We start from the raw sequence: 55,546 nt of genomic DNA on the forward strand, positions 1-55,546 counted from the left end.
GTACGTCGCGATGTGCTCCGTACCGGCGTACCGGCGACGGCGTACCGCGTCGGCGGCCGCGCCCAGCGCGTGCAGCGGGGCGTCCCGGTACAGGTCGAGCGCCTCCTCGGGGGTGATCCGCCCACCCTCGGCGGCACGGTCGAGGACGGACTGAAGGTCGGCCTTCTCGGTCACCGGAGCGTCCCTTTCGTAAGGGTGTGGACGGACCGATCCAGCGTACGCCAGGAGATTGGATCACCCGACGTCAGGCCGACGCCGGGCCGGAGTCAGGCGGGCGTGGACCCGGAGTCAGGCGGGCGCCGGGCCGGCATCGGGCGGGCGCCGGGCCGGCGTCAGGCCGCGTACGCCCCGATGAGGGTCCCCACAAAGGCGCCCGCGATGAGAAAGGGGCCGAAGGGGATCGAGGTCTTGCGCCCGGCCCTGCGGACGACGACGAGCCCCAACCCGTACAGCCCGCCGAACAGGAAGCCGGCGAAGGTGCCCAGCACCAAGCTCCCCCACCCGTACCACCCGAGCACGGCCCCGAGCCCGAGGGCGAGCTTCACATCCCCGAACCCCATCCCCTGCGGATTGATGAGGAAGAGCACGAAGTACCCGGCGCCGAGCGCGAGCGCGCCGAGCAGCGCGGTCAGCCACTCTCCGGCGTGTTCGGGCACCGCCGCGACGACGGCGAGCAGGGCGAGCGCCGCCCCGGCGAGCGACAGCGTCAGCACGTCCGGCAACCGCTGCACCGTGAAGTCGACGACCGCCAGAAGTACGCCGAGGGGAGCGAGCAGGAGCCAGACGCCCAGCTCGGGCCGAGTGCCGGTCGCCGCGGCGAGGGCCGCACAGACGAGCGCGGTGGCGAGGGCCACGAAGGGCGCGCTGGGCCCGTAGGCATGACCGCCGCCGTCACGGCAGCGGGCCACGCCGATCCAGCCGCCGATGGCATGGCCGTCCGGGCAGCGGTCGCGCCAGTCCTCCTCCGGCTCCACGGAGAACCGGTAGGCGCAGCGCGGTATGAGCAGCCCGAGGGCGGCTCCCCAGACGGCGGCGGCGCCCGGCAGCCATTGATCGAGATCCACCCGCACACCTTACGTATGCGCCCGCGGCCGCAGGACGCGTGCGCCGGCCACTTTGTACGGATGTCACTGCATGTCATTCGGCCATCACCAACCCGTAACGGTTACTGGCTCGATCACCCTCTGGCGCGATTCGTGCGGTATCTGTTGCGCCATGGAGAGGATCACGAGCGCACCGGGCGACGGACCGACGCTCGAGTCGCTACCGAAAGAACCGCTGCTCACATCGGAGTTCGATGCCGATCCGGCCGGCGTGTACGAGCGGCTGCGCAGCCAGTACGGCCCCGTGGCACCGGTGGAACTGATGGGCGTACCGGTGTGGCTGGTTCTCGGCTATCGCGAGGTCCTGGAGGTGCTGCGGAACGAGAGTGTGTGGCGCCGCGACGTCCGGCACTGGAGGGCGCGGGCGCAGGGCCTGCTGCCGCCCGACTGGCCGCTGCTCGCGGGGTACGAAGTACGGCAGACGATGTTCATGGACGACGAGGAGCACCGGCTCGCCCGGCAGACACACAACTCGGCGCTGCACCCCTTCCAGGACGGGCACAGCCCGCAGGGGTGGGAACTGCGGACGGCGGTCGCCCAGTACACGGACGAACTCGTCGGCACGCTGGCCGCGGAGTCGGGACCCTTCGGAGTCGCCGACATGTGCGCGCAGTACACCAGGCCGCTGCTGCTGATGGTGACCACCAAGCTGTTCGGCTTCCCCAGCGACCTCGGCGACGAGCTGGTCATGGATCTGTGGCTGATGCTCGACGGCGGTCCGGGGGCCGGGCCCGCCACCGGGCGCGCTCTGGCGGCCATGACCCAGGTGGCCGCCCTCCGCCGGGAGCGCCCCGGCGACGACCTGACGTCGCACATGCTGCTCGCGGACCCCGGCCTCTCCGACGAACAGCTCGGCCGTGAGCTGTTCATGAACGCCGTCTACCTCAACGACATCACCAACACCATGGTGCTGAACACGTTGTTGGAGGTGCTGCTCGGCAACACGGCGGTGCGCCGCACCCTGTCGACCGGGCAGCTCGAGGAGACGCTCAACCGTGCGGTGCTGATCAATCCGCCGACCGCCAACCTGCCCTTCCGCTTTGCCGCGCGGGACGTGCGGCTGGGCAACTTCTGGGTGCGAGCCGGCGATGTCGCCATGCCGTCGGCCGCGGCCGCCCACCAGGACATGCTGTCGACCGGCTCCTCCCACATCGCCGACTCCGTGAACAGCACGCGGGCGCACCTGGGCTGGGGCGCCGGGCATCACCAGTGCCCCGGCGCCGCCCGCGAGCTGGGAAGCATGATCGTGACCACCGCTGTGGGGCGTTTCTTCGAGCACTTCGACTGGGCGGAACTCGCGGTTCCGGAGCATCGGTTGCTGTGGCGGTCAGGGCCGATGGTGCGAGGTCTGCGGAAACTTCCGGTACGTTACGAGCTCGCCGCCACCAGCACGGCACGGCAACCGGCACCGGCCGCCCGGATACGGGACGGCGCCGAGGATGCGGAGGCCCGCCGGGCGACCGACAGCCAGACGGGCGGACTGCTGTCGGCCCTGCGGAGGCTGATGCCCGGCGGACGGTGATGCCTGGCGGGCAGTGAGGTCGCACCACCTACGCCGCCGGGCAAGGGGCGCGGCCCTTCAGGGGCTCGGGGAACTGCGCGACCGGCCCCAGACGGCCCGCAGCCGAGGTGCGAGCCGTGTTGGGGGGGGGCGGAGGGCGCAGCCCCCGTTTCGCAAGGCCCTGTCCGAGCTGGGCTAGGCCCTATACGACGGGCCGGGTCCTACACGACCCGGGCCAGGTCCTACACGACCCGGGCCAGGTCCTATACGACCCGGGCCAGGTCCTATCCGGCCGCCACGACCGCGCTGCGCCACGTCGGCAGCAGCTCGTCCAGCAACGCCTCCGTACGCGGCGGCAGCCCTCGCGCCCCGCTGCGCGAAACAAGGTCCGCGGCCAGCCTCTTCAGTCGGTCGTCGTCCCCGGTCGAGTGGGTCGCGCGCAGCAACTCGTGCCAGAGCCGCTCGTCGCCCGGGGCGGAGCCCAGCGCCGCGTTGAGCGCCTCGATCGCCTTCTCCGCCCGGTCCTTCTCCAGGTGGAACGTGGACAGGGCGAGCCCGATGTCCGCGACGAGCAGCGGCAGTTGGGCGTCGATGATCTCGTGGGTGAGCCAGCCGTAGCGACCCGCAGGCCGCTCGGCCAGCAGCGGCCCGCGCACGAGCACGAGCGCATCGGTCAGCAACCGCCCGCGCACCGCACGGTTGTTGATCCCGCGTCCCTGCGTCGCCTCGTGGTACAGCGACCGCAGCACATCGAGGTCGGACACGACCGACTTGGCGAGCGTGAGCCGCCCGGTCGCGTCGGTGCCCAGCCGCGGCGTACCGTCCGGGTCGTTGCCCAGCCAGTCGCGCAGCCGCTCGACGAGCGCGTCGCGTACGTCCTCCGTCACGCCGCGCGGCCACAGGGCCGAGGACAGCACCCGGGGGTGCACACCCTCCCGGTGCAGAAGGAGCAGCGCCAACGCCTCGTGCATCAGCGGACTGCGCTCGCCGTCCGGCGTGTCGAGGCCGATGATCTCGTACGGCCCGACGAGTCGCGCGTACACCGCGGGGCGCCCCTGCTCGCTGATGTCGACGAGGAACGGCGGAGCGGAGGACGGGCCGGTCTCCTCGCGCTCGGGGTCCGCCTCGACGAACAGCTCGACGACCGCCCGCTGCTGCGCCACCGGCAGGAGCTGCGCGTCGAGTTCGAGCCCGAGCAGCGGTGCGAGCAGCTTGCCCTCGCTCGTGATCTCCATCTCCCAGGCGGCTCCGGGCAGATCGCCCGACTCCGTACCGACGAGATAGCCGATGCCCAACCGGCTCGCGTCCGCGGCGAGTTCGGCGAGCTTGATCGCGTCGTCCGCGGACGGTTCGGCGGCGAGCAGGACGAGGTGCGGGGCCCAGCGGGTGTGCTGAGCGGGCCCGGTACGTCCGGTGAGGACGGAGTCGTGACCGGCGGCACCGAGCGCTCCGCGCCGCTGCCGGGTCTCCGCCTCCATGGTCTCCATCAGGGCCTCGATGTCGTCGAGGTGGCGCAGTCGGTTGGGCGCGAGGGGAGTCAGGTCCTGCCCGAAGCCGACGAGCGTGATCGTCATGCGGTCGGACCACCCGTTGGTGGCCAACTCGGCCGCCACGGAGGCGAACACGCCGGCGCGGTCCCGCTCGCTGCCGCTCAGCGACACGATGCCGGGCACGGACTCCAGGTTGAGCAGCAGCCGCGAGTCGTCCATCGTGCCGAGGCTGACGAGCCCCGGGTACGGGGCCGCCGTGTCGACCTCCTCGTAACGCTCGGCGTCGTCGCGCGCCAGCATCCAGAACGTCTGGTCCTGCCCGAGCTGCCACGGCGCCGGGGGCCGCCCGGCGGGCTGCGCGAGTTGCAGATGCAGATCGCCGTTGCTCATCCAGGCCGCGTACACGGTCGGCAGCGGCCGCGACTCCTCGGCGAGCGAGGCGGCGAGACCGCGCAGGGACCGGTCGAGAAGCCGTACGCCCTCGGGGTCGGCGCCGACGAGCAGCGCGTCCTGGACGTCGGCGGCCGCACCGGTGGGCGTCGGCGGCTCCATCATGCCGCGGCGCCCACCGACGGCACCGAGGGCCGACTGCCACAGGGCCTGACGGCGCCGGCGGCCGAGGGCACCGAGGAGACCGGCGGCGAGGAGGGGGGCGCCGAGGAGGGCCTGCGGGAGCCCGAACCCACTCTCGTCCCCGGCCTCCGCGCCGGAACTGGCGTGCTCCTGGCCCTGCTGGCCCTGCTGTCCCTGCTGTCCCTGGTCGTACGAACCGGACGGGCGCTGCTCGGGAATCGTGATCTGCGTGGTGTCGCGATCGCCGGCCCGATCGCCCTGCCGGTCTGCGCCCTGCTGCTGATCGCCGCCGCCGGTCTTGGCGTAGTCGGAGATCTGCTGCTGGACCTCCTCCGAAACCTTCGGGGCCTCGTCGGGCATCTCGACGAGGTCGCCGCCGCGGGCGTCGCCGGGCATCTCCAGGATCCAGCCGGGCCGGATGAGGCTGGCCTCGGAGAGCTTCGAACCGTCGGGCTGCTCACGGTCCTTGTTGAGCTGGTAGATCTCCTTGTACCGCCGCCCGTCGCCGAGATGACGCTCGGCGATCTCCCAGAGGGAGTCGTGGTGACGCCCCTCCGGCGGCTGGATCCGGTAGAACTTCGTGTCGTCGCCCTCAGCGGTGCTCCCACTGTCGGCGGCGTGGGACGCGGCGTTGGCGGCCTGCTCGGCCAGCGCGGCGGCGGCACTGGAAGCGGACTGCTCCTGCTGCTGCCCCAGCAGCCCACCGGGCGTCTGCTGGGCCGCGGCGGCGGCCGGCCGCTGGTTGCCCTCCAACTGCTGCCCCAGCTGCGACAGTCCCGGCGTGAAGCTGGCCGCGGTCGCACCGACGAGCAACAGCGCGGCGACAAGCTGCCGCGCGAGCAACTGGCTCGGCCCGGCGCCGGGCACGCGGTTCGGCAGCCCGACGCCCGACAGCGCGGCCTTCATCTCGACGAGGACGCAGGCGGTGAACTGGGCCCAGGCGAACCAGACGACGACGGTCAGCACGTTGATGAACGTGCCTACGGTGATCTCCTGCTGCAGCCAGCTCAGACTCGGCGTCCCGCTCGGCAACGGCCACCCGATCTGCGTGGCCAGCGCCCCGGGCACTCCGACCAGAAGAACAAGCAGGGCGACGAAGGCGAAGAACGCCTTCACGAAGTCCCCGAAACTACGCCGCCGCCGGGGCAGTGGCTGCGGCGTCCGATTCCTCGGACCCGGCGAACTGCCCGTCGAGCTGGAAGTGGTGCGTCGCGCCATGGCGGGTGTCCTGGTGTTGTGTGGTGTGTGGAGGGAGTGGAGTTGGGGGTGTACTGAGCCTACCGAGATCTTATTGAGGGAGTCGAAGGCCAGACAGGGGGCACCTCTTGCCCGACGGCCTGTTTGCTCACCCCACGCCCGCTAAGCCGGAGTTGTCCATCGAGAGTGGATCACGCCACCACATGGGATCCGGGGCCTTCGCAACTGTCACGTCACAGTTCTCACGATCCCCACACAATCCCCCATCGCTGCTCCGAAGCCCGCAACCGGCCCCTGATAGCTTCGTTCTCTGTTGCACACACGCCTTATCTAGGGGGAGTACGCCCGTGGCCCGCCGCACCGTGACCACCGCCGCCACGTTCGCCGCAACCGCGGCGCTTCTACTCACAGCTTGCGGTGGGGGTGACGATTCGTCGCCGGATGACATCAAGGGGGCGGACAAGGGGTCGAGCAGTCCGTCGGCTTCGGCTTCGAAGGCAGACGCGGACCAGCCGGACCTCTCGCTGCCGAAGAGCGTGGACCTGGTCTTCGACTTCGACAAGCCGTCCGACGCCAAGCACGCAGCGGCGCTCGCCAACGCGCAGAACTATATCCGCGCCATGTACCACGGCATCGTCGCGCAAGACCCGAACGACCCTGCTTACCAGTACTACTCGGGCGACCAAGCCGCGCAGTACGTCAAGTCGCAGATCCAGGAGTGGGTGAAGGGAGGCTGGACCCCCACCGGGACGGAGAAGTACTACGACGAGGACATCTCCACACTGAGCGGCGGCAAGCGAGTCCTTGTCAACTTCTGCAGCAACCAAGCCAAGATCTACGGCAAGGAGATCAAGACCGGCAAGGTTCTGTACACCAAGGAGAGCCTGGACAGCTACCAGAAATTCAGTCTGCTCATGGTCCCCTCGTCCGGCTCCCCCCAGGTCTGGAAGGCGCAGGTCATCCAGGTCACTGGCAAGGCGAAGGAGTGCCAGGCATGAGGGTGTCGGCGCCCTCGCGAATCTTGGTCCCGATCGCTGCCGGGATGCTCATGTGGAGCGGCAGCAACGCATATGCCGACATCCCTCCGAACAGAGAAACCAAGCCGTCCGGCGGCAGGCAGGGCAACGAAGTGTTCGCCTCCGCCAAGCAATCCCAGATCAAGGTCACCCAGGTCAGCGGCCCCACCGGGGGCGACAGCGGCAACATCTCCTCGACGGACGTGAACTGGGAGCCGCCGCCCTGCTGGTACGAGCCGGCCTTCACACCCGAGCAACTAAAGGAGTTCTCGGAGACGAAGGGTCAGGGTGACGTCAGCCCCCACGTGTCCTGGTACGGCGAGAAGCTGTGGACGGACCACTACCGGGATGGCAAGGACGCCACCAACTGGAACGACGACCTGTCCACCGCCAAGGGGTATGACAACTACAACCTCGGCAAGGACGGCTACTTCTGGCGCGGCGTCGCACCCGACACCACCAACGAGGATTCCTGGGACTGCGACCGCGTCATGTTCTGGCAGAACGCGGGCGAGATTCCTGAGGTTCCCAACGCTCCCACCGCCAAGACCCTGGCCGAGTACGCCTACAACAAGGTCAAGGTCCCCGACACCGAGATCGAGCTGAAGCCGGAAGCCAAGTCCACGGTGAACCTGCCGACTTGGGCGTGGCTGGACAAGGGCACCTTCAAAGAGGTCAAGGTCCGCGCCGAGCTGCCCAACACCAACCTCTGGGCGGAGACGACGGCGAAGCCGGTCGCCCTGCACCTGGAGCCGGGCACCGAGGACGCCGAGACCTACCCTGCCTCCGGCGACTGCGAGATCAACGACGACGGCTCCATCGGCACCCCGTACAAGAAGGCCAACGCCGGCAAGACCCCGCCGTGCGGCATCAGGTACCTCCGCGCCACCAACGGAGAGCCGTACAAGCTCAGCGCCTCGGTCACCTGGCAGATCACCTGGGAAGGCAACGGCGGCGAAGGCGGCGACCTCCCCGACGGCACCTTCGAGACCACCCAGGACATCAACGTCCAGGAAGTCCAGTCGATCAACCGCTGACGCTCCCCCGGGGAAAGCTCCGTTCACTGATCCGGGAGGAGCAGCCTTGCTCTTCGCTGGCAAGACCGCGACGCCCGCCCAGCTGGTCAGGACAGCCCTTCAGCGCAAGGACATTCAATGATCCGGACGGTTGGATTCTTCCCGGAGCAGCCGGCTCAGTGGGGAGGGATCAAGCACGACGAGTCCATCCACCGCTTAGTGCGGAAGAGCGGGGAATCCGACGAGAACGAGATCGTCGCCTATCTCCTCAATGGGGTCGACATCTTCAGTGAGATGGGCGCCGAAGTCGATGTTCTTTGAGCGGACGGGTTTGTGATCCCAGGAGGGGCTTCCCTCAAGACCGACGGGGAGTGGGTCTGGAGGTACGACCTCCCTCACTACGTCACTGAATACCATCTGGCCCTTCCAGAGGGATTCCTGCGGAGGATCAGAGAGCTCAACTACACCGTTCCACAGCTCGACGAGGATACCCTGTTCACCATTCTCAAGGAAGTGACGGGAATTGACTTCCGGAACCAGTGAGCAGGGGTGGCGGTCAGCACGTGACTCACATTCCTGGGCTCTTCAAGGTTGATGACAGGAAGCCGCAATGGTTGAGGCTGAAGCGGGAGCCCTTTCGTCGGAGATAAGCGTTCGCCTCGCAGACTTCATGGGAACGGCGGAGGATCTTCTTCTTGCTCCCGGCACGAGACAGGACCCGCTGTCCGATGATCCGGACAACCAGGTCCGCGTCGGCATCATGACCGATGGCACATGGGTATGGGACCTGGCCTGGGCCGACCTCGTGGCCATGCACAGGGTATGCCCTAGTGACGAATTTCTCGAGCACGTAAAGGGTCTGAACTTCCGAGTCCCGCAAGTCTCAGAGGAACGAATCATGGAAATCTGCGCAGCTCTGGACATCAATTGAGGATCCCAGCCATGAAGAAGGTACCGGCACCTCACCGGATCGGCGAACCGGAGACCGATACGGAAGGTGCCGTCAACTCTCTGCCCACGGAACTCGTCGACAGACTCTCAGACTTCCTGGAGAGTGCCGAACCTCTGCTCCTTTCACCCGGCACCACACCTGACCCATTTTCCGACAGCGAGCACATGCGAGTGCGTATCGGAATCATGACCGATGGAACATGGGTCTGGCACCTGGCTTGGGCGGACTACGTCCACTACCACAAGGTCGCACCGCCGACTGAGTTCCTTCAGCACGTGGAGTCGGTCAACTTCACAGCTCCAGAGATATCAGAGCAACGTGCGATGCAGATTGCTGAGGTCGAAGCTATTCCTATGCCCGACTAAAGAATGCCCCGTAAATGATCTCCGAGTCGAAGCGGACGCGGCCCCGGCGCTCTGGCCTCGCTTGCCTGGTGCGATTGAGGCTGCATGGGCCTGCCCGGAACAAGCCATGGAACGGGTGTCTTGGCGTTTCCCTGTTGGCTAGGCTGGTTGTGTGCAGTGGCATCAGGTACTCGGCTTCGTGGCCGCAGTCGCGCCCCTCACGTTGATTCCTGGCACTAGCTTCACCCTGGTCACGCAGCAGGTGATCGCTGGTTCGCGGTCTGATGGCGTGCTCGTCACTTTCGGCTCAGCGTGCGGGCTCCTGGTGCACGCAACGTTTGCCGCAGTTGGCTTGTCGGCCTTGGTCATGTCGTCGGCTCAGGCACTGACTGTGGTGAAGCTCCTGGGCGGCATCTATCTCATCTGGTTGGGCGTGACCACGTGGCGCTCGGCGCGTCGAGGCATCGAAGCAACAGCACGGATCCGATGGCGCTTGCCGTGGGCTCAGCTTGGTGGCTTTGGACAGGGACTGTGGTCCAACGTCCTCAATCCGAAGGCGGCGTCGGTCTATCTCAGCCTTGTACCTCAGTTCCTCACGCCCAGCCGCCCAATCGCGCTGCAGATCGCGGCGCTTGCGGTCGCGCATGTAGCCGTCGTCCTTGTGTGGCTGCTGTTCTGGACGTCTGTGGTTGCCGCCGCGCGCACGGCAATCGACACGCCCCGGTTCCGGCATGGGATGAGCCGTCTGGCGGGAGCTGTGCTGGTCGCCTTAGGGATTCGAACCGCAACGGCAAGGTAGTCGTGCGGCATCAGGTACCTCCGCGCCATCAACGGAGAACCGTACAAGCTCAGCGCCTCGGTGACCTGGCAGATCACCTGGGAAGGCAACGGCGGCGAAGGCGGCGACCTCCCCGACGGCACCTGCGAGACCAACCAGGACATCAACGTCCAGGAAGTCCAGTCGATCAACCGCTGACGCCCCGAGGGAAAGCTCAACTGTCGCGTGACGCGGTCAACGCGTTGCGCGGCCCCGGATCGTCGGAACCAGCCTGGACGAGTTCGAGCACACGCCGACGGAACCGGAACGTACTCGACTTTCTGTTGCACAGCCGCTCACAGGGGAGAAGGCCCGTTGGTCCGCCGTACCTTGCCCACCGCCCTCGCATACGCCGCGAGCGCGGCCCTGCTGCTGACCGCGTGCAGCGGGGGTGACGACTCGTCGTCGGATGACATCAACGGTGAGCTCCCGGTATTCGCGCCCAAGGCCACGCTCTTCGCAAAGAACACGAAGGCGCAGCTCAGCTACTGCACCGACGAGAGCAAGGCAGCTACGAAGAACCGCGAGACGGGCAAGGTCGTGGGTAACCCTCGGGGCACCGACCCCAAGGTGTTCTACACCGTCACCATGCAGAAGAGCACGCAGGGCGTGTGGCAGGCCGTATCCACCGCGTCGCCTGAGGACCGAATACCGGGTCCTCCCGGCGAACTCGAAGCCGCACGCGGTACCAAGATGGCAGGGCGGGCCGATCAGCGAGCGCGGCGGGATCGTCCCGGTGCCAGGTCTGGAGTGAGCAGCCCTCTCCTGCGCCCGCCCCGACCCGACAGGCAAGGAATCATGCCCGACATCAACGAATGCCAGATCTGTGGCACCACCGCACCTCCGGTCCCCGGACAGTGCGAGGAGGTGACCGGGTATCGCCTGATTCGGAATCCCTGGAGCCGGGAGCCCTCATTCCTTGATGGCAACCTCCATTTCTCCTGCCTGGAGGAGTCCGACGAGAGTGCAGAATTCTTTGATGAGTTCACGCGGATGCTGCAAGCAGGACACGAGGAGATCGAAAGTCTCGACGGGTCACTCCCTCCGCTGACCAGGATGGGGCTGGGGATGACCCAGATCTTCGCCGGTTCCGAATGCTGCATCTTTCAGAGCGGCGTCTCCGATCGATGGATGGTGGTGAAGCGCACAGGCCCATGGTTCCATCTGAGGCACGCGGATCTCCTCGCCATCGCGAGCGGAACCTCCCCGAAGTCCCCTGCCGCCGTCATTCCGTACCGTCTCCCCATTGATCCAGGGAGCGAGGTCGGCGAGTGGAGTCTTCCTGAATTGCTCGCTGCGCTCGGAGTCGAGGACAGGTACGCGGCCACGGCGAACTTGGAGGGCGTCGAGTACGAGGTCGTCGACTATTACCCGCCCAAACACCTCCTTGAGTATGTGGCCGCAGCACCCCTGCCCATTCCGGACGAGGCCCGCGCTTTCCTGGCGAGCCACGCGGAGACGTACACCCCCGTCAGCTTCGAAGATGAGCAGGACTCATGACGACGACTGACGCCGCACCCGTCGGAGTGTCCCTCTCCGTCCCGGAGTCCTGGTGGGAGTTCGACATCCGCCCCGATGGGCGCGAATCGACGATCCGCTCCCTCGTCGACGAGCGGACCCGTGAGGTACCCGAACTCCCCTCCTACCGTTCCGACTTGACGAACATGCTCCGCAAGATGGCCAAGGACGCCCACGACTCCGGCGCGATCTACATGGGCTGGCGGAGAATTTCGACGGGGTGCCGCTGTGGGCCACCGTCACTGTTAGCGTGCTGGGCTCGAAGAATAAACACGGAGTGGCCCTCTCCACCGACCCCCGCGCCATCGCCGACAGCCTCCGCACCATCACGCCTGGCTCTGTAGGTGAGAACGGGCAACGTTTGTCGACGGTTTTGGGCAGCACTTAGCGATCACAGGGCTCGAGAATGTCGATGAGAAGTAGCAGCACTGGTGCTTCAGATGCCCTGCGAGGTTGGTCTTGGATCCGTGTCGCTGGTTTGAGGTGCGGTGTTTGCGTGGCTCGTTCGGGGGTTCGGTGTTGGATGCCTGGCCGCTCCGCTCACTCGGTCATTCCTCCACGGCTGCGTCGCCGTAGCGCCGCGCGACCTCATGGAACGCCTCCTTGGGTCTGCACGCGCCGTCGCCGGTCACTGCCACGATCCCGAAGCCGGCCTTGTCGAGGTCGAGACGAGGATCTTCGTGACGCGGGAAGTCGGGCATGGCGAAGGTGAACACGAAGCAGCCGTGCACGCGCTCGGCGTCGTACTGGTCGATGAGTTCACCGAGGTAGCGGGCCTGGACGGCCTCGTCACGGGGGTGGTCGCCACGGATACGCGGCGGTACGGCGAACCAGTTGACGATCCAGAAGGAACCGGCTCCCCGCTGGTCGGCTCCGGTGAAGGCACCGCACCCGAACTCGGTGATGACGACGGGCTTGTCGTGGTCGCGAACCAGGGCACGCAGGCGGTCTGCGTAGGTGGTGCGGTTGCGGCCGGAACGGTAGAAGCTGACGCCGACCACGTCGAACAGCGACCAGTCGACGTGTTCCCACCCGGCCGCGGAGTAGGTGACCGGCCCGCCGAAGCGGTGCCGCGCGGTGGTCACGGCGGTGGTGAGCAGCCTGTGGAGCCGCCGGTCGATCCTGCGCCGCAGCAGGCGATGGAAACGCACGATGAGCTTCAGGCGCAGGAACGACCGAGGTCCGGGGACGATGCCGGGCACGGTGTGGGAGAACTCGCTGCCGACCAGGAGCGTCACCCGGTCCGGGTGTTCCCGGCGGAGTTCTTCGGCCGCCTCGGCGACGGCGTCCAGGTGCACCAGCAGCTTCGGCTGAGGCAGCTCGGGAACGCTGGGCCGGATGTAGACGCCGAGACCGGTCTCGAGGGCGGTGCGGGCGGCATCGGTCAACCGCTTCCCGACCCCGATGAGCATCACGGTGGTGCACTGCAGATCCCGGGCGATGACCTCCATGTCCCGCCGCACGTCATCGGTGCTCGCCTCGCCGACCAGGTAGGAGATGCCGCGGACGGTCAGCATGCGCTCGGCTCCTGTCGACGCAGACGGTGGGCGGCTATGAGGAGAAGGACGGAGACACCACCGAGCATCGCGGCGTTGACCGCATACTTCACCGTGAAATCCACGTTGTCGCCGAGCGGTTCGACCAGGAAGGACAGCCCGGCGCGGACGACGAGGGCACTGCCCGCGGCGGCCAGTACGTGCCGACGGTCCCAGCCCTGGCGGCGCGACCAGCGCAGCAGCAGCCAGCCGAGTACGACCATGGCGACCACATTCACCGTCACCCCCGCCCAGGTCGCCGGCAGCAGCTGACTGGCATACCAGGCAACCCCTGTGACACCGCCGACCAGCCACCACGACGGCGCCTTCGCAGACGACCGGGTCCTCGCAGGCCGGACGGTGAACGCGGCGGCGATCAGGGCGATGGCGACCACTGCGGCGCAAATAGGCTGCGCCGGGCCGGCGGTGGGGTCCGCTGCCGTGTCGTTGTGGACCAGCGCGGCGCTCAGCGCCCACAGCAGCACCATGACGCCGACGCCGACCGGGCCCAGCCACCGCCGGTTCGCGATGCGCGGGGCACAGGATTCGACCACCGCGATCGGAGCGGCGAAACTCCAGATCACATGCCCCCCGACATAGTTCAGCAAGCGCGCCGCATCGACCCCCAGGCCCGGGATGAGGGTGACCAGCGCCTGGGTCGCCCAGTCGGGGCCATCGGCGTCGACCTCATTGTCGAACAGGGTCTGGTCGATCAAGCCGGCCTGGATCACCCCGAAGGCCGCGCTCAACAACAGGATCGTCGGCCAGCCGCGACCTGTGCGCCGAGTGATCTCGCGGATGAGCACCGCGACGGTTCCGTAGAGCGGCGCGAGGATGAGCAGGCCCGCCAGCAGCTCCAGCGGCCGACCCGTGCTTTCGCCGTAGCCGATGAGGTACTCCGCGCTGATCGGGGACAGCACCAGCAGGCCGGCCACGGCCGCCCAGCGGTGCCGAAACCGGGGCAGCCAGGCGGGAGCGCATATTACGGGCATGAGGATCCTTTGGGGGCCGGGTCGTCATCGGTCCGGTCGACGCTAGAGCGACCGTCGGCGGTCGGGCATCCGTCTTCCCTCCAGGAGCGCATGACTTCCGTCTAGAAGTGCGTGGCCCTCCGTTCATGCGCGGCCTGACGTCGGTTCATGCCTGACCCCATGCCGATCTCACGCGGGCGCGAGCGCCTGCCTTGCGGCGTGTTCTTCTCGTCCACGGCCTCGACCAGTCTGTTGACCAGTTTGGTGGCGAGTGTGCAGTGGACCCGGTAGCCAGCCATGGCGGCTTCGGGGCCAAGAGCGATGAGCAGGTGGGACGTGCCGGTGCCGGAGTCGCCGATCAGGCAGAAAGGCAGGCCCTCCTAGATCCAGTCGCAGGTGGCCAGGGTGTGGAGGACGGCCGGAACAACGTGGGGGTTGGCCTCGAAATCGAAGCTCCGCAGGGACTTCAGTACGCATCCAGCCGAGTCCCGCGGGGCCGCCGGTCTCTTCCGGGGATCCGGCCACACCGACTCCAACGCCGCTTTGACCGTACGGAATCCGACACCGTGCTCGCGCATCAAGGCCCGCTAGGACATCCCCGCCCGGGCTTCACGGCGGATCGCCGCGTACAGATCGATCTTCGACTTCAGTGGCGCCATCGCACCCTCATCCCGCAGAGCACCCCCAGGCTCCCACCGCAAGCCCCCGGGTGTTGCCGGAACTCAGCAACACTGTCCTCCGGGAAAGCCGTGCGTTCTCCGCTCTGAGCGACAAGTGGTGTCAGCTCCCACGTACAAAATCATCACGCCCCGCCGCGAGAGCGACGCCTGGCGGAAAGTGACGACCGTCGACATCCCCGAAGTCGGCCCCGCCGCCCGCACGTTCGGCATCGAGGACGTACCCGTGTCGAAGGGCGACAGCCGCACCCTGCGCATGGCACTGACGCAGACGTACATCCCTGTCCCCGGAACCACCGACCAGGTCGTGCTCGTCTCCGGTGGCAGCCCGGTCCTGAACCTTGCGGAGGCGTTCCACGATATCTTCGACGCGGTGACGGGTACCTTCCGCTTCGTATAGGCACCACTCGTACGGACACCAGCCGCCCGCCGCACGGACACCACAGGGGGATCAGACATGGCCAAGCCGGACCTCGCGCTGCCGCTCAGTGACCTGGAGGACTACGGGACTCGGCTGCGGGACATCAAGACGCGCATGAACCACACCAAGAAGCTTTTCGAGTCCTACAAGGACGACATAGGCGACGACGGTGTCTACGAGAAGCTCGAGGACTTCGAGTCCAACTGGGAGGACGGCCGCGAGGATATCAACCAGCAGCTCGACGCGCTGGCCCAGATGTCCGAGGCCGTCGTACGGGAGTTCAAGAAGCTCGACGACGATCTGGCCAAGCAGGTCTCGGAGGGCGTGAAGAACGAGGGCAAGGGCGGAAAGAAGGGCGGCGACGGAGGCAAGGGCGGCGGAGACAAGTAAGCCGCCCTGCCCCCCCAGAGGCCTCGCGACATCGGGGCGCGTCTCCTTACGTCGCGTAGCCCACCGCCCCAGCGCGAGGCAGCACCGCCCACATCCGCGTACCGCCGCCCGGCTCGCGGACCTCGCCAAAGCCCCAGTCGCCACCGCACGCGCCGACCACGCAGGACAGGACCCGCAGTGCCGCTCGGCGCCTCGCGTCGCAGGCCGCCGCGAGGCGTGGGTGCGAGTGGCGCGGGTGTCCGTCGTAGAGGATCACGCGGAGGGCTCCCTCCCGGTAGCGGAGGGATACGTACACCTCGGCAGTGGGTGTGAAACGACAGGCACAGGCGGCTAGTTCACCTACCACCTGGACCGCTGCGTCCATCACGTCCCGCAAGCCGTACGCGCGCAGGATCGTGCGGGTCGCCGCGCGGGCGATGGCCGGGGAGACCAGCGTGGCCGGGAGCGTGAGGCTGTAGGCCAGGTCTTCGGGGGACGGGGGTGCCGGCGTCGCCAGTACAGGGATCGGGCTGGGGCAGGCCGAGGCGGTATCGGGCAAGGCAACTCCCTTGAGAGTCCTGAGGATTCGGTGCTGCCCTCTCTCCCCGCGCCGGTGGCCTGTCTCCCTGGCGCGGGCCCGCCCCTCCCAGGGCAGGAGGTTCCGGGCAGGCTCGCGCGATGCGCTTCCGGCGACGGAGATCGCGTAAGCGATCTGTCACTGACTGTAGACGACGGAGTCACTGTGTCCATTCCTTCGGAGATAATTACCCCCACACCTATTGGACCTTGACGCCGCTCGCAGGCAGACTGAGAGCCGTTCACGGCACGAGAAGGGGTGGCATGGCGACGAGAACCACGCCGACGGAACGGCAGAAGCGGCTGGGGGCCGAGCTGCGCAAGATGCGCCTTGCGGCCGGCGCCACCACCGAGTACGCCGCCGGGCTGCTCGGAATTGACCGGACCCGATTGTCCAACATGGAGTCGGGAATCCGGCCTTTCTCGCCCGAGCGCATCCGCACGCTGGCCTCTAACTATGCCTGCACGGACGACAGTTACGTCGAAGCGCTGGCCGCCATCGCCGAGGGCAAGGAACGAGGCTGGTGGGAGAAGCACCGGGGCACCCTGCCCTCCGGACTGCTGGACATCGCCGAACTCGAGTGGCACGCCGCGCGCGTGCGGACCGCACAGGTCATGCACGTACCGGGGCTGCTCCAGACCGAGGAGTACGCCCGCGCCGTGTTCGCGGCCGTCCTGCCACCCCTGAGCCGACTCGAGGTCGAACTACGCGTCGCCCACCGCATGGAGCGACAACAGGTCTTCAAGCGACCAGCACCGCTTCCGTACGTCGCCTACGTCCACGAAGCCGCCCTGCGCATGCCGTTCGGCGGCGCCGACGTGACCCGACAGCAGCTCAAGCACCTCTGTGCTCTCTCCGAACGCGAGACCACACAGGTGCGCGTCATTCCCACCAGCGTGGGCGGATTCCCCGGAGCAGGGCACGCACTGCTGTACGCGGACGGCGCCGTGCCCCAACTCGACACCGTTCAACTGGACTCCGCACACGGACCGGAATTCACCGGCGCCGAAGCACAGCTCACCAAGTACCGTGCCCACCTGGACTGGATGGCCGACGCGGCGCTGCCTCCTGCAGCTTCGCGCGACCTCATCCGCGAAGTCGCCCTCGAACTCTGAACTCCAAGGAAGACACCGTGACCGGCATCAACTGGGAAGACCCGTACTGCGGCGAAGGCAACAACTGCTTCCGCATAGGCACCGACGACCACGACAACGCCTACATCGCCCTCGCCGGACAAGAGGACCACTACCTCACCGACAGCCGCGAAGCGCTCCGTACCCTCATCCGGGACATCAAGGCGGGCAAGGCCGACCACCTGCTGTAGGCGGGGGTCAGCCGACCTCGTTCTCCGCCACAGCCTGGCCGTGGACCACGACGTCGCCGCCGTAGAACATTCCCGTGAAGACCGGGGAGTACGTGAGCTGGACGTCGACCTCCACCTCGTCGGGGTTGGCGGCGACGCAGTGGGTGGCGCCGATGTCCGCGCCGGTCATGCCCATTTCGCGGGCGAACGCCTTCACTCGGGCGTTGCAGTTCTCGTAGAGGATGGGAGCGCCGGCCCCCGGGTTCTCGTACAGCTCCTCGAGGTCCACGTCCTGGGCGGCGTAGCGGGCGGCCTGTTCCGCTATGTCGGCGGCGCGTTCCCGTTTGGAGATGGACAGGCCGCCGTCGATCACGAAGGCCGACAAGGAGAGGAAGACCAGCGCGAAGATGATGACTGCGCCGGCGCCCGAGCCACGGTCGTCGAGGCGTGCGCGGCGTGCGTCCGCCCAAGCGCGTACGGCACTTCGGATGCGCCCGTTCATTACCCCCATCACGCCTTCCTCTTGAAGGGGTCCAGCGGCGCGGTGAACGACGACGTCAGCGTGGTCGGCACGTCCAGGCCGAGCATGGCCAAGCCTCGTACCTCGCAGCTGACCTCGACGGTGAACAGGTCGGCGTCCGCAAAGCCGGCGCTGGTCTTGGTCACCGACACCGGGCCCGAGCAGACGTCAGCCAGATCGGCCTCCGCGGCCTTCGTCGCCTCCGCCATCGCGGGGCCCACCTCGCGCTGCAGGGAGCCCGAGCGAGCCGCGTCCCGCGCTGCCCCGTCGAGTGCCCCGCGCCCGTCGACCAGTTGCCCGAAGGCCACGAGGACGAGGATGAAGAGGATCATCACCGGGGCGAGGATCACGACCTCGATGGTGGACAGCCCGCGGTCACGGTCGCTGCCCTGCTCTCGGCCTCGCTCGTAGCCGTCAGCGAAAGCCCGCACCCACGCACGTACGAAAGAGCGCATCTAGTTCTGGCCCTCCTCCACGAACCGCTCCACCGGCCCCACCGACTGCGCGTGCACCGTCAGGTCCAGCCCCGGAAACACCGTGGGCACGCGGGCCGTGATCTCCACGCCCACCGTGTTCTGCTCCGGCTGGAGCATGGCCACGTCGGGCCCCAGGACCAACTGCGGCCCCAGCTGGGTGATGTAGCTGTCGACGACATTCCGCGCCTCGCCTCGCCACGCGCCCGGCCGTTCGTCGGCCGTCGCGCGTGCCTTCCGCGCGCCCGCCTGGGCCGCCGCCTGGGCCACATGGTCGGCGAAGAAGTACAGCGCGAACTGCACCGTCGCGAAAATCATGAAGAAGAGTACGGGCGTGAGCAGCACGAACTCGATCGCGGTCATGCCGGAGTCGCCGCGGGCGGAGGCGGCCTCCACCCGGCGGCGTACCCAGCGTCGTACGCTCACCAGTAACCCCGTATGGATGTGGATGTGGAAAGAGTCAGCAGGTGCTGCCGGCGTCGGCACCCTTGATGCAGTCGCCCACCTTGTTGGCGCCGTCGCTCAGCGCGGCGTTGATGATCGCGGCGACCACGCCGACGATCGCCACGACGACCGCCGAGATGATGACCCACTCCACCGCGGACGCACCGCGGTCGAGCTCGCCGGAGCGGGCACGCTGCACCCGGCCCTGGAGGAAGGTGATCAGGAAGTCCACCCCCGGGATCCCGGTGCTGAAGTTCCGTCCGTTCATGGTGAGTTGTCCTCTCAAAGCAATTTCAAGCTGTTCGGAACCGTTTCGGACCTGGATCAAGAGACCTGGAACACACGCATCGCCGCCGGGAAGATCAGGAAGACCAGGAACCCCGCACACAGCAGCAGCTGCGCCACGAGCATCGACTGTGACTTCTCGCCCGCGCTGCCCTCGATATCGGCGAGTTCGCGGTGCCGCATCGTCTCGGCGCGTGAGGCGAGCGACTCGCGCACCTTCGCACCGTCGTCCGCGACGAGCGCCAACGACGCCGACAGGTCCTTGAGTTCCTCGACGCCCAGCTCCTCGCCGAGCGAACCGAGCGCCTGCCACTGGCTGATGCCGGTGATCCGGGCGTCGGCCAGCGCGTTGCGGATCCGCTGTGTCGCCCAGCCGTCGGAGATCTCGGCGGCGGCCATCAGGGCCTCCGGGAGACCTCGGCCGCCGGCCAGGCTCATGGACACCAGATCCAGATACGCGCCGATGACGCGCCGCAGGTCACGTCGCTTGTCGGCCGCGTCCCTGCGTACCTCGAGATCCGGCAGGAGAAAGAAGATGACCGCGAACAGCAGCGCCAGCCAGACCGGGATGATCGGGCTGTCGCCGAAGCCCAGCGTCCAGACGATGGCGAACAGGAACGGCCCGAAGAAGAGACCGGCCGCGGACAGCAGGACCTTCGTCGCCAGGAAGTTCTCCCAACTCCGGTCCAGCACCGCGAGGTCGGCCCGCAGCGACCGCTGCTCCCAGCCCTGCTGCATGTAGAACTCGGCGACCCGCGCGCCCACTTGGGCACGTACGCTGCCGATCCGTCCGGCGTCGGCGGCGCGGTGCGAGGACTCGTACGCCGCGCCTCGCGCCCGCATCGCGTCGATGCGGGCGACCTGGGAGATCGCGCTGCGCTTGGACGGCATGAGGGCCCGTACGAGGACGTAGACGCCCAGGCCCATGACGGCGCCGATCACGATCGGCATGGTCAGGTTCACCGGTGTACTCCCTCCTCGGCAGTGGGCGCACCGGGCGCGGCCTGCGCACCAGGCGTGGCCTGCGCGCCGGCCGCACCGGACGTGGCGGAAGCCCCGGACACTCCGGACGCTCCGGACGCCCCAGCGGACCGCGGCCGTACGAACTGCACCGCCGCCTCGTCCCGCACCAGGAACCGCTCCGGAGTCTCGATCGTCGACAGCTTGCGCAGCCACAGGAAGCCGGCGGCGAACAGGCCGCAGACGCAGGCGAGTACGACCTGACCGACCGCCGTGCCGTACGGCTCGACGAACTCACGGTTAAAGATCGACAGGCCGAGGACGAAGGCGATCGAGACGGCGACGACGATCTGCACGGACCGGCGGGTCGAGGCCCGCTGGGCCATGACGCGCTGCCGCATGTCGACCTCCTCGCGCGCCGACTTCGCCAGGGCGCCCAGCACCTGGCGCAGACCCGGGCCGCGCAGCCGCGCGTTGAGGATCAGCGCGGCCACGATGATGTCGGCGGACGCGTCGTTGATCTCGTCGGCGAGGTGCTGAAGGGCCTCGGGCAGGGGCGTACGGGAGCGCAGCCGGTCGACGAGTGCGTCGAGGTGCGGGCGCAGGACCGGGGCCGAGGCGCGCGCGGATGCCGGGATGGCCTGCTCCAGGCCGACCGCGCCCGCGATGGTGTCGCGCAGCGATTCGGTCCAGGACGCGAGGGCCTCCACGCGGCGCATGGCGGCCTTCTCCTCGGAGGCGCCGCCGAAGAGCTTGTCCCAGAAGAAGACGAGCACGGCGCTCGCGATGCCGGCCACCGCCCAGCGGGTGAGCAGCAGCACGACGATTCCGGCGCCGGCCGCGATCGAACCGCGCTGACCGGCGAACCGGATGAGTTCACCGGCGCGTTCACCGGCCTTCTGCTTCTCGTGGTCGGGCTTTGCGGGCAGTCCGCGGACCGCGACGGCGAAAAGCGCGAGGCCGCCGCCGACGGCGATGCCGCACGCGAGCGCGTACAGCACGGTCTTGGAGAAGAGCCCGCCCATGGAGCCGAGCGAGCCGAGTGCGGCGAGCGTCATGGTCACCCCCAGTTCCCGCCGGGCAGGCGATAGCCGTACGCGGTCAGGTCGTCGAGGCAGGAGAGGGGCGCGTGCGGGACGACACGGCCGTCCGACGCCTCGGCGAAGACCTCGCTGGACAGTACGCGTCCGTCGACGCCGTTGACCTCACGGATCGAGGTGACCATGCGCTGAAGTCGGCCGCCCGTCTGGTAGTTGTTGCGCCGCTGGATGAACACGACGAAGTTCACGGCACCCGCCACGAGCATCTGGCTGGCCTCGATGGGCAGCCGCTCGTTGGCCTGAAGCGCGTAGGTGGAAATACGGTTGAACACCTCGCTGGAGCTGTTCGCGTGGATGGTGGACAGCGAGCCGTCGTTGCCCTGCGACATCGCGTTGAGCATGGTCACGATCTCGTCGCCGAGCACCTCACCGACGATGACGCGCGAGGGGTTCATACGCAGCGACCGGCGCACCAACTCCGCCATGGAGATGGCGCCCTGGCCTTCGGAGTTGGGCAGGCGCTCCTCGAACGCGACGACGTTCGGGTGCAGGTCCTGGAAGGTGTCGAGCCCGAGCTCCAGGGCGCGTTCGACGGTGATGAGGCGCTCGTGCGGCGGGATCTCGTTCGCGAGGGCCCGCAGCAGAGTGGTCTTACCGGCGTTCGTCGCGCCCGCGATCATGATGTTCTTGCGCGCCCGGACCGCACACGCGAGGAAGTGCCCGACCTCGGGCGTGAGCGTGCCGTTGCCGACGAGGTCCGACATGAAGACCTTGCCCATGCGGGCGCGGCGGATGGAGAGCGCCGGGCGCCGGGTGACGTCCATGACGGCGGACAGTCGCGACCCGTCCGGCAGCCGCAGGTCGAGCTGCGGGTTGGCGGAGTCGAAGGGCCGGGAGGAGAGACCGGAGTACGCGCCGAGGATCTGGATGAGTTCGATGAGCTCTTCGTCGTTCTCGGCGACGGGATCGCCTTTTACTTCCCGCCCGTCCGCGTATCCGATGAAGACCTGGTCGTACCCGTTGATGTCGATGTTCTCGACCTCGGGGTTGTCGAGCAGTGGCTGGAGCCGGCCGACTCCGAAGAGCGCGGCGTGCACGGCGGCCGCGTACTGCTCCTCGGTGTCGGCATCCAGCGGCGTACGACCGGAGTTGATCTCGGTCCGGGCGTACTCCTCGAGGATCTGGGCTATGACCGCGCGGGCGTACTGCCGCTCGTCCTCGGTGGACATCGGCGTGACGCCGGAGACCTGGTCGAGGCGGCGCTGCTCGGCGATGCGGTCACCGGCTTCCTGCCGGAACCGCTTGACCAGCTGGTGGTCAACGGCGGTCATCGGCCGGCCCCCGCGGTGGGCCCGGCCCAGGCCGCCCCGAACTGCTGGTAGAGGTCCGCGGTCACCTTGCGGGCCGACCGGATGAGCAACGACTTGTCCAAGCGGCCACGCTTACGGCCGGCCAACTGGTCGGCGCCCGCGGGGTCGTCGGCGAGGGTGCCCACGACGCGGGCGCCCGTCTGCGCGGCCACCAGCATGTCGTTGACCTGGTGGACGAGCTTGGCGGAGTCACTCGGGTCGGCGAGGAGGATGACGCCGATGAGCGGCATCCCCAAGGAGGCCGCGCCGCGCGTGCCCCCGTGCAACTTGGCGGTGAGGGCGGCGGCCCGATCGCGTACGCGGGCGATGGCCTCCGGCTCCGTACGCGATATGAGGAGGACGAGGGCGGCCTGCGAGAACATCTCGACGGCGGGGGTGTCCCCGCTGATCCGGCCGCAGTCGGCGATGACGTCGGCGGGCGCGTGGGGCGAGTCGGCGAGCTGGGCGAAGGCGCGGCCGAGGGTCGGCCACAGCCCGGCGAGCCCGGCAGCCTGCTCGGCGTTCCCGAGCCCGACCAGCACCTCGAGCCCACCGCTCAACGGCTGTACGTGATCCCAGAGTTGATCCGGTACGAGTCCTCGGCGCGCGGTGGCGGCGATGGACAGCATGCCGGTGTTGGGGTTGAGCGGACCGCCGTGCGCGGCGGCACTGCGGTACACGAGGTCGCCGCCGGCCGGGTCGGTCTCGGCGAGCAGAACCCGGCGGGGCCAGACCGCGGCGAGGGCGACGGCGGCCGTGGTGACGCCGGGTGACCCCTTGTCGGCGGCGAGAGCGATGAGCGCCATGTCTCTGTTTGTCTCTCTCGCCCTTAGTTGCCGGGGACTTTGACGAGCGAGACCTGGTTCGCCGCGGCGGCGCGGGTGAGCGCGGCGGCGTCACCCTCGTCGACGGTCACCGTGATCTGCTTGTTGGTGCTGCTGATGGTGGCGTCGCCGCCGGCGTCCGGCACGCTGGTCACCCGCGCGTCGGTGACGATCGGCGTATCGCTGCCGGAGTCGGTGCTGGTGTCTCCACTGCCGGTCGCGTCGTCCGAGGGCGTGGCGGCACTGTCGCCGACCGCGTACGCGGCCACGACGTCGCCCGCCTTGATGCCCACCGGGTACTGGCCCTCCTTGAGGGAGAGGCCGACTACGGCCTTGCCGGCCGGGAGGGTGCTCTTCGCCCCGAACATCTGGCCGACGGCGACGCTGCCCGCGAAGATGGTCGACTTGGCCTTGAGTTTCTTGAGGCTGCCGAGCTTGGACCACTCGACGTAGTCGACGCCGGAGTCGGCGGAGACCATGACAGAGGTCACGTTGCTGTCGGTGACGGACTCTCCGGCCTGGATGTCCTTGGTCACCTTCACGACCTCGACACGGTCCCCGGCGCGCAACACGAGCATGGTGGCACCGAGGGCACCGACCAGGATGAGCAGCACGGCGAGAGCGGCAAGCGCCGGTTTGCGCTCGCGAGGCGGCGCGGGAAGGCGCTCACCCATCGCCGGCTGGGCCGGCGCCGCGGAACGGTGGTTACCCGCCCCCGTACGCTCTTGGATCTTCACGCAACCGCTCCCCGTACACCCAAGAAGGTTTCCGTCAATTGGGACACTGCACTCCCATCGGACGTACCGTCCGACCAGGTCGGATAGCCATGGCTGGAATGAGTGTCAAGTCATCGCACCGTATCAGCAGCGCATAAGCCCCTCAAGGCGCGTCCACGACCGCGGACCTCACGCAGCTCGACGTTAACCACGCGCAACGCGGGCCGTTCGGTTCCCCGTTGAGAACTTGCCTGCGTAGGCGGCTGTCGCTGTGCGGGCGCGAATCACCCGCCCGCGGGAGGACAGGGACTCGTTGCGCGGAAGACACCATTCCTGCACGAACTGCTCACGCATCGCCGCCCTGCTCCGTGGCGGAGTTCGTGCGCCGCCGTGCCATGATCTTCCACCGCAGGAATGCAGTCGGGACGTCGGTCAGTACGGGTGGAGTTGGTTGTTGTGTCGGAGCTTCTCCCGGTGAACGCGGGGGCTCTGTCGGCCGACGCCCGCGTCCTGCCGTCGGTACGCGCCATCGGCGCACGTCATGGTTTCGACTACACCGACGACGCGGCGACGGCGGCGATGCTCGCGGAACGACGACGGGCGCTGCGTGCTTGCGAGCGGGGGCCGTTGGTGTGGCTGGGTGCTCTGGCCCTGAGCGCCGGCGTCGTGTGGCCGATCCTGGGTCCTGTGGTGCCTGCCTTCTCCGGAAAGCCGGTGCTGGCGTTCGGCCCGGCGGGTCCGCTGCTCGTGGTGGCGGTGGCTGCCCTCGCGCTGGTACGGCGGCGCTGGAAAAGGGAGTTGCTGGACGCGAGGCTCGCGGGCTACCGCGAGGTGCTCGGGCTGGCGCGGGCCCACGGGGTGCCGGTGACTCATGTGCCGGGCTGGCTGGTGGGGCGGTCGTTCAGCGGCGGCCGGGAGACGATGCCGATTCCTGTGTACGCGGAGGTGGAGCCATCGCCTGGCGGACCGTCGTCCGGAGGGCTGTCGCCCGAAGGGCCGTCGTCCGGAGGGTCGTTGCCCAGCGAGGCAGAACCGTCGACAGCGCCGGACGTTCCCACGAAGCCCGCGTCGGTGATGTCGTACGAGGCCATGGCGGACGAGGGCGGCTGGCACGACGAGACAGGGTGCCTGCTGCTGTTCGCGGGGATCGTCGGTGTGGCGTGGGCCGTCTCCTCGGACAACCCTCTCGGCTATCTGGCAGCCTTCGTCGCCGTCCCCGTCGCCATCTCGATCTGGGTGGCCGGTAGCCGCCAGGGCCGTGAGAGGCAACGCCTCCGGGAGACGGCTGTGGCGTACGTACGTGCTCTCTCCGCGGCCCAGGCGGCGGGAGCGGGCGTCCCCGAACTGTCGCCGGTCCTGCAGAAGTTGCTGGAGGAGGAGACGGAGAAGGAGAAGAACCAGGCGGCCTGAGAGCTGTTTGGCCCTACCCTCCCGCCAACCTCTCCTCTGCCGCCCTCTCCTTCGCCATTCGCCTGAGCGCTCTCTCGGACGGCTGCGCGGGACGCTCCGGGATGAGCAGGTCGTTCTCGTCCACGTACCACTCGGAGGACGGGTCGTAGAAGCAGTGCCGGTCCAACAAGTGTGCGGCGCTCGGCTCTTCATGGGTCACGGTCCGGAAGTACCCCTTGTGCCAGACCCAGGAGCGTGTCTCCCGGGACATGCCGCCGCCGCTGCCCTTTCATCTTCACCAAGGGCATGCTCAGTCCCTGAGCCGAGTCGCCGCGAACTCGAGGAGTTCACCGAGCCCGATCTCGCGGGGGGATCCGGGTTGCGTGCCCCACTCCGCAAGCAACCAAGTCCCGTGCCACTCAACCCGCCACGCTCCTCCGTGACGGTTCTCGAACTCGACGAAACTGCCGCCCGCGCCTTCCATCCACTCGATCTCCTCCACAAGCCGACGCGGTTCGGTGAAGCCTCTACCGGGATTGGTGCTTCGGCCCTTGGTCCGGGTGTTGGCGTACCGCATCTTCAGGAAGGGCAGCGGCTCCCGGTCGAGGTTGTTCAGTCGGAGCATGCGATAGCGGGTGATCGCTTCGTCGAGCGTTTCCTGACCGGAGAACTCACAGGCGTACGCAGGGAATGTCAGCCGGACGTGCGGCGTCATTTCCGGGTGCTGGACGTGATAGAAGTCGTGCACTTCGGGGGCTATACCAACAACCGCGTCGAAGCCGTGAGGACCAGTCGGCACCCGGAACCCCTCCAGCGCACCGAGATACGGATTCCGGGCGAAGATCTCCTTCTCCCTCTCGCGGGCGAACTCCAGGGTGGCCACGGCCAGTTCGTGATCGTAGGAGTTGCGACCGCTCAGCTGGAGCAGCCGCGTCCCGTCGGCGGAGAGCGCCCCGGCAAACTCGATCCCCCGCACCGGCGACCAGCGCCAGGCTCCGTCGAGCCCGGCGATCGGGGTCACATTGCGAAAGCCGGCGACAACAGCCGGAAGGTCCACGGTCTGAGGGTCCACGACCCCACCCTACGAGGGGGCGGGAAACCGTACGGCTGTCGTCCTGGCCTCGCCCACCCTCTGGATTGCGACGAGGAGTTCACCTTCGCCAAATCCCAGGATGAGGACGAGGACGAGGACGAGCGCGGGACCTCCCGCTGATCATCCATACGAGTGAGCCAGTGGCATACACCCGTCTGGCTTGAATTGCGGTCATTACCGTCCGCCACATGGTCAGCTCATCCCACGAGGCGATGCATCGCATCTTCCAGGAGGACCCCGGCGCCTTCGCGCGGACCTTCCGGGCCCTCGATCTCCCCTTCCCGGACCCGGTCGCGGTGTCCCTCATGCCCACCGACCTCACGGAGATCCAGCCGCTGGAACGGCGGGTGGACACCCTCCTCAGGCTCGACACCGCCTCCGGCGAGAGCCACCTCCTGGTCGTCGAGGCCCAGGGCAAGAAAGACCCGGAGAAGCCCGCCAGCTGGGCTTATTACATCGCTCATCTCTACGCGAAGTACCGCATCCCGCCTGTCCTGCTGGTCACCTGCCAGGACAAGGCCACCGCTACCTGGGCCGCCAATCCCATCACCATCGGACCCAAACAGTGGCGCACCCTCACCTTGCGCCCTCTCGTTCTCGGCCCGCACAACGTCCCCGCCATCACCGACCCGTCCACCGCGGCCCGCGACATCCCCCTCGCGACACTCTCCGCCATCACTCATGGCAAGGACGACAACGCCGCTGCCATACTGAAAGCCCTGGCCGCCGCTTTGAAAACCGTCGACGAAGACACCGCGAGGATCTTCGCCGAGCTCACCGAACTAGGCCTCGGGACCGCCCCGGCCGCCAAGACCTGGAGGCACTTGATGTCCGTCGACCTCTCCTTCTTCCGCTCGGAGACCTCCCAGCGTCTGCGCGCCGAGGGCCGCGTAGAGGGTCATGCCGAGGACATCCTGCTGGTCCTGGGCGAGCGCGGCATCGACGTCCCGGACGACGTTCGCGCGCGGATCACAAGCTGCACCGACCTGGAAACACTCCGAGGCTGGCTCAAGCGCTCCCTCACAGCCGCCACCGCCGAAGACCTGTTCGCGAACCCGAAGGACTGACGGGCGGCGTGGGCACAGCCGCATGACCCCCGGCCGCCAAGACCTGAGGCACTTGATGTCCGTCGACCTCTCCTTCTTCCGCTCGGAGACCTCCCAGCGCCTGCGCGCCGAAGGGCGCGCCGAGGGCCGTACAGAGGGCCGCGTAGAGAGTCACGCCGAGGACATCCTGCTGGTCCCGGGCGAGCGCGGCATCGACGTCCCGGACGACGTTCGCGCGCGGATCACAAGCTGCACCGACCTGGAAACACTCCGAGGCTGGCTCAAGCGCTCCCTCACGGCCGGCACCGCCGAAGATCTGTTCGCGGATACGAAGGCCTGACGAGCGGCGGTGAAAGGTCGGCCCCCACCAGGGGGCCGGCATGACGAACTCTGGGCGGACCCGTCATCAGCAAGGTGCTGCTGCGCCACCCGCCGGTGGCCGACGACGAGTCCGCCCAGAGGTTCGGGCTTGATCAGTAGGGCCCGTTGACGTTGTCGATCGAGCCGTACCTGTCGGCGGCGTAGTTACAGGCCGCCGCGATGTTCGCGACCGGGTCGAAGGGGTCGTTCGCCGTACCAGGCACGTGGTAGGCGGCGAAGGTCGGATCGATGACCTGCAGGAGGCCCTTGGACGGCGTCCCGGCCGCAGCGTTGGAGTCCCAGTTGTTGATGGCCTGCGGATTCCCCGACGACTCGCGCATGATGTTGCGGTAGATGCCGTCGTAGGTGCCCGGGATCCCGTTCTTGGCCATGACGTCCAGAGCCTCCTTGATCCAGCCGTCGAGGTCGTTCGTGTACGACTTCGCGGCGGCGGGAGCGGCGGCTGGCGCTGCGGGCTTGGCGGGGGCCGTCGAGGCCTTCGGCGCCTTCGGCGCCTTAGATGTCGCTTTCGCCTTACTTGACGACGATTGCACCTTTTTCGTGCCGAGCGTCAGCGTGAGGCCTGGGTAGATCATCGCCGGGTCGTTGCCGATGACCGCACGGTTGGCCTTGTACAGCTTCTTCCAGCCGCCCTTCGTGTGGTGCTTTCGCGCGATCTTGAACAGCGTGTCGCCCCGGACCACCTTGTACGTGATGAGCCTTACATCCGGGACTGTGACTTTCCCCGCCTTTGCGAACTGCGCGACCTGAGCGACCTGAGCCGACTCGACGGCGTGAGCGCCGGTCGCCCCCGTGATCGGGAGCGCGAGCGCGACTCCGCCCGCCCCCGCGGCGACGATGCCCCGGGTGAGGGGGTGGATTCTCTGACGGCGGTGCTTACCTCGTGCGGGCATGACGATTTCCTCTCCGGCGCCTGCGAGGTGAGCTGTCGGGTTCGGGCTGGAGGTGCCCGGCCGCACGGTGCGTGCGGCTTCACCCCAAGCCGTTCCGGTATCCGGATCGGCGACTTACCTGGGTCCCCCGCTCCTGCCTTAGCGCGTGGATGGATGGGTTCCGGGGCGGCGGCAGGATTCGGCGATCCGCCCGGATCGACGAGAACGTATGCGAGAGCACACAGGCGGAACAAGACCCGAAATCAGGTCGAGATTCGCACAACCCGGTCAGAACGAGTGGGCAAATCACCCGATTACGACGGAGCCCAAAACTCAACTTGCCTTCCGCAAAGGCAAAGTAGCGAGACTCGGCACAGCGCCCGATCTGCCCCAACGTGACTCATTTCACGCGATCAAGCACAACCAAGCACAACCAAGCACCTGCAAGTGCAGTCAAAGCGGTAATCAAGACAACTCGGGCATTACGTTCCAAGCGCCCAAACAGGCATGCCCCGTGGGCCGAGCCCGCCGGCCCCTTCCAGGGAGAGGTCCGCGTCCGCATAGTCACCGGAGAGCCGGCCCCCGGCCCGAGTCCGGCTTTGAAGTGGCGGCCGCAGCCTCGGTGTTCGCGACGCCTGTAGCCCCGCGAAGCAGAAATTCGGGTCGAACGTCCGCCGCCTTGAGGGTATTTCTGTAGTTGAGCCGCAAGTGGCGGCCACCCGCACAGCAGCCAGAGAGGCGCCTTTATGCAGAGCGCGGCCGACTTCATTGCGGATACCTATGAGCTGGGCACTGGACCGTGGACGATGACACCGGTCACCCGTGGCGCGCTGGGGCAGATCTGGAAGTTGTCCGGGAATGGCACCTCATGGGCAGTGAAGGAGCTCCTCTTCGGCTGTGACGAGCGGCAGGTCCACCGGGAATCCGCATTGCGGAACGCCACGGAGAAGCTGGGCATCTCAGCGCCACGTCTCATCCCGAATCGCAACGACGGATACGTCTCCCAACTCACCCCCGCACTGGGCGGGTCCTTTGTGAAGCTGTACGACTGGGTCGACGGAACCGAGGCGGACGCCTCTGATCCGGGCATCCTGAGCTGGTGCGGCCGGACCCTGGCCATCCTCCACAGAGCCGGAGAGGGCGCGAGCGAGACACCCGCCCCCTGGTATGAACAGTGCCACCAGGAGGCCGACTGGGCAGAGCTGCACAAGGAGGTTCGCCGGGTCGCCATGCCGTGGTCGGACGCGCTGGGCCGGTTCATCGCCACTTCGGCTGTGGAGCTGGCGCACTATGTGACTCCGTCCGCTCCAGGTGATGTGGTGACGTCACATCTCGACATGCAGCCGCAGAATGTCCTGGTCGGTCCGACGGGGCCGGTTCTCCTCGACTGGGACAACGCCGGTTCCATATCGGCGGAACGCGAGCTCGCTCGCGTCGTATACGTCTGGGCGGGCGGGAACAACTTCCACGCTGATTCCGCCCGGCGATTGGTGCGCGCATACCTGGGCGCCGGGGGCGGCGCAGTCATCAAGAACCTGGAATCGTTCTCGATGCTTTTCGCAACGGCCTTGAACTACGTTTACGTGCAGGCGGAGTGTGCGGTCGATCCGAACGTGACTGCCGAGCAGCGTGCGTTCGCGAGCAATCAGGTCGTCACTTCTCTGCAGAACTTTCCAGACTTGACCGCGGTCTCCCGATTGACAGAAGCGCTCGAGGCCGAGTGGTGATCGAGGAGTTCCTCCAAGGCACGGGCGTAGGCGCGGAAACCTGCTCTGCCGCTCTCCGGCGCGCTCGAGTCAGGGCGGAGGATGCCCGGTAGAAAAGCGACCCGCCAGGTCCTGAAAACGCTCGTCGGAGTACTTCGCCCCGTCCCGTCCGCCAGGTCGACGGCGATCCTGAGGATCTCGGCGACCTCCTCCGCCCCCTGCTGTGCTTCCGTTCCCGCAGTGAGAGCGCCGCTGATCAGGGCTTGCAGGAAGTGTGTGAGCTGCAGGTCCGCGCCCATGTGGCACATGCGGCGCACTGTCGAGGGCTCTTCGAGTTCTTCCTGGCGTTCCGGAACCCCTTCGACACCGCCGGACCAGAGAAGCAGGAAGGGGGCCACCACTTCGTAATCGCTGAACCATCCCAGGTCGTCGTTGAGCGCCATGGCCGCGTCGCTGAATCCGCAGACCGTGCGGATGCCGTTCAGCAGGCGATCCACCTCGTCCTGCCGGCGTGTCAGAAAGTCGCCCACGGACACGTCAGGAAGCGCCCAGGTGCCGGTGGCGCGCACGGCCCCGATCTCCACGATGCCGCCGAGCGGGCCGAGGATCTCGCGCGCGAGCCTCGACTCCGGGACAGAGTAAGAGACAGATTCAGAGCCAGGGCCCGAACCAGGGCCCGTCCGTCCTGACACGTGCTTCAGGACTGGTAGGGCTGCTGCTGCGGCTGCCCGTACGTCTGACCGCCCTGGCCGCTCGCGCCCTGCGCGTGCACCTGCAGCTGCTCAGCCTGTTCCTTGGTCACCTTCTGCTCCGCACCGCAGAAGGTGCACTGCGTCGCGAACTTCGTGGAGAACGGGAACAGCGGCACGAAGAACAGCGTGAACTTCGTGACGCGCTTTTTGAGCGTGTGCGCGGCGGGATTGCCGCAGTGGGCGCACATCAGCGTCAGTATCGCGAGCTGGTACAGGTATCCCTTGGTGCCGAAGATGATCATGTTGGTCCCTCCCGGGTCAGTGCCTGCCGGCCCGGTGCCGGCGAGCAGCTAGGTGCGGTCGCGAAGCACAGTCTCGTACACGTCGCCCCACCGAGAGAACGTATGCCCAGGTACCGGCCTTCAGTCAGGCGAGTTCGCGCTCGAGAAGGCACAGAAAGCGGGCCAGGTCGGAGGCGACGACCTCGCACGGGATCGGTCCTTCCGTGTAGACGCCTCCTGCGGCCAGCGAAGGGGGCAGCCGGTACACGGTCGTCCCATCGGTGGCGCTCAGGGCGAACAGTGCGCCTCCACCATCGGACCCGAAGACGACGACGGAGTCCTCACGCGTGCCGACGATCCGTGTCGGAAGTTCCCCGCGCAGCCCCGCGGCTGTCTGGTCCGCCGGGTGCACGAAGAAGCACCGAAGCAGCCGCGACATAGTTGTCGCCGGGCGGGTAGCCGTACCGGGAGGCGAACTGCTCCGTGAAGGTGGAGGCGAGCGCAGCCATGCGCCTGGCCCATTCACCGATCCACTCGATACGGATCAACCAAGTCCTCCAACGCGTGAGCATGTTTCCTGTAATTGACTCTGTCGCCCTCACATGAGCGTGCATCGGGACGCAAGAGGTCCGGCAGGAAGGTGACGCGCCACATCCGAAAGGTGTCCGACGCCACCCGTTCGCTGTCGACGCCCAGCAACGAGCCCGCCCTACGCACAACAGCGAGAACGAGTGCCGATGCCGCCGCAACGCCAGGACCTCGCACTGTGGCAGCGCCCACCAGAGCATGCATGAGAGTGGCCAGCTGCAGGTCACCACCCGTGCGAACCATACGCCGCAGCACGGCAGGGTCATCGGTGTCAGGGGGATAGCCTTCGATGCAACCTGAGTACAGCATCAAACTCTCAGCCGTCACCTCGCGATCATGGGCCCACCCTCCCTGCCTCTCGAAGATGGCCATCGTCTCGGCGGAGAAGTCACCGATGTGTCGAACGCCTTCAAGAAGGCGATCCAGCTCATACCGACGAACCGCCACGAAGTCCGCAAGTGAGACATCTCGCAGGGACCACGCCCCCAACTCCGCCCCCGACTCCATCACCGCGCCCAGCTCCAGAATTCCCCACAGCGGAGCGAACACGTCGTAGCCGAGCCCTGTTTCCGAACTCGGCGCGCGCCTTTCCGTCATCGCAGCAGACCCGTCCAGTAGTTCCACGCACCGATGAGCGCAGGCAAGGAATCAGTGCCATTCCTGTCAGGGGAGTTTCGGAATCAGGTCCAGCCAGGCGTGCAGATCCCGACGCGCGGATCCGTCCTCGAGGTGATCCAGGATCGCTCTCAACGGAGTCAGAATGTTCTTGGCTTGCCGCAAAGAACGGATCTCCTCCGCCGAAAGCCTCCGCCAGTCGTCGGCGGCTCGGGAGATATCCTCCCGGCTCTTCCCCATCATGCCGATCGCGCAGGAAAGCGCCTCGGCCGGATCCCGCACGGAGCCGTTGCCCCCTGCCCCGAAGGTCTTGATCAGATAGGACCTGGACAGCACTTCCTCAGCCACCGAGTCGCCCCTGGAAACCCCACCCTCGGAATGTTTACGCCGAGCCGCCTCAACAGCGAGTGCACCCCATCGGATCCGTTCTTCGTCGGGCAGGTTCTGATGCTGCATGAGACCGACACACCAGACTCGCACCATGGACCACGACCGCGCCGTGAGCGGCGTTCTCGAGGGGTCCGAGACCAGGTCCTCCAGGCCCGTGACAGACAGTCCTGTCAACCTGTCCGGTTCCAGCTCCGATGGGGAGTTCATATCTTTCCGCGCTGTAAGGCGAGATCCCCGGCACACATACCGCCGCTACTCCACGAAGCGGAACGTCGACGTGATCGCGTCGAAGATGTCGAAGAACGAGTCCGCGAGGTCGAGCACCTGGCTGCTCCCGGCGACAAGGGCCACCTTGCCCTCCTGGCCGGGCACGGGGATGAACGTTTGCATGAGTACGGCACGGATGGTGCGGTTGAGGCTGTCACCGGGGACCGGGATGTCCTCGATGCCATGCGTACGCGCGACCGACCCGACACCCGGGATGTCGACCGTCGTGACCTTCCGCCAGGCGTCGCCCTCCTTCTTGGCTTCGCGCACGGCGAGTTGGCTCGCGATGACCTGGGGATCGGTGGACAGGGGCTCGCCGGCCTGCGTACGCCCGCCGACGAGCGAGACAGTGATCGAGCCGGTGATCGGGGTGTCGCCGCCGAAGCTCTCGGCCATGCAACCGCAGTACAGCGCGCCCGACTTCCAGGCGTCGGCGGCGGACTTCTGCAGGAAGGCGACGTACGTGTCCCGGTACTTGGCCAACTCCGGGCGCTGCTGGACCCGTTCGGTCACCATCTTGCGTATGGAGTCGTCCCGCGACTCGGGCCGCACGTCGAACTCCCACCACGACTCCGGCACCTTGATCCGAAAGCCGCCGCGCTCGATGGTGAGCGCCTCCATGTAGCGGGCCATGCTGTTCTCCCCCGGTTCTGAAGCGAGCTGGTGTGCGTCAAGCCTACGAGGCCATGTACTCCTCGTCCCGACGGCTCATACGTACGCCAGCCATCCGGTGCCCATCGCCCAGGCGGCGACGACGAGGGTGGCGATGAGCCCGCCGTACGGGGGTGAACGCCGGCCATCCGGGCCGTCACTGCCGGTACCACTCGTCCTCGTCCTCCTCCAGCGACCGCGACAGATAGTCCACCAGCCCACTCGCCACCCAGCGCCTGCTGTCGTCCTCGTGCTCCCAGACGAAGATGTCCGGCCTGCGGGGCGTGCGTACGAAGGCGAACTGGTCACCGGCGCCGTTGTCCCCGAAGAAGAGGAGGGCGTCGAAGGGCATGTAGAGCTCGGCGAAGGCGGTGGAGGATCGGAAGTGCAGGTTCTCTTCGACGATCCGCTCCAGGGGCCAGACCGTGTCCGTGCCGTAGTGTCCGACGATCCCGTCGGTCTCCAGGAGCAGGGCGCGCAGCTCGGCCGGGAGCGCGTCTCCGAGCCGCTCCTCCGCCGCATCCATGGCGACGGCGTCGACGGGATCCCTGAACTCGGCCTCGGGGAAGGCCTGGAGGGCCGCCTCTATCCACATGAGGGGCAGCCTACGAGGCGCCCCAAGCTGACCGTTGTGCATGACGACTTCGAGCAAGGGAGCACCGTGCTGGAGCTGGGGGCCTCTACAGGTCGAGGCGGGCGCGTTCCCAAGCAGACGGCCGGGCCTTGAAGCGGAACGGATCTCCCCACCGGAAGCCTCCGCCGGTTACGCTCCGCAATGCCGATCACTCTCGTCCGAGGGAGCCTGTGGTGGCAGACGACATACCGCGGTTGACGATGAAAGCCGATGCCGAACGTGGCTTGTGGACGCTGAGCACGACAGCTGGAGCACTGGGTCGACCAGTCGTCAGTGGCGACACCGTGTACCTACAGGTATCGGACAGCCGGATAGCGGCCCTCGACGCACAGGGCGGCCGGATCCGCTGGTGCGGCGAGGCGCTCACGCAGCCGGATCCGGACGCGCTGGTGTGCGGGGGCGGCGCGGTTGTCGTCCCCGTGCAGCGGGATTACGACCGCAGCGGGTTCACCGCTCTGGACGCGGCGACCGGCGAAGTGCGGTGGACGCGCCGGAAGAGCGGGCTGCACGAGGCAGCCGCCGCTGGTTCGACCGTGGTGCTGTGGAACGCCTCCGGGGAGGACCGGAGCAGGATCGCCGGTGTCGACGCGCTGACCGGAGAGACGCTGTGGGAGGACGAGTTCGAGCGGATCGGCGACCTGCTGGTGCGCGGCGACCGGGTGATCTTCGAAGCCGGGGGCTACCGCGCCCTGGACGCCCGCACCGGTGGGGAGGTGTGGCACGAGGGGTACGGATCCTTGCTCGAGCAGGACGGGATCAGTGATGGAGCGGTCTTCCACGACTGGAGCGGTGGCTTCTCACCCGCGCTGGCCATCCGTGCCTCGGACACCGGGAAGCCGCTGGCCACCACGTACTTCCCGAAGCGGGCGTTGAAGGATTTCTCCAGTCCGCCCACCCTGGTCGACGGAGGCCGCGTGCTCTTCTCCAGGCCCTTCGAGCGCCGCGTCCTGCTCTGCGCTTATGCGGGTCTGGACCAAGCCGTGACACTGGGGAAACAGCGGCTGGGCAGGTGGCGCCTCACCTCCTTCTCCCAGCCGGCGGTGTGCGTCGGCGACTGGGTGTACGCGCTCTCGCTGCGCCAGCGGCTGTACGCAGCCAAGGTCGGCGGGAAGCGCGGGCTGCGACAGCTGGCAGTGGCCTATCAGGACGGATGGAACCCGGGTGCGCTGCGGCCGACGGAGATCACAGCTGGTCCCGGACATGTGTTCGCCGCTGACTGGAGGGCGGTGGCCGCGGTCCGCGACGGCCGGGTGCTGTGGGCGGCGGCCGCGGATGTGTCGGACAACCTGCCTGTCCCGCTCGGCGCCGACCGAGTGCTGTTCCGGTCCAGCAGCCGGGACCGAAGGGTAAACCGACTGCACTGCGCGGACGCGGAGACCGGCCGCCGCCTTACCTGAGACGGCGTTTGAGCTTGATCACCGCCCAGCGGATCATGGTTTCCAAGCGGGCCGGGATTCTCCAGAGAGCCGGTCCGTCCCCTCGCTCATCGCACCGAATGATGGTCCAGGAAGTCGGTCAGCACATCGGGAGGGTTGGCGGCCTCGGTGGCTTCCGTCTCCCAGCCCGGGCGGTCCATGTCGAACAGCACGATCGGTACCGGTCGTCCGAGTACCCGAGCAAGGTGGCCGCCGGCGCGCAGGTGGCGGGCTACGTCGATGCACACCTCGTCGAATCGACGGACAAGTTCGTCGTCGTGTGCGGCGCACACCTCGTCGGAGAGTCCGTCCTCGTCCTCGTACCAGAGCCCTTCCGCCTGTGCCTCGGCCAGGTGCAGGCTGCTGCCGACCGGGTCCTCGGGAACATGGCCGAGCCTTTCGAACCCTTCCAGCAACCCGTACGAGTACTCCCAACGGGCGGACCCTTCGTACGAACAGCCCTGCTCCAGCACCCGGCGGACCTCGCTCTCGGTGTTGTAGCCGATGGACGCGTAGGGGTAGCGAGGATCCTGGTCGATGCGCCAGATCTCGAGCGAGACGACGTAGATCTCGGTCCGGAGGGCCGCCGGGAAGTCGTGCAGGACGCGTTCGGCTCCGTGGCGCACATGGTCGCGGAAGGCCCTCTCCGTCATGACTTCCCCGCCTGGCCCATGAGTATCGAGAAGGGTTCGGTCACCTGAACCCGATCGTCTTCAAAAGATCCACTCTCTGCCGCGCCTCAGTACGAGCCTCGTCTCGCACCCGAGCCACCGAACTAGCGTCCACTGAGGTGTCAACCGAAAGGAGATCGAGGTATTTCAGTTGTTCGGCAAGCTCGGACTGCTTTGTAGCCCTGCCGCTGTTCGAGGCCTCATCCAGGAAGTGCGCTGAATCCATCAGAACGGCCGAGCAGTACGAAACCCATGAGGTGTCGCCGGTCGCCATGTACGAGTAGGCATAATAGAGGGCAGACAGGGCGTCTGAGATATAAGCTCCTACACCGGAGGGCTCCTCTTCCGATGCGAGTTCTGGAAACTCGTAGATCTGCTGCCGCACTTCCTCATGATCCGCGTTTCCGACTGAAGTTGATTCGGTGATCCACAGAGCATCCAGCAACGAGAGGTACATGTCCGCGTCTCGCAGACGGTTACCTTCCAGGCCCACCCCCAGAAGAACGTGGCCGATACCCGTTCCACGCACCCCGCCAAGAACAGCTGACAAGCGACAGGAGAGGCGCTCTCCAGGAAGGACGATAGACGTTGTTCCAAGTTCACCACAGGAAAGTCCTAATCTTTGTTCCAGATTCTCGCTGAAATACTTCGCCAGTTATTCGGCCTCCAGAAGCTCGAATCAGCGGCGCGCAAGTCGTGTCGCACACACTCCTCGATGCCCCCCGCGAACAGGCCCCCGTGCGGCTGCTACCGGGTCGCCGCCCTGGCTCCCAGCACGGTCGACGGGTTCTTCGGTCAGTCCGACCGGGACATGCTCATGGACGCGGACGGCGCTGAAGTCGACCTCATGGAGTACCGCTGGGGGGATTACTCGCCCGACACACAGCAGGCGATGCAGAAGCTGAGGAACTTTCAGAGGGCAGGGCCATCGCCCAGGAGAGGCCTCGACGACAGCAGGAACGCGCACCTTTCACAGCACCGCAGCACCCCCGTCACGCAAGCAACTCAGAATCCCCACAAGCAAGCAACCACCCCACGCCCCCGGATACGCGCCTGGCTGTTCGGGGCCGCTGTGCGCCCAGACACGATCAGGCCACAAGAGCAATCAAGCTGCCCCGGTTCATCCTCATCTGCCCAGCCATGCAAGGAAGTTCGCTGTGGCGAAACCATTCGCCCCACGGATACCGTCAAGACTCTTGGCTGGTTTTACGTCTCACGGGGAGTTCACAGTGAAGCGCCGCACCTTGCCCGTTGCTGCAGCGTTCGCCGCAACCGCAGTCCTGCTACTGACGGCCTGCGGCGGCGGGGACGGTAAGTCGAAGGACAACGACAAGATCGCGGGAGCCGATCAGGGATCGAAGAAGCCGGAGAAGTCGGCGGACCCGTCGGCGGCACCGGCGGAGGACAAGCCGGACGGCGTGGACGTGTCCCTGCCCAAGGACATAAACCTGGTCTTCGACTGGGACAAGCCGAAGAACAAGAACGAGGCCGAGGCGATGGCCGACGCCGCCAACTTCTTCCGCGCCATCTACCGGGGCGTCGACAAGCGCACGACCAAGGACGCGGCCGTGACCGCCTACGCCACCGGCGAGGGACTCCGCTACGCGCAGGTTCAGATCAACGAGTGGATCAAGGGTGGCTGGACCGCCACCGGCACTCTGCGCCACTACGACGCCACCACACGGTCCACCACCAACGACAAGTCCGTGGAGGTGGCGTTCTGCGCGGACTCGGGGAAGTTCTACGGCAAGGAAATCAAAACCCAGAAGCTCCTGAAGACCGAGCCCAGCATCGAGGACTTCGACTACTACAAGATCATCATGGTCAAGTTCCCCACGGGCAAGGACCTTTGGCAGGCGTCCAAGGTGTTCGTCGAGACGAAGGCGGCGAAGTGCCAGTGAACGGATCGCGACGCAGAGTCCTCAGCACGGCAGCCCTGACGCTGGCCCTCAGCGCCCTCGTCCTCACCCAATCCGCCTACGCGGCAAAGCCGGTGGGTTCGGGCAAGGGAGCCACCACGGACGAGAGAGGCGGCGGCGACGAAACCGGCATCTACGCCGCCGCAAAGGTGCAGTACTCCGGAGCCGTCACCAAAGACGGCAGCGCCGGGAACGTGACGTCCTCCGACGTCAACTGGGACCCGCCGCCCTGCTGGTACGCCCCCTACCTCGGCGCCAAGGACTTCAAGAAGAAGATGTCCAAGGACATCGAGGACGTCAAGAGCACGCCCGGCATGACGGGCCACGCGGGCGCGGCGGTCGGCGAGATGCAGCGCCACTACGAGGACGAGTACGGCTGGACCGACACCCCCGGCTACAAGGACTACAACGTCGAGAAGGACGGCGAGGGGATGTTCTGGGCCGGTGTCGAGAACCCCAACGAGCCGGACTACCTCAAGCGGACCTCGTGCAGCGACCTCCCCTTCTGGGTCGACAACGGCGAGCCCCCGCCGCCCCAGTACGAAGAGGCCATCACTCCGGAGATGCTCGCCGCCCTCGCCTACCAGCACATGGAGCTACCCGACACCAAGGTCACGCTCGCTCCCAACGGCAACACCAAGGTGAACCTGCCGACTTGGGCCTGGCTCGACGACGCCGTCTTCGACGAGGTCCAGGCCACGGCGGCCATCAACGTCCCCGGATTCAACATCCAGGCGACAACGACCGCCACCCCCAAGTCCCTCACCCTCGACCCCGGCACCGAAGACGCCACCACCATCCCCGCCGACGGCGAATGCCCCATCGTCGACGGCAAGATCGGTGAGCCCTACGCCAAGGGCAAGTCCAAGGAAACCCCTCCCTGCGGCATCATCTACCGCCGCTCCTCCAACGGAGGCACGTTCCCTCTCAAGGCACAACTCACCTGGGAGATCAGCTGGACGGGCACCGGCCAGGCCGGAGCGGTCAACATGCCCGACGGCACGATCGAGGCCGTCCAGAACGTCACCGTCGAAGAAATCCAGTCCATCAACCGCTGAGCGAGCGGAGCACGTGATGCGCGGCCGGCTCAGTCCCCACGGAGCCGGCCGCTTCTCTGTCTCCACATCAAGAACACGATTCCCCACCCCCTGAAACACCATCCCCCCACCGACGAACCACTCAGGAAACCGGACCAGAGCATGAGCGACCTGCGCCTCGAAGACACGGTCTTCGAGGATCTGAAGAAGACCTTCTCGACGATCAGCGACCGGATGGACACCGCGCGCCGCACACTCCGCGGCGCCGACGGATCGGCGGTGGGCGAGAGCAAGCTCGTCGAGGAGATCCACGAATTCGCCGACGATTGGGGCTACGGCATCAAACAGCTCGGAAAGCACACGCACGGCGCCGTGAAGATGATCAACAAGATAGGCCAGGAGTTCGGCAAGCTCGACCACGATCTGGCCGAGTCCCTCAAGTCGACGAAGAAGAAGGGCAAGTAACGTGGCCGGCAAGCGCCCCGCCTTTCCGAACATAGGCTGGGACCCGACGCCCGGCGACGTCGACGACACCCGGGACCTCGCCAAGAAGCTCGGCGGCCTGGCGAGCGAACTCAGCACCACTCTTCAAGAGTTGGAGCGGATCGAGGCGGGCGCCTGGAAGGGCAAGACCGCGGTCGCCTTCACCGAGTACGTCGGGAAGGACGTCACCCCGCTCATCCGCAAGAGCCACGGCTCCTTCGACAAGGCCTCGCGCGCGCTGCACCGCTGGGCCAACGAGCTGCAGGACTTCCAAGACGAGGCGGACCGGCTCGAGAAGTCCGCCGGAGAGAAACTGGAAGCCCAGGAGACGGCCCAGCAGAAAGCCGACGCGAAGGGCGACGGCAAGGGCAGCGAGGCTCTCGGCAAGGCCTCCGGCGCGGTGGACGAGGTCACCAGCAAGGTCTACGACCTCGAAGAGCGGTACAAGCGGGCTGCCGGGAACATCAGCAAGGAGCTCGACAAGGCCGGCGACATCGCCCCGGACGAGCCCGGGTTCTGGGACAAGCTCACACAGGGGGTGGCCGATGCTTGGGACGCCACCGGGAAGTGGATCAAGGATCACGCAGATGACATCAAGGCGATCGGCGACGTACTGAGCCTGATCAGCAGCGCCTTGGGCGTCCTGGCCATCATCACGGCCCCCTTCGAGCCCGTCGGGGCGATCTTCGCCGCAGCGGCGATGGTCACCAGCGGAGCGGCCCTGCTCACTCATCTGGCAGCCAAAGCGGCTGGTGCTGATGTCAGCTGGGTCGACATCGGGTTCGACGCTCTCGGCATCCTCCCTGGCGTCAAGGGCCTCACGGGAACCGCAGCACTCGCCAAGGGCACCAACGCCACCGCGCGTGCCGCGAAGCTCGGCTCGGGTTATCGCGGGGCGACGGACATCGGCAAGACGTTCATTCTCTTCGGCCCGCTGAAGGCCACCCCCGTGGTGAAGCTCGGCGAGGGCGGTAGCCGTATGGCGCTCGCCGTCGAGAGCGGACTGCAGAACGTCCGCCAAGGGCAATGGCTCGGCACCCAGGGAATCAACCTGATCGGTTCGAAGCTACCGTTCGTCAGGAGTGCCGAGGTGCTCGCACCCATGGGCAATGCCGGTCGCGCCCTGGACGCCACCATCAAGGCCGGTCTCACCGGGCACAAGGCCAACACCATCGCCCACAACGACTACGGAAACTGACCGCGTCCCTACGCTGTCGCCGTTCCTCTTGAGAAGACACCCTGTATGGACAGCATCGAAAATCCTCATGTCATGGGCGTGCAAGGCACCACACTGCCCACCATGGCCTTCCGTCTCCCCGAAGGCATGCATGCCATCGAGGTCTCCCTGGACGAGACGGAACGTACCCGAGCGGTACAGCAGTTGGTCCGGGACATCTACCCACGAGGCGAAGAGCCCTTGTGGGAGGCCATGAGCGCCCTGTACAGCGCGACGGCGGAGGAGATGCTGGCAGGGGGTGTCTCGTTCTTCGGCATCGGCCTGTACGACATCGGTGACGGCGGCGTAGCCCACTGTTCGCTCACGATGTCCGTCTTCGAGTCCGGTGAGACGGATCAGGACGTTGTGGCCCAGGGCATACTCGCCGTCCTGAACCCCGATCCCATGCGCGAAGTCACCTGGCTCGACCTGCCCTGTGGACCCGCTGTCTCAGCGATCTCCTTCCGCAAACTCGTGGTGGACGGGAACTACACGAAGAGCGGCAAGGACGAGGACCTGACGATGGGGCAGTTTCAGATTCACGTCCCCTTCCCGACCGGCCCCTACACGGCTGTGATCACTCTGGATACGGCATCCATGGAACAGTGGGAAGAGTTCACCCACGCCATTGCGGGAATCGTCGGCTCGCTGGATTTCGGCGGGCCGTCCGACCAGAGCGGCCAGCCTGACTGACTGACTCGACCGAATTCATCCACGGGGAGATGACTCAAGAAAGATGACGCGCTAATGGACTGGTACCCCGCCCCCGACGAAGACCTCCTCCTTCGCACCACCGCAAAGTTCGCCACCGGCGTCGCCCCCGCGGTCTCAGGTTGCAGGTGGTTCCGTGACCCCGAACGGAAGGACATCCAGGGCGAGTTGTCCGGATGGCCCTCAGGCCCCGCCTTCACCCTGCGCACGACCGGCGACCAGGCCGCTCGGCGCACCGGCCGTGCCTTCCTCGTGGGCATCCCGCTGATCGCCAACCTCATCGCCAACATCGGCGGAGCCGCCGGCTCACCCTTCGGCGACGTACCCGTACGGGGAAAGCCGGAGGAGCCGGAGAACGAGGTCCGCGACTTTCCCGTCATGTGGGCCGCGTCCGGGGCCCTCGCACGTACGGTCCCGTGGCAGCTGGATCCCGGCCGGCGCCCGGAGGGATACGTCACGGATCTCGCCCTGACCAGTCGGCGACTGCTCTTCCTCGGCGTCCGCAGCGGCACCCTCGACAAGGCCGACGTCCTGGGCGAGTTTCCGCGGGAATCCATCGCCACGGCCCGGCAGATGAAGTTCAGCGAGATCGGCGCGGATGTGCGCATCACGTTCGCCGACCAGTCCTGGATCCGCCTGTTCACCGGTAACCCGGACAGCGCCGAGAGGCTCGCCGAGTTGCTCACCGGAACTGTCCAGATGCTGCCCGAGAGCGCGCTGTCGGAGGGCCAGCGTCAACGGGTGACCCGCTTCATGGCCGACCTCCCCGACACGGCGCAGCCGCCGGCGTACACAAAGCTGGCCAGCGGGATCGTCATGGTCGAAGCCCGCGTTCCCGCTAAGGCCGGAACGGACCTCTTCGAGACGCATTCGATCCTGATGGACGCGTCGGGCGCCCCGGCCCAGCCGGAGCCCGGCGACCTGTAGCGCATACGACGCTTTTCTTCCTTTTCGCAACGCGACCGAGACCGGAGGCCGGGTCCCCGATGCCGCAATTCGAGCTGACTGAACCAAGTGACGCAACCAGCGAAACGGGAGCGGGCACGGGAGCAGGTGCAGATGCAGGAGCGGATATCGAGGCCGACTCCTGGTCGCCCCGTTCCCCCTTCGGCGCTGCCTGGCGCGGTGCCACAGTCCTCGTCCTCGCGGTAGTGGGCATGGCCGCCAGTGCGTGGGTCGCCTCGAAACTCATCCCGTACGACGACCGGTTGGCGAGCGCGGCACTCCCGGCCGGCCTCGTTGTCGGAGCCCTGGTCAATGTATGGCTGCGTGCGCGCAACGTTTTCCTGGTCGTCATCGCCCTCGGCGGGGCGTTCGGGGCCCCGGCCGCCGCGTACCTCATACGCGACGGATACGTGTCCGCCGACAGCCCGTACCTCACCATCCATGACAACCGGGCGACGTTCGAGGTGTCGATGCTGGCCGCCGGCGCGGCAGTCGTGCTCGTGGCCATCGTCTGGGGCACGGTCAGCGGATATCTTCACCCGCGGCCGAAGAACGCCCCGGAGCACCCGTAGAGGCTCAAAGCTGTGGGCGGCCAGCCCCGTTTCGCTGAAGCGAACGGATAAGTAGAGTGCCGCGAATGAGACCACGGGGCATGCGGGACGTACGGTACGCACGGGCAACGGCGTTCGCATCGGGCGACGTACGCCTGAGGCACCGGATGCACTGGAGGCACCGGAGGCACGTCCTCGGGGTCGTCCTCCTTCTCCTGTGCGCCTTCTGGACCGCCACCGGCGCCGCTACCGCCACCCCGGCACAGGCCTCGCCTCAGGCCGCAGACGACACGAGTCAGGCCGCCCACCTAGCCGACCGACTCCGCACCAACCCGGTCTACGTCACCGACCAACTCCCGCGAGAGATCCCCCACTCCACCGCCCCCGACTTCGCGAGGCTCGCCAAGCGCACAGGCGTGCCCACCTACGTCCTCGTCCTTCCGGGACAGTCCACCACCAACGGAGAGGCGCTGCTCGGTGCGGTGCACGACCGGCTCGGGCGGGACGGTCTGTACGTGCTGGTGGACTACATGGGCGTCACGAACGCGGTGGCGTTCGGGGTGCGGGCGCCGGCCGCGGATGCCGAGACGGCGACGTTGTATGAACTGCCCTACGACGCGGGGCCCTTGCGCAGCTTCGAGCGGTTCGCCGAAGTCGTCGCGCAGGGCGGCGAGAAGGCGGCCGCGCGGGCGGAGGCGGCGCGAGAGAAGTACGGAAGCGACGGGGGCGAGGAACCCGAGCAGCTGTACATCGGCCCGGCCGACCGCGAGAACCAGTCCTTCCTCACCGGGATCCTGCTCGTCGGCGTACCTCTGCTGATTCTCCTGCTCGCAGCTTTCGTACGTCGCTGGCGGCGCCGTCTGCCCTCGGCGCGCGCCGCGAAGCCGGGCAGCACAAAGCCGGGAGCCGCCGCATCCCGCGTACCCCGCGGTGCGGTGGCCGGCGTCGCGCTCCTCACCGCCGTCGCGATCGCTCTCGGCGCCTGGCTCACCTTCGACCAGACCACGTCGAGCGCCGCGCGGACGCCCACCGCCGCCGACCTGTCGGCACGGGTCGAGCGGGTCGCGAAGGGGCTGAAGCAGGATCCGGTCTACGCGGATCCGGAGAGCCCGCAGGTTCTCGATGCCGGGGAGAAGAACCGACTGCGCGACCGCATAAGCGAGTTCGGCAGTTCCAGGAGCGGAGGCCCGGTCTTCGTCTCCGTCGTCCCGCAGATGTACGAGGACGAGTCCGCCGGTGACGCGTACGTCTTCGCGGAGGCGGTGCACGCCAAGGTGGGCAGGGACGGCGTGTACGTCGTGGCGGACCCGCTCGAGGGTGACATCAGCGTCGTCAGCTACGGCCTGCGGCTCGACAACAACCACCTCCTCTTCGACCTGCCGGACTCCATCAGCGACGGTGACGACTCCGGCGAGTCGGGCGAGTCAGACGGCTATCGGCTCAGCGAACGCCTGGACCGGCTCATGACCTTCCTCGACAAGACACCTCGTACGGACGCCCCCAACTCCCCCGACCCCGACCTGAAGCCGGAACCCATCGAGAGCCACGCCCTCCGCCCGCTCTTCTCCGGCGACTTCTGGCCCGGACTGCTCGTCGGTGCCTTTGCCGCGCTGCTCGTCTTCGCGATCGTCGCGGGCGTGCTCGGGATCGTCGGCGCGGTGCTGCGGCGACGGAACCCCGCACCCCTACCCACGGCAGCGCTCCCCTTCGAGGCGCCGACCGACCCGTCCACCGCGTATCTGCGCCGCACCGCGCGGACCGAACTCGGTGAGCTGGCAAGGATGTTCACTGAGGACCAGGTTCCCAACCCCGTCGGCACCGGCACCGGCACCGGCGCCGAAGCCCTGGCAGGCGTCCGCGCCTGGGACTGCTTCGACGCCGCGATGCTGCTCGTCGACGGCGACATCGACGCCTTCGCCGACGACGGCGTGGACCCCGCATCCCTCGTGGCCGTCATCGTCCTCGCCCGCGCCGGCCGGGCGGCCTTCGCGGGCGACACGAACAACCTGTGCTGCGGCCTCAACCCCCTGCACGGCCCGGCGGTCAGCCGCCATCACGTACGCGTCTCCGGCCCCGCCGAGACCGTACGCAGACGCCTGCTCCCCGTCTGTCAGCCCTGCCGCGAGACGGCCATCGTCGAGCCGAGCACGGTGCACACGCTTCGGATGACGCTGCCGCCGGGCCAGGAAGGACAGGGGGACGGCGAGCGCATGCCGTACGAGGAGGTCGCCGGCCCTCTCCCCGCCGTACGCAATGGGATTCCCCAACTCATCGACAAAGTACGGGAGTTCGTCAGTGTCCGCTAAGCGAGTCCTCGCTGCCCTCCCCACCCTCGCAGCCCTCCTCACCGCTTTCGTGACCGCACTGCTCATCACGGCGGCCCCGGCCTCCTGGGCAAAAGCCCCGAGCCCCGGCGAGCGCATCGCGACCGCCCTGCGCGAGTCACCCGTGTACGTCGACCCGTCGTACGAAGGCTCCGTCCCGCCCACCCGCCAGAAGGAACTGGCTCGTCAGATCACGCGAACGGGCCTGCCCATCAAGGTAGTTCTGACGCCCCTCACCAAGGGCGACTCATTCAACGGCGACTCGGCCACCCTCGCGGAGGTCGTCCACGACCGCCTCGGCCTCCGCGACCTCATCCTCATCACCACGGACGGCGACTTCACCGACTCCCTCAACGGCTACGAATGGCCGGGCGAGGCCCACCAGACGGAAGACGCGGTCGCCACAGTCGGCTTCCTGGACGAAATGGACGACGCGGGCTTGGCGGACCGGACGGCGAAGGCGATCGAGCTGATCGAGGACGGCGACGGGAAGAACGCCTACGAGGAAGCGACAAAGGACTTGGGGGGCGAGGGCGACGACTCCGCATCAACCCAACCCAAGTCCCCACGTGACGAGGCCACTTCGTCGTGGCTCTGGCCGACACTGGTCGCCGTGCCGACGCTCGCGGCGGCCTTCGTCACCTTCCTTTTCGTACGCCGTCGGGGCCCTCGCCTCACGTACCCGCGGGCGGTGTTCACCGCGGCTCGCGCGGCCGACGAGGCCGACGTTCGCCGCCAAGCAGAGGCAGAAGTCCTGTCCCTGGGCGAGTCGGTCCGGTCGGCTCCCTCGTCAACCCCCGGCCTGCAGCGCGCCCTCGACGCCTACGCCGCCGCCGGCACCGTCCTGGATGCGGCGCGCGGTCTCCCGGACCTGGCCGGAGCGCTGGCCCTGGCCGCCGAGGGCCGCGACGCCCTGGACGCCGCTCCCGCCCCGCTCCCCCTCTGCTTCTTCAACCCCCTCCACGGCCGCGCCGCCGACCGCATCGCCTGGCGCGCCCTCGGCCGCCGCGAATCACTCCGTGTGGCGGCCTGCACGACCTGCGCGGAGGCGGTGCGCACCCGCCGCGCCCCGGAGGTCCTCATGGACACGGCGGAGGACGGCCGACGACTGCCGTACTTCGAGGTGTCCCACAGCATCTGGGCGAGGACGGGTTACGGCTCGCTCCTCAAGGACCCGGACGACGGGCTGGCGCGTCGAGTCGGGCGGGGCGACTTCTCCCGCTCCCTCCCCGACCCTGACGGCCTCGGAACGGGACGGACATGACGACCGCGGACACCCCGGCGAGGCGGCTCACGCCGGGGCTCATCATCAGCGGTTCAAATCCATGACCCCAACCCCGAGCCCCTCGTAGGGTTCCGGCACGACGGTGGCGACCAACGCCCTCTCGGGCAGCATTTGGTTCGGCCGACAGTCCAGGGACCGCAGGGCCAGTCCAACAGAACCGCTGCCGACTCGCGCATGAGCCTCTTCAAGGTGCCAAGCCCGAACACGAGAACGGCCCCGGCGACCACCAGGAAGATCACGAGATGCAACCTTCCTGAGAGGGAAGTGCGTCCGTACGCGGCCTGCCCAGCAGATAGCGTCCGGGCCTCGACAACGGCAGCCGTGGCAAACTCTCCCGACACTCGGACAACAACACCCTGAGGGAGACAGCTGTATGGGAGGGTCGGCCAGGCCCAGCCGTCGTCGGGCTGCCGCTTCATCGTTGCGGTACGAGAAGCGGCCAGGGAAGCGGTCCGCGCGTGAAGGGGAACGCTCGGGTACGGGCGACAAGCTGTTTGGCTGCCTCATATTCCTTTCTGTCGCTGCCGCATTCATCCTGCTCGTCCTGTCGGACATGTTCTGGGGTGACGACACCTGGCAGTGGGCGGCTGGCACATGGCCGGCGGGCGCGTACGGCTTCGCCATCTTCCTGGGGGCGTTGGTGCCGTGCGTGGTGACGCTCTTCTTCATGTCCCTTTCCCGTACGGACCGGAAGTCCTGGAAGACGCACAAGGCCCGCTCTCTCGGCTGCGTGTTTCTGGCCGTCGCATGCGGAGCGGCGATGCTTCAGCTCGTGTCTCTGATCTTCAACGCCCAGGACACCGGCAAGTGGGGCCGCGGGCCCTCGACTTCCCCCAGCTGGGTCTTCAGCAACTACCCGTGGCTGTGGGCGGTCGGCTTCGTGTCCACGATCGCCACGGCCGCGATACTGATCGCCTTTTTCGTGGCCCGCGCCCGGCGACGCTCAGAAGCCGAAGGCGCCGACCAACCCGGTCCGAATTGACCCCGTCTGCCGTCTCTCACGCCGCTTGCGGAAAAGTTCGCTGTGGCTAAAACACGTACCCCCGGATAGCGTCGGTCAGCATGCAGCAGACCGAGCCGTCCGACCGGACCGCCGACGCCGATGGTGAGAACGTCTTCGGATTGATCACCCCCGAGGACTGGTATCGCATTCCGCTCCAGCCTCTGGAGCGCCGGGAAGCGTCCGTGAGCGCCTTGATGAAAAGGCAGTTCGCAGGCGTGGACGATCAGCCGGTGCTGCGCCGCCAGTCCGAGGAGCAGTTGCTGGGTGCCGCCGAGGCAGGAGCCGACAAAGGGGGCGTGGTCCTCTATCTGTCGTTCCTGGAGGCAGCCGGCATCCCCCTGTCCGCGTCACTGCTGATCTCCCAACTCCACCGGCGATTCGACAGCCTTGACGCCGTCGCGGCGCTGGCGGGCAAGGGCGAGGTGACTCCGGTGCGTCTGCCGGCCGCCGGGCGCGCGGCGCGTCGGCGGCGCAGTGAACGAACCCGGGAATCCCGGCGGCTCGGTAGCGAGTTCGAGGACACCATCGTGGAGTACTTCGTCCCCGTACCGGATCGGGACGAGGTACTGATGCTGACGTTCAGCACCCCGCTGGAACCGATCGCGGACGCGATGGTGGAGCTCTTCGACGCGGTCGCCGGTACTCTGCGCTGGCGAAAAAGCACTCATACATCACGGGAATCACGGGAATCACGGGAATCACCAGAATCACGGGAATCACGGGAATCACGGGGGCAACAGGGATGAGTAAGCGACTCAGGGTCTCCACCGACGATCTGCACACGGCCGGGGTCGGACTGCGCACCGTGGCCACGGAGTTCGAGGGTCTCGACAAGCTCATGGACTCCTACGACCGGCGCACGGTCGGGCACAACCTGCTGCAGGAACGGCTGCAGGAGTTCTCCGACGGCTGGAACGACAACCGCGACAAGATGATCGAGGAGATCAAGGGTCTGGGCGAAATCGCCAAGACGGCCGGCGAGGCGTACACCGAGATCGACACGGAGCTCTACAAGGCCCTCGTCGGCAAGGACAAGAAGAAGTGACCCGCCCGGCCGACTACCGCTGGGAGGTACTGGGGGAGAGCGAGGACCCGGTGCCGGGTGACGTCTACGACCTCCAGGCGCTCTCCAAGCGCTTCACCGCCACGGCGAAGACCATCTCGGACGCGGCCGCGGCACTGCGCCGCCTCGGAGACCAGAAGAGCTGGGACTCCGATGCGGGGCGGGAGTTCGCCGAGAAGGCCGACGACACGGCCAAGACCGTGAGCAAGGCGCACGACCGCTACAGCGAGGCGGGTGCCGCGCTCAAGGAGTACTACACCGAGCTCGAAACGATCCAGGACGAAGCGGACGGGCTTCTGGAACAGGCGGAGACGAAGAGCGGCGATCTCGCCTCCGCCAAGTCCCAAGCGGACAACCCGCCCAAGGACACCGACGAGGGCGGGCAGAAGAAGCTCGACACCAAGGTGACGGACCTGCAGGGCGACCTGGACGGGCTGCGCGGGAAGCTCGCCTCGCTCAAGAGCCGCCACAACACAGCAGGGGACGCGGCCGCGAAGCGGATCCATGAGATCACCGAGAGCGATGACCTCAACGACTCATGGCTGGACGAGCTCCGCGACACCCTGAACATCGTCGCCGACATCGCGGGAGCCGTCGCGGCCGTGTGCGGGCTGGTGGCACTGCTGGTCGGCTGGATCCCGATCATCGGGCAGGCGATCGCCGGCGTTCTGGGCACCATCGCCCTGATCGCGACAGCGATATCCCTCGTCTGCCATGTGCTCCTCGCCATCAATGGCGACGGGTCGTGGGGAGACGTCGCCATGGACGTTCTGGGCCTCGCGACCTTCGGTATCGGGCGCGTCTTCTCGGCCGGAGCGAAGATGGCCGCCACGGTCGGCCGCAGCCGCGTCTGGACCGCGGCGACGCAGTACGTACGCGGTTGGCATCCCGGTCTCAGCTCGGCGGCGCGACGCGCACTGGTCGTGGAGATGGTCGGCGCGCGCGCCGGAGCGACCACGACCGCCGCGCTGCCCAATGTGTCCCTGGGCGCCGCGTTCCGAGGTCTGCCTCGGTCCTTCGCCGACGATCTCGGCACGATCCGGGGCAACTGGCGGGACCTGTTCAAGGCCGGCGACAACCTCGCCGCCGCCCGCGGGGCCTGGAACGCGGGCGGGGCACGCGGTCTGGCCAGCATGTACGCGGGCCCCGGGATGGTCGACGAACTGTCCCGCATCAAGAACATCGATCCGTCGGATCTGAACTTCATCGGCACGCCCGACGCCTTCAAACAGGCCATGCAGTACAACTCCTGGGCCATCGGGGCGACCGGCACCGGGGCGGCCTCGGACACCAACAGCTTCATCGGGCTCTTCGAGAGCAACGACATCGATGTGACCGGGCCCGATGCTTCGTTGGCCGGGAGGTAGCGGCTGATGTACACCCCGGACACCGCGAACGCGCCGGGCGGCGCGGCGGGTGGCGCGGCGGGAGCGGCCGACGCGGCCTGGAAGCAGTGCCGCGTCACCCTCCCCGCCCCGCACAACTGGCTCGTCCTCGACCTCACCGCCCAGCAACCGGACGTCTGGGCGCGGTCCGTGGCCGACGAACACTTCACGGCAGACGTACCGGCAGACGTACCCGCCGCATGGCGCGAGGCGTTCGCCCAGGACGTCCTCTGGTACTGGGTGGCGGCGGCGCGGCAGAAGTCGCTCTGCGCCGCTCTGCTCACGCCTCAGGACAGCGGAGTCGTCGCGTTCTACTCCGTACGGGAGTTGAACGTCCCGCCAGAGTCGCTGCGCCTGGATGTGCTGCGCGCGGAGGCCGAGCGCGCCGAAGGGCCGTACTTCGTGCCTCAAGGCGTCACGGAAGTCGAGCTCCCGCTGGGCGCCGCGCTGCGAGTGCATCGTCTGGAACCGACGGATCCTGATGCCGACAGCGGATCGGTACTGGAAGGTGTGGCCCACTACGTCCTGCCCCGGGCACATCCCACGGCGCTGGAGTGCCGGCTCCTGTGGGGAGCCGTGGGACTCGGCGAGGAACTGGGGAAGATCGCCGACGAGTTGGCGGCGTCACTCCGACTTGTCTGAACCGTTTTGCTTGTCTGAACCGCCCCGATCGCGGGAGACATCGATCAGGCCTGCCATGCCCCCCAGCCCGAGCCGTTCCCACGGGATCAGCGCCAGCGGCATCCAGCTGAAGCCGACGACGAAGACGCTCAGCAGGGTGGTGAGGTTCTTGGGGAGGATCCAGCCGAGCTGGGCGGCGACCAGGGACACGACCAGCAGATAGACGCCGACGCCGACAGCACCGAGCATCTTGAGCAGGGCCTCACCCGGCCCGAGCCTGGGCTTCTCCTCGGTCCCCCGGACGGCCGCGAACAGGATCAGCGGCAACATCAGCCCCACGATGCCACCCCCGCCGATGCCTCCGACCACGACAGCGTTGCGTCCGTCGTCAGGGACCGCCGACGACAGGAACGAGTCATCCGCCAGGCCGAGGGCCAGGCCGACACCCGCATAGCCGCCGAGCGTCATGGTCGCGAGGACGATCAGCAGCCCCGCGCCGAAGGCGAGGTTCCCCGCGAACGAGCGCCCGCCATTCTGCGCCTGGGACTCTCCGGCCCCTGATCCAACAGACATGGAGTCTCCCATTCCTCGCGAGGTCCGGTAGAGGATAGCTGGCCAATTGGCGACACGTTCAGCCGATGGGACCCCAGTCGCGACGCGGCCTCGGTGGTTCGGTCGTCCGCGCGGACGCGGCGGAGGCGTCATCGGTCCCGCTCCGGGAGAACACGAGCAGCACCGCCACAACAAGCCCCATAAGGCCGGGCAGCCCAAACACCACAGCGAGACCGATGCTGAACCACCCGCTGCTGTCACCTCGACTCAGAGCGCGGACGCCCGACACGGCGGCGGCCACGGCAACGATCAACGGAGGCGGCACCCAGGGCCACGGGTTGGGCTCGGGCACCGGCTCAGGACGCCGCCCCTCACAGAAGGCCGAGTACCAGTAACGAGCGGACCACCAGGCGAGCAGATACGCCGACACCGCCGCCGCCCCGACGCCGACGACGGCCAGCGCGTCACCACCAGTCGATTGGAACGCGATGGCGGTCAGGACCGCGCCGACGAGCATCATGAAGACAAAGAGCATCGTGCCGACGGCGAGGCGGTGCCGTCGGCTGCCGTTGAGGACGCTGGAAGGGATGTACACGGCGTCACTTTATGGGGACCGCAAGGCTGTTCACCGGGCGGCGTCGAAGGAGCACGACCGAGTCGTTCGTCGGGACGGTGTTGCCGAGGCGTTGATCTTCTTTGCAAGATCTGACGACGTAGCATGCGGGCCGCCCCTCACACAGAACCAGTAACCCTTCCGGGGCGGCCAGTACCACGTAAGGGGGCTGCTCGGGGCGAGGGTTCTCAGGGTAGTGCCGCCAGGACAGACGCTCGGCAGTGCGCCACTCTCGCAGATGCGCGCATGTATCTCTGGGTGTCTCTGGCGGGATGTTCGCCTGCTGGGATGACACATCCACGAGATCTGTCATCGCCCGCAGCCGAGGACCCTCCGGCCGACGAGCACGACGTCTGCAGTATGGGCGAGGAGGTCCCACCCGAGCACCCCGAAGACCCCGCGTACCGCGCCGCGGGGTGGCAGATGGACGACGCCCTATGGTGGTTTCTGGAAAGGCTTCGACGTGGCTGAGCCGAGCCCGATGGAACCCGTCGTCCCTGTCGGCTTCAATCTCACACTCGCCCAGTGACTGACGTTCTCCTTCAGCACGCTGCCCTCCTTGGCACGGACACCGAGTTCACCCAGCGCCCTGGGGTGCCCTTCAATGCCGTGATGACTACCTTCCTCTGGAGCTACGCATGTTGATCGTTGAGACCGACTCCGATCCGGCTCTGTGGTTTCACATGCCATTGAGCGGTACCAAGTCGGAGTTCGCGCAATGGCTGGACCTGCAACTCGACGCGAGTGCCCTGCTCCACCAACGCAAGCTCACCTGGCGTGAGAAGCGACAGATGAAGAAGTTCCTGGAAGGCTCGGCCGCCATGCTGCGCGACCGCGTCGAGGCCGACCAGGCGTTCCTCTTCGGCCCGATGCCGCCCCAGGCGGCACCGCTGGTCTTCTTCACCAAGCAGGGCGCCTGCGACGAGGAACACAGCCCCTCGCATCTGAGCATGCTGGCTGTGCCCGATCCCACGGCCGCCGCCGGCCAGCGCGTGGAGACCACTTCCTTCGTCTCTCCTCATTTCGGCGAAGGCCTGCGGTGCCTGCGCAGTTGGACCGGCCCCGACGGTGGCCTGATGCTCTCTGTCACGTACGCCTGGAACGACGCGGCACACAACATCGAGCTGGTTCTCAAGGGCCATTACGACGACCCTGCCCTCCTCGAAGCATCCTTCGACGCCATCGACGACTTCGCCAGAAGCCTCCGGATCAGCAGCGCGGCGTGACGGCCCGAGCCGACTGGACATCGCCACCTCCTCATAGCCGGAGACGACAGACTGGCCATCAGGGGCAGTGCTCACAACTTGCCGACGCCGAGCCGCACTGGATGTACTTCCTCACCTCCAACCACGGGGAGTTCCAGGCGGGTTACTCCCTCAGTATTCGGGTGCGCGACGGCGGCAGGACGCCTGGGCGCAGGTACGTGCGGCGAGGCGCTGCTCGGGTCCAGGGCGTGCGCCGTGCCGAAGGGCGATCCGCGGCGCAAAGTACACCGGCCTCTCCCACACCTCCGGGGTGTTCCTGTCGTGGGGATGCGCGGAGGAAGTGGTCGGGCTGGCTCTGACTGCACGACAGGTCGGTGAAGACGGAGAGTGAACGACGCATCGGCAAACAGCCCCGCTCGGGTTCGACGGGATCGAGAGCGCTAAGTAGTGCGATCGGTCACGTGGTACGCCTCGACTGATCACACGGCGTACAGGACAAACAATCCTAAGTTGGCGGAGATCATCCCATGCTCGGCTCGACCTTGGCAGGTCCCCGCCTCGTGTCAGCATCTCCCTCTTGGATAGCGTTAGTTCACTTGAGCACCCCCCCACCTCAACGGGAGTCCAGCGTGAACCGCCCCGCCCGGCTCGTGACAGCCACGCTCGCCACATCTGCGGCTCTATTGCTCACTGCCTGCGGCTCGGGAGGAGGTGACGACTCGACCTCCGACAAGATCGATGGTGCCGACACGGGCAAGTCGAAGTCGGCATCACCGTCGCCGTCCGCTTCGGCGGATGGGATCGACCGGCCGAAGATCAAGCTGCCCGGCGACATGAAGAACGTCTTCGAGGACCGGGAAACCGGCGACGCGGTGAAGGACGCGATCCTGGCGGACAACGAGCGGAGCGTCAGCTCGGTGGATCAGGCCATGGCGTACGGCGATCTCAAGAAGTCCGGTATGGGCTTCTACTACACGGACACGGCGCTGACGGGTGTCTATAAGTATGCCAAGAACGCCATCGACAAGGACACCAGTTGGACCGGCACCGTCCGCTACTTCGACCGGAGCGTGACGGTCTTCGACAAGACGTCGGCAGCAGTGACGTACTGCGTGGACGAGAGCCAGTCGAACCTGAAGAACCGCAAGACGGACAAGGCCCAGAAGACGGAGACCTCGGCCGACAGCTACGTCTACTACAACACCGGGGTCAAGAAGAACAAGAGCGGCGTCTGGCAGATCTGGAGCCTTGACGAGGACCGGGGGTCGCAGAAGTGCCAGCCGTGACGCGGTGCAGGACGGCGGCGGTGTTAGCCGTCCTGCTCAGTCTTCTCGGTACCCAGACTGCTGTGGCTGGCGGGCGCGGTGGTGCCGGCTCCCGCGAGGTTGAGGCAGAAGGTGACTCATCGGGACCGGCCCTGGAGTCCCGTGTCAGCTTCAAGGTCCAGGGCGACTCCCCGCCGGAGAGTAGCGGCCCTCTCACCCCCACCTCCGTGAACTGGGAACCTCCGGCCTGCTGGTACGAGCCGTACTGGAAGGCCAAGGATTTCAAGAAATTCATGGAAGCCCAGTGGTCGATCCACGAATCTGTCGGCGGTCCGGCCGAGGAACTCAAGGACGACAAGGCGCGCTACAAGCAAGGCGAGCCGTACGAGGACTTCAATGCCGACAAAAACGGCGAAGGCATGTGGTGGGTGGCCGTGAAGAACCCGAAGATGAAGGACGACCCGGCCGCCGGCGCCTGTACCCGTGAGCCCTTCTGGATGAACAACGGCGAGAACCCGGACGTCCCCCAGGCCATCGACACCGAGACCCTGGCCGCCCTCGCCCACCAGCAGACCAAGGTGCCGGACACCGAGATCGCGTCGGCCCCGGAGGGTAAGTCGACGGTCAACCTCCCCACTTGGGTCTGGCTCGAAGAGGCCACCTTCAAGACCGTCTCCGTCACGGCG

The 55,546-nt window shown here is 67.3% G+C and carries 62 protein-coding genes, 3 pseudogenes and 1 riboswitch (1 of these 66 cut by a window edge); of the genes and pseudogenes, 35 read left to right on the top strand and 30 right to left on the bottom strand.

From position 1 onward, the window contains the following. Positions 1-174: pseudogene (locus FGD71_RS11495) on the bottom strand (dehypoxanthine futalosine cyclase); the annotation flags it as partial. 158 nt (positions 175-332) lie between these two features. Continuing rightward, complete coding sequence (locus tag FGD71_RS11500) at positions 333-1,064, bottom strand: prepilin peptidase (protein WP_240436532.1); 732 nt, start codon at positions 1,062-1,064, stop codon at positions 333-335. 151 nt (positions 1,065-1,215) lie between these two features. Between FGD71_RS11500 and FGD71_RS11505 the strand changes: the two genes are divergently transcribed. After that, entirely contained in the window at positions 1,216-2,625 is a 1,410-nt protein-coding gene (locus tag FGD71_RS11505) for a cytochrome P450 family protein (RefSeq protein ID WP_119100308.1), read from the top strand. A gap of 263 nt (positions 2,626-2,888) precedes the next feature. Here FGD71_RS11505 and FGD71_RS11510 read toward each other — a convergent pair whose 3' ends face one another. Continuing rightward, complete coding sequence (locus FGD71_RS11510; protein WP_119100309.1) at positions 2,889-5,885, bottom strand: BTAD domain-containing putative transcriptional regulator; 2,997 nt, start codon at positions 5,883-5,885, stop codon at positions 2,889-2,891. A gap of 326 nt (positions 5,886-6,211) precedes the next feature. On the opposite strand from FGD71_RS11510, the gene FGD71_RS11515 reads away from it, so the two are divergent. The 8 genes from FGD71_RS11515 (at position 6,212) to FGD71_RS48750 (ending at position 11,509) form a co-directional block, all read left to right on the top strand. Then, positions 6,212-6,862: a hypothetical protein gene (locus FGD71_RS11515; protein WP_119100310.1), complete on the top strand. Its 651-nt coding sequence runs from the start codon at positions 6,212-6,214 to the stop codon at positions 6,860-6,862. After that, complete coding sequence (locus FGD71_RS11520) at positions 6,859-7,917, top strand: hypothetical protein (protein ID WP_119100311.1); 1,059 nt, start codon at positions 6,859-6,861, stop codon at positions 7,915-7,917. Before FGD71_RS11515 ends, FGD71_RS11520 begins: the two co-directional genes overlap by 4 nt. A gap of 117 nt (positions 7,918-8,034) precedes the next feature. Then, on the top strand, positions 8,035-8,217 hold the full coding sequence (locus FGD71_RS11525; RefSeq protein ID WP_119100312.1) for a hypothetical protein: 183 nt from the start codon (positions 8,035-8,037) through the stop codon (positions 8,215-8,217). Between the two features lie 12 nt (positions 8,218-8,229). Beyond that, positions 8,230-8,439 (top strand): hypothetical protein, encoded by a 210-nt coding sequence (locus FGD71_RS11530; protein WP_119100313.1) that lies wholly within the window; start codon positions 8,230-8,232, stop codon positions 8,437-8,439. 67 nt (positions 8,440-8,506) lie between these two features. Further along, complete coding sequence (locus FGD71_RS11535; RefSeq protein WP_119100314.1) at positions 8,507-8,827, top strand: hypothetical protein; 321 nt, start codon at positions 8,507-8,509, stop codon at positions 8,825-8,827. An 11-nt stretch (positions 8,828-8,838) separates the two neighbouring features. Beyond that, a complete protein-coding gene (locus FGD71_RS11540) occupies positions 8,839-9,213 on the top strand; it encodes a hypothetical protein (protein ID WP_119100315.1) in 375 nt (124 codons plus the stop codon). 151 nt (positions 9,214-9,364) lie between these two features. Further along, positions 9,365-9,991, top strand: coding sequence for a LysE family translocator (locus tag FGD71_RS11545; protein ID WP_119100316.1), 627 nt, complete (start codon positions 9,365-9,367; stop codon positions 9,989-9,991). A 348-nt stretch (positions 9,992-10,339) separates the two neighbouring features. After that, entirely contained in the window at positions 10,340-11,509 is a 1,170-nt protein-coding gene (locus tag FGD71_RS48750) for a hypothetical protein (RefSeq protein ID WP_240436533.1), read from the top strand. Positions 11,510-12,075: 566 nt separating this feature from the next. Here the strand turns inward: FGD71_RS48750 and FGD71_RS11560 are convergent. The 3 genes and pseudogenes from FGD71_RS11560 to FGD71_RS11570 all read right to left on the bottom strand — a co-directional run. Further along, the gene (locus tag FGD71_RS11560; RefSeq protein ID WP_119100317.1) at positions 12,076-13,044 is read right to left on the bottom strand and encodes a glycoside hydrolase family 113; all 969 of its coding nucleotides are present in this window, start codon (positions 13,042-13,044) and stop codon (positions 12,076-12,078) included. After that, complete coding sequence (locus tag FGD71_RS11565) at positions 13,038-14,054, bottom strand: hypothetical protein (protein ID WP_119100318.1); 1,017 nt, start codon at positions 14,052-14,054, stop codon at positions 13,038-13,040. Before FGD71_RS11565 ends, FGD71_RS11560 begins: the two co-directional genes overlap by 7 nt. Positions 14,055-14,257: 203 nt before the next feature. Next, a pseudogene (locus FGD71_RS11570) lies at positions 14,258-14,500 on the bottom strand (ATP-binding protein); the annotation flags it as partial. Between the two features lie 334 nt (positions 14,501-14,834). On the opposite strand from FGD71_RS11570, the pseudogene FGD71_RS11575 reads away from it, so the two are divergent. After that, a pseudogene (locus FGD71_RS11575) lies at positions 14,835-15,110 on the top strand (hypothetical protein); the annotation flags it as partial. Positions 15,111-15,167: 57 nt separating this feature from the next. Further along, complete coding sequence (locus FGD71_RS11580; protein ID WP_119100319.1) at positions 15,168-15,521, top strand: hypothetical protein; 354 nt, start codon at positions 15,168-15,170, stop codon at positions 15,519-15,521. A gap of 46 nt (positions 15,522-15,567) precedes the next feature. Here the strand turns inward: FGD71_RS11580 and FGD71_RS11585 are convergent, their stop codons facing one another. Further along, positions 15,568-16,059, bottom strand: a complete 492-nt coding sequence (locus tag FGD71_RS11585) for an ATP-binding protein (RefSeq protein WP_240436534.1) — start codon at positions 16,057-16,059, stop codon at positions 15,568-15,570. 281 nt (positions 16,060-16,340) lie between these two features. Here FGD71_RS11585 and FGD71_RS11590 point away from each other — a divergent pair, with 281 nt between their 5' ends. Both FGD71_RS11590 and FGD71_RS11595 read left to right on the top strand, forming a co-directional pair. Continuing rightward, on the top strand, positions 16,341-17,192 hold the full coding sequence (locus FGD71_RS11590) for a helix-turn-helix domain-containing protein (RefSeq protein ID WP_119100320.1): 852 nt from the start codon (positions 16,341-16,343) through the stop codon (positions 17,190-17,192). 17 nt (positions 17,193-17,209) lie between these two features. After that, a complete protein-coding gene (locus FGD71_RS11595) occupies positions 17,210-17,401 on the top strand; it encodes a hypothetical protein (protein WP_119100321.1) in 192 nt (63 codons plus the stop codon). Positions 17,402-17,408: 7 nt separating this feature from the next. Here the strand turns inward: FGD71_RS11595 and FGD71_RS11600 are convergent, their stop codons facing one another. The 9 genes from FGD71_RS11600 to FGD71_RS11640 all read right to left on the bottom strand — a co-directional run bounded on the left by FGD71_RS11600 (position 17,409) and on the right by FGD71_RS11640 (position 24,012). Beyond that, on the bottom strand, positions 17,409-17,891 hold the full coding sequence (locus FGD71_RS11600; protein ID WP_420878269.1) for a pilus assembly protein TadG-related protein: 483 nt from the start codon (positions 17,889-17,891) through the stop codon (positions 17,409-17,411). Further along, positions 17,891-18,355, bottom strand: coding sequence for a TadE/TadG family type IV pilus assembly protein (locus tag FGD71_RS11605; protein WP_119100322.1), 465 nt, complete (start codon positions 18,353-18,355; stop codon positions 17,891-17,893). Before FGD71_RS11605 ends, FGD71_RS11600 begins: the two co-directional genes overlap by 1 nt. Beyond that, positions 18,356-18,736, bottom strand: a complete 381-nt coding sequence (locus FGD71_RS11610; RefSeq protein ID WP_240436541.1) for a TadE family protein — start codon at positions 18,734-18,736, stop codon at positions 18,356-18,358. It abuts the gene before it with no gap. 97 nt (positions 18,737-18,833) lie between these two features. Continuing rightward, positions 18,834-19,085: a hypothetical protein gene (locus FGD71_RS11615; protein WP_055610899.1), complete on the bottom strand. Its 252-nt coding sequence runs from the start codon at positions 19,083-19,085 to the stop codon at positions 18,834-18,836. Between the two features lie 56 nt (positions 19,086-19,141). Further along, positions 19,142-20,065, bottom strand: a complete 924-nt coding sequence (locus FGD71_RS11620; protein WP_162931098.1) for a type II secretion system F family protein — start codon at positions 20,063-20,065, stop codon at positions 19,142-19,144. Next, positions 20,062-21,120, bottom strand: a complete 1,059-nt coding sequence (locus FGD71_RS11625; protein WP_119100323.1) for a type II secretion system F family protein — start codon at positions 21,118-21,120, stop codon at positions 20,062-20,064. The genes FGD71_RS11620 and FGD71_RS11625 overlap by 4 nt, the downstream gene beginning before the upstream one ends. Positions 21,121-21,122: 2 nt before the next feature. After that, complete coding sequence (locus FGD71_RS11630; RefSeq protein ID WP_119100324.1) at positions 21,123-22,433, bottom strand: TadA family conjugal transfer-associated ATPase; 1,311 nt, start codon at positions 22,431-22,433, stop codon at positions 21,123-21,125. Then, positions 22,430-23,257 carry a hypothetical protein gene (locus FGD71_RS11635; RefSeq protein WP_119100325.1) on the bottom strand — a complete coding sequence of 276 codons (828 nt, stop codon included), beginning with the start codon at positions 23,255-23,257 and terminating at the stop codon, positions 22,430-22,432. The genes FGD71_RS11630 and FGD71_RS11635 overlap by 4 nt, the downstream gene beginning before the upstream one ends. Before the next feature lie 23 nt (positions 23,258-23,280). Next, positions 23,281-24,012, bottom strand: a complete 732-nt coding sequence (locus FGD71_RS11640; RefSeq protein WP_119100326.1) for a hypothetical protein — start codon at positions 24,010-24,012, stop codon at positions 23,281-23,283. Positions 24,013-24,447: 435 nt separating this feature from the next. Here FGD71_RS11640 and FGD71_RS11645 point away from each other — a divergent pair, with 435 nt between their 5' ends. Continuing rightward, positions 24,448-25,401, top strand: a complete 954-nt coding sequence (locus FGD71_RS11645; protein ID WP_240436535.1) for a hypothetical protein — start codon at positions 24,448-24,450, stop codon at positions 25,399-25,401. Between the two features lie 13 nt (positions 25,402-25,414). Here FGD71_RS11645 and FGD71_RS11650 read toward each other — a convergent pair whose 3' ends face one another. Both FGD71_RS11650 and FGD71_RS11655 read right to left on the bottom strand, forming a co-directional pair. Next, a complete protein-coding gene (locus FGD71_RS11650; protein ID WP_119100328.1) occupies positions 25,415-25,651 on the bottom strand; it encodes a hypothetical protein in 237 nt (78 codons plus the stop codon). A 39-nt stretch (positions 25,652-25,690) separates the two neighbouring features. After that, on the bottom strand, positions 25,691-26,452 hold the full coding sequence (locus FGD71_RS11655) for a hypothetical protein (protein ID WP_140935861.1): 762 nt from the start codon (positions 26,450-26,452) through the stop codon (positions 25,691-25,693). A gap of 209 nt (positions 26,453-26,661) precedes the next feature. Between FGD71_RS11655 and FGD71_RS11660 the strand changes: the two genes are divergently transcribed. Together FGD71_RS11660 and FGD71_RS11665 are read left to right on the top strand one after the other, a co-directional pair. Continuing rightward, on the top strand, positions 26,662-27,540 hold the full coding sequence (locus FGD71_RS11660; RefSeq protein ID WP_119100330.1) for a hypothetical protein: 879 nt from the start codon (positions 26,662-26,664) through the stop codon (positions 27,538-27,540). 55 nt (positions 27,541-27,595) lie between these two features. Beyond that, positions 27,596-27,859 carry a hypothetical protein gene (locus tag FGD71_RS11665; protein WP_119100331.1) on the top strand — a complete coding sequence of 88 codons (264 nt, stop codon included), beginning with the start codon at positions 27,596-27,598 and terminating at the stop codon, positions 27,857-27,859. A 133-nt stretch (positions 27,860-27,992) separates the two neighbouring features. Here the strand turns inward: FGD71_RS11665 and FGD71_RS11670 are convergent, their stop codons facing one another. Then, complete coding sequence (locus FGD71_RS11670) at positions 27,993-28,793, bottom strand: transglycosylase SLT domain-containing protein (RefSeq protein WP_119100332.1); 801 nt, start codon at positions 28,791-28,793, stop codon at positions 27,993-27,995. 2 nt (positions 28,794-28,795) lie between these two features. Beyond that, a riboswitch (cyclic di-AMP (ydaO/yuaA leader) is annotated at positions 28,796-28,947 on the bottom strand. Between the two features lie 571 nt (positions 28,948-29,518). Here FGD71_RS11670 and FGD71_RS11675 point away from each other — a divergent pair. Then, positions 29,519-30,499: a phosphotransferase enzyme family protein gene (locus FGD71_RS11675; RefSeq protein WP_119100333.1), complete on the top strand. Its 981-nt coding sequence runs from the start codon at positions 29,519-29,521 to the stop codon at positions 30,497-30,499. On the opposite strand, the gene FGD71_RS11680 is transcribed toward FGD71_RS11675, so the two are convergent. From FGD71_RS11680 to FGD71_RS11710, 7 genes are all read right to left on the bottom strand, one after another. Beyond that, positions 30,418-31,047 (bottom strand): hypothetical protein, encoded by a 630-nt coding sequence (locus FGD71_RS11680; RefSeq protein ID WP_140935862.1) that lies wholly within the window; start codon positions 31,045-31,047, stop codon positions 30,418-30,420. The two genes, FGD71_RS11675 and FGD71_RS11680, sit on opposite strands and share 82 nt — an antisense overlap. Before the next feature lie 128 nt (positions 31,048-31,175). Further along, positions 31,176-31,472: a zinc ribbon domain-containing protein gene (locus FGD71_RS11685; RefSeq protein WP_119100334.1), complete on the bottom strand. Its 297-nt coding sequence runs from the start codon at positions 31,470-31,472 to the stop codon at positions 31,176-31,178. A gap of 124 nt (positions 31,473-31,596) precedes the next feature. Beyond that, a complete protein-coding gene (locus FGD71_RS11690; RefSeq protein WP_119100335.1) occupies positions 31,597-31,890 on the bottom strand; it encodes a hypothetical protein in 294 nt (97 codons plus the stop codon). Between the two features lie 83 nt (positions 31,891-31,973). Further along, on the bottom strand, positions 31,974-32,663 hold the full coding sequence (locus FGD71_RS11695) for a hypothetical protein (RefSeq protein WP_119100336.1): 690 nt from the start codon (positions 32,661-32,663) through the stop codon (positions 31,974-31,976). Positions 32,664-32,702: 39 nt separating this feature from the next. Further along, a complete protein-coding gene (locus FGD71_RS11700; RefSeq protein ID WP_140935863.1) occupies positions 32,703-33,110 on the bottom strand; it encodes a hypothetical protein in 408 nt (135 codons plus the stop codon). A gap of 186 nt (positions 33,111-33,296) precedes the next feature. Beyond that, entirely contained in the window at positions 33,297-33,944 is a 648-nt protein-coding gene (locus FGD71_RS11705) for a hypothetical protein (RefSeq protein WP_119100338.1), read from the bottom strand. A gap of 175 nt (positions 33,945-34,119) precedes the next feature. Continuing rightward, entirely contained in the window at positions 34,120-34,557 is a 438-nt protein-coding gene (locus FGD71_RS11710) for an SMI1/KNR4 family protein (RefSeq protein WP_119100339.1), read from the bottom strand. Positions 34,558-34,796: 239 nt separating this feature from the next. Between FGD71_RS11710 and FGD71_RS11715 the strand changes: the two genes are divergently transcribed. Then, complete coding sequence (locus FGD71_RS11715; RefSeq protein ID WP_119100340.1) at positions 34,797-35,993, top strand: outer membrane protein assembly factor BamB family protein; 1,197 nt, start codon at positions 34,797-34,799, stop codon at positions 35,991-35,993. A gap of 86 nt (positions 35,994-36,079) precedes the next feature. Here FGD71_RS11715 and FGD71_RS11720 read toward each other — a convergent pair whose 3' ends face one another. Together FGD71_RS11720 and FGD71_RS11725 are read right to left on the bottom strand one after the other, a co-directional pair. Continuing rightward, positions 36,080-36,664, bottom strand: a complete 585-nt coding sequence (locus FGD71_RS11720; protein ID WP_240436536.1) for a hypothetical protein — start codon at positions 36,662-36,664, stop codon at positions 36,080-36,082. Positions 36,665-36,704: 40 nt separating this feature from the next. Then, positions 36,705-37,139: a hypothetical protein gene (locus FGD71_RS11725; protein WP_119100341.1), complete on the bottom strand. Its 435-nt coding sequence runs from the start codon at positions 37,137-37,139 to the stop codon at positions 36,705-36,707. 772 nt (positions 37,140-37,911) lie between these two features. On the opposite strand from FGD71_RS11725, the gene FGD71_RS11730 reads away from it, so the two are divergent. The 14 genes from FGD71_RS11730 (at position 37,912) to FGD71_RS11795 (ending at position 51,246) form a co-directional block, all read left to right on the top strand. Then, positions 37,912-38,583, top strand: coding sequence for a hypothetical protein (locus FGD71_RS11730; protein WP_119100342.1), 672 nt, complete (start codon positions 37,912-37,914; stop codon positions 38,581-38,583). Further along, a complete protein-coding gene (locus tag FGD71_RS11735) occupies positions 38,580-39,659 on the top strand; it encodes a hypothetical protein (protein WP_240436537.1) in 1,080 nt (359 codons plus the stop codon). Before FGD71_RS11730 ends, FGD71_RS11735 begins: the two co-directional genes overlap by 4 nt. A 141-nt stretch (positions 39,660-39,800) precedes the next feature. Continuing rightward, positions 39,801-40,103, top strand: a complete 303-nt coding sequence (locus FGD71_RS11740; protein WP_119100344.1) for a hypothetical protein — start codon at positions 39,801-39,803, stop codon at positions 40,101-40,103. A 1-nt stretch (position 40,104) separates the two neighbouring features. Continuing rightward, on the top strand, positions 40,105-41,319 hold the full coding sequence (locus tag FGD71_RS11745) for a WXG100 family type VII secretion target (protein WP_119100345.1): 1,215 nt from the start codon (positions 40,105-40,107) through the stop codon (positions 41,317-41,319). Between the two features lie 45 nt (positions 41,320-41,364). Continuing rightward, positions 41,365-42,030 (top strand): hypothetical protein, encoded by a 666-nt coding sequence (locus tag FGD71_RS11750; RefSeq protein ID WP_119100346.1) that lies wholly within the window; start codon positions 41,365-41,367, stop codon positions 42,028-42,030. Between the two features lie 54 nt (positions 42,031-42,084). After that, positions 42,085-42,975, top strand: coding sequence for a hypothetical protein (locus tag FGD71_RS11755; protein WP_119100347.1), 891 nt, complete (start codon positions 42,085-42,087; stop codon positions 42,973-42,975). Positions 42,976-43,205: 230 nt separating this feature from the next. Next, positions 43,206-43,565 carry a hypothetical protein gene (locus FGD71_RS11760; protein ID WP_119100348.1) on the top strand — a complete coding sequence of 120 codons (360 nt, stop codon included), beginning with the start codon at positions 43,206-43,208 and terminating at the stop codon, positions 43,563-43,565. A gap of 80 nt (positions 43,566-43,645) precedes the next feature. Then, positions 43,646-45,850: a hypothetical protein gene (locus FGD71_RS11765; protein WP_119100349.1), complete on the top strand. Its 2,205-nt coding sequence runs from the start codon at positions 43,646-43,648 to the stop codon at positions 45,848-45,850. Continuing rightward, entirely contained in the window at positions 45,798-47,132 is a 1,335-nt protein-coding gene (locus FGD71_RS11770) for a hypothetical protein (RefSeq protein WP_119100350.1), read from the top strand. The genes FGD71_RS11765 and FGD71_RS11770 overlap by 53 nt, the downstream gene beginning before the upstream one ends. Before the next feature lie 574 nt (positions 47,133-47,706). After that, positions 47,707-48,135, top strand: a complete 429-nt coding sequence (locus FGD71_RS11775) for a hypothetical protein (RefSeq protein ID WP_119100351.1) — start codon at positions 47,707-47,709, stop codon at positions 48,133-48,135. An 80-nt stretch (positions 48,136-48,215) separates the two neighbouring features. Then, the gene (locus FGD71_RS11780; protein ID WP_119100352.1) at positions 48,216-48,902 is read left to right on the top strand and encodes a hypothetical protein; all 687 of its coding nucleotides are present in this window, start codon (positions 48,216-48,218) and stop codon (positions 48,900-48,902) included. Continuing rightward, positions 48,899-49,201 (top strand): hypothetical protein, encoded by a 303-nt coding sequence (locus FGD71_RS11785; protein WP_119100353.1) that lies wholly within the window; start codon positions 48,899-48,901, stop codon positions 49,199-49,201. Before FGD71_RS11780 ends, FGD71_RS11785 begins: the two co-directional genes overlap by 4 nt. Further along, positions 49,198-50,586: a putative T7SS-secreted protein gene (locus FGD71_RS11790; protein ID WP_119100354.1), complete on the top strand. Its 1,389-nt coding sequence runs from the start codon at positions 49,198-49,200 to the stop codon at positions 50,584-50,586. Before FGD71_RS11785 ends, FGD71_RS11790 begins: the two co-directional genes overlap by 4 nt. A gap of 6 nt (positions 50,587-50,592) precedes the next feature. Beyond that, the gene (locus FGD71_RS11795) at positions 50,593-51,246 is read left to right on the top strand and encodes a hypothetical protein (RefSeq protein ID WP_119100355.1); all 654 of its coding nucleotides are present in this window, start codon (positions 50,593-50,595) and stop codon (positions 51,244-51,246) included. On the opposite strand, the gene FGD71_RS11800 is transcribed toward FGD71_RS11795, so the two are convergent. Together FGD71_RS11800 and FGD71_RS11805 are read right to left on the bottom strand one after the other, a co-directional pair. Then, positions 51,229-51,798: a hypothetical protein gene (locus tag FGD71_RS11800; RefSeq protein ID WP_181359176.1), complete on the bottom strand. Its 570-nt coding sequence runs from the start codon at positions 51,796-51,798 to the stop codon at positions 51,229-51,231. The genes FGD71_RS11795 and FGD71_RS11800 overlap by 18 nt on opposite strands. Positions 51,799-51,856: 58 nt before the next feature. After that, on the bottom strand, positions 51,857-52,372 hold the full coding sequence (locus FGD71_RS11805; protein ID WP_119100356.1) for a hypothetical protein: 516 nt from the start codon (positions 52,370-52,372) through the stop codon (positions 51,857-51,859). A gap of 656 nt (positions 52,373-53,028) precedes the next feature. On the opposite strand from FGD71_RS11805, the gene FGD71_RS11810 reads away from it, so the two are divergent. The 3 genes from FGD71_RS11810 to FGD71_RS11820 form a co-directional block, all read left to right on the top strand. Beyond that, positions 53,029-53,616, top strand: a complete 588-nt coding sequence (locus tag FGD71_RS11810; protein WP_119100357.1) for a hypothetical protein — start codon at positions 53,029-53,031, stop codon at positions 53,614-53,616. A gap of 608 nt (positions 53,617-54,224) precedes the next feature. Further along, positions 54,225-54,881, top strand: a complete 657-nt coding sequence (locus FGD71_RS11815; protein WP_162931100.1) for a hypothetical protein — start codon at positions 54,225-54,227, stop codon at positions 54,879-54,881. Between the two features lie 206 nt (positions 54,882-55,087). After that, positions 55,088-55,546, top strand: the 5' portion of a protein-coding gene (locus tag FGD71_RS11820) for a hypothetical protein (RefSeq protein WP_240436540.1). 348 nt of this gene lie beyond the right edge of the window; only the first 459 of its 807 coding nucleotides appear in the window; the start codon lies at positions 55,088-55,090; its stop codon lies beyond the right edge, outside the window.

The organism is Streptomyces sporangiiformans (assembly GCF_005768555.2).
Taxonomy (GTDB): domain Bacteria; phylum Actinomycetota; class Actinomycetes; order Streptomycetales; family Streptomycetaceae; genus Streptomyces; species Streptomyces sporangiiformans.

Coding starts and splice junctions, on each gene's coding strand:
- FGD71_RS11505 (WP_119100308.1), top strand. CDS start 1,216: ATGGAGAGGATCACGAGCGCACCGGGCGACGGACCGACGCTCGAGTCG.
- FGD71_RS11510 (WP_119100309.1), bottom strand. CDS start 5,885: ATGGCGCGACGCACCACTTCCAGCTCGACGGGCAGTTCGCCGGGTCCG.
- FGD71_RS11520 (WP_119100311.1), top strand. CDS start 6,859: ATGAGGGTGTCGGCGCCCTCGCGAATCTTGGTCCCGATCGCTGCCGGG.
- FGD71_RS11525 (WP_119100312.1), top strand. CDS start 8,035: ATGATCCGGACGGTTGGATTCTTCCCGGAGCAGCCGGCTCAGTGGGGA.
- FGD71_RS11535 (WP_119100314.1), top strand. CDS start 8,507: ATGGTTGAGGCTGAAGCGGGAGCCCTTTCGTCGGAGATAAGCGTTCGC.
- FGD71_RS11540 (WP_119100315.1), top strand. CDS start 8,839: ATGAAGAAGGTACCGGCACCTCACCGGATCGGCGAACCGGAGACCGAT.
- FGD71_RS11560 (WP_119100317.1), bottom strand. CDS start 13,044: ATGCTGACCGTCCGCGGCATCTCCTACCTGGTCGGCGAGGCGAGCACC.
- FGD71_RS11565 (WP_119100318.1), bottom strand. CDS start 14,054: ATGCCCGTAATATGCGCTCCCGCCTGGCTGCCCCGGTTTCGGCACCGC.
- FGD71_RS11580 (WP_119100319.1), top strand. CDS start 15,168: ATGGCCAAGCCGGACCTCGCGCTGCCGCTCAGTGACCTGGAGGACTAC.
- FGD71_RS11590 (WP_119100320.1), top strand. CDS start 16,341: ATGGCGACGAGAACCACGCCGACGGAACGGCAGAAGCGGCTGGGGGCC.
- FGD71_RS11600 (WP_420878269.1), bottom strand. CDS start 17,891: ATGGGGGTAATGAACGGGCGCATCCGAAGTGCCGTACGCGCTTGGGCG.
- FGD71_RS11605 (WP_119100322.1), bottom strand. CDS start 18,355: ATGCGCTCTTTCGTACGTGCGTGGGTGCGGGCTTTCGCTGACGGCTAC.
- FGD71_RS11610 (WP_240436541.1), bottom strand. CDS start 18,736: ATGACCGCGATCGAGTTCGTGCTGCTCACGCCCGTACTCTTCTTCATG.
- FGD71_RS11615 (WP_055610899.1), bottom strand. CDS start 19,085: ATGAACGGACGGAACTTCAGCACCGGGATCCCGGGGGTGGACTTCCTG.
- FGD71_RS11625 (WP_119100323.1), bottom strand. CDS start 21,120: ATGACGCTCGCCGCACTCGGCTCGCTCGGCTCCATGGGCGGGCTCTTC.
- FGD71_RS11630 (WP_119100324.1), bottom strand. CDS start 22,433: ATGACCGCCGTTGACCACCAGCTGGTCAAGCGGTTCCGGCAGGAAGCC.
- FGD71_RS11635 (WP_119100325.1), bottom strand. CDS start 23,257: ATGGCGCTCATCGCTCTCGCCGCCGACAAGGGGTCACCCGGCGTCACC.
- FGD71_RS11650 (WP_119100328.1), bottom strand. CDS start 25,651: ATGTCCCGGGAGACACGCTCCTGGGTCTGGCACAAGGGGTACTTCCGG.
- FGD71_RS11660 (WP_119100330.1), top strand. CDS start 26,662: ATGGTCAGCTCATCCCACGAGGCGATGCATCGCATCTTCCAGGAGGAC.
- FGD71_RS11665 (WP_119100331.1), top strand. CDS start 27,596: ATGTCCGTCGACCTCTCCTTCTTCCGCTCGGAGACCTCCCAGCGCCTG.
- FGD71_RS11670 (WP_119100332.1), bottom strand. CDS start 28,793: ATGCCCGCACGAGGTAAGCACCGCCGTCAGAGAATCCACCCCCTCACC.
- FGD71_RS11675 (WP_119100333.1), top strand. CDS start 29,519: ATGCAGAGCGCGGCCGACTTCATTGCGGATACCTATGAGCTGGGCACT.
- FGD71_RS11685 (WP_119100334.1), bottom strand. CDS start 31,472: ATGATCATCTTCGGCACCAAGGGATACCTGTACCAGCTCGCGATACTG.
- FGD71_RS11690 (WP_119100335.1), bottom strand. CDS start 31,890: ATGTCGCGGCTGCTTCGGTGCTTCTTCGTGCACCCGGCGGACCAGACA.
- FGD71_RS11700 (WP_140935863.1), bottom strand. CDS start 33,110: ATGCAGCATCAGAACCTGCCCGACGAAGAACGGATCCGATGGGGTGCA.
- FGD71_RS11705 (WP_119100338.1), bottom strand. CDS start 33,944: ATGGCCCGCTACATGGAGGCGCTCACCATCGAGCGCGGCGGCTTTCGG.
- FGD71_RS11710 (WP_119100339.1), bottom strand. CDS start 34,557: ATGTGGATAGAGGCGGCCCTCCAGGCCTTCCCCGAGGCCGAGTTCAGG.
- FGD71_RS11715 (WP_119100340.1), top strand. CDS start 34,797: ATGAAAGCCGATGCCGAACGTGGCTTGTGGACGCTGAGCACGACAGCT.
- FGD71_RS11720 (WP_240436536.1), bottom strand. CDS start 36,664: ATGACGGAGAGGGCCTTCCGCGACCATGTGCGCCACGGAGCCGAACGC.
- FGD71_RS11725 (WP_119100341.1), bottom strand. CDS start 37,139: ATGTACCTCTCGTTGCTGGATGCTCTGTGGATCACCGAATCAACTTCA.
- FGD71_RS11740 (WP_119100344.1), top strand. CDS start 39,801: ATGAGCGACCTGCGCCTCGAAGACACGGTCTTCGAGGATCTGAAGAAG.
- FGD71_RS11750 (WP_119100346.1), top strand. CDS start 41,365: ATGGACAGCATCGAAAATCCTCATGTCATGGGCGTGCAAGGCACCACA.
- FGD71_RS11755 (WP_119100347.1), top strand. CDS start 42,085: ATGGACTGGTACCCCGCCCCCGACGAAGACCTCCTCCTTCGCACCACC.
- FGD71_RS11760 (WP_119100348.1), top strand. CDS start 43,206: ATGGCCGCCAGTGCGTGGGTCGCCTCGAAACTCATCCCGTACGACGAC.
- FGD71_RS11765 (WP_119100349.1), top strand. CDS start 43,646: ATGCGGGACGTACGGTACGCACGGGCAACGGCGTTCGCATCGGGCGAC.
- FGD71_RS11770 (WP_119100350.1), top strand. CDS start 45,798: ATGGGATTCCCCAACTCATCGACAAAGTACGGGAGTTCGTCAGTGTCC.
- FGD71_RS11775 (WP_119100351.1), top strand. CDS start 47,707: ATGTTCTGGGGTGACGACACCTGGCAGTGGGCGGCTGGCACATGGCCG.
- FGD71_RS11780 (WP_119100352.1), top strand. CDS start 48,216: ATGCAGCAGACCGAGCCGTCCGACCGGACCGCCGACGCCGATGGTGAG.
- FGD71_RS11785 (WP_119100353.1), top strand. CDS start 48,899: ATGAGTAAGCGACTCAGGGTCTCCACCGACGATCTGCACACGGCCGGG.
- FGD71_RS11795 (WP_119100355.1), top strand. CDS start 50,593: ATGTACACCCCGGACACCGCGAACGCGCCGGGCGGCGCGGCGGGTGGC.
- FGD71_RS11800 (WP_181359176.1), bottom strand. CDS start 51,798: ATGTCTGTTGGATCAGGGGCCGGAGAGTCCCAGGCGCAGAATGGCGGG.
- FGD71_RS11810 (WP_119100357.1), top strand. CDS start 53,029: ATGTTGATCGTTGAGACCGACTCCGATCCGGCTCTGTGGTTTCACATG.